The following is a 43,377-nucleotide window of genomic DNA, read 5'->3' on the forward strand; positions in this document are numbered from 1 at the left end:
GGCTTTCGTCGACGTCGACAATCAGGCAGGCGCCGTCGTTCAGGGTGACGGCGAGCGGCTGGGCGCCGCCCATGCCGCCGCAGCCGCCGGTGAGGGTCAGGGTGCCGGCGAGGGTGCCGTCCTCATCGCCGGTGAGTTTGCGGGCGATCGCGGCGAAAGTCTCGAAGGTGCCCTGCAGGATGCCCTGGGTGCCGATGTAGATCCAGGACCCGGCGGTCATCTGGCCGTACATCATCAGGCCCTCGGCCTCGAGCCGGCGGAATTCGGGCCAGTTGGCCCAGTCGCCGACGAGGTTGGAGTTGGCCAGCAGCACCCGCGGCGCCCATTCGTTGGTGCGGAAAACGCCGACGGGCTTGCCGGACTGGACCAGCAGGGTCTCGTCCTTCTCCATGGTTTCCAGCGTGCGGGTGATGGCGTCGAACGCGGCCCACGACCGGACGGCGCGGCCGGTGCCGCCGTAGACCACAAGGTCATCGGGGCGCTCGGCCACCTCGGGGTCCAGGTTGTTCATAAGCATGCGCAGCGGGGCTTCGGTCTGCCAGCTCTTGGCGGTGAGTGTGGTGCCGCGGGCTGCTTTGACCGGGCGGGCACCGGTGGTGAAATCGGCGGGTGCCATGAGGCTCCTTCTCGTCTTTTCTCGGCTGCTTCGGAGGAATGAGGTTCTGTATCAACTAAAGCCTGTCCGCGGCCACGGAGACAGGGCGTCAGAGCGGGTGCTGTCCGGGATTCCAGACGCGCCCCTCCCTCCGTTGCGCTATCACTTTTGGTTGCTAAAACAGGCGAATGGGGGCCGTAAGTGATAGGGCAACTGGTCAGGACGGTTGCGGGCGGCCGTGGATCCGGACCGAGAGCTCGTCGGTGACCTTCTGCACCCGTGCGGCCAGCGCCGGCCACCCTTCCGCGGGCAGTTTCTCCTCAAGGAACGTCACGGCGACGGCGGCCGTCGGCCAGCCCACGTGGTCCGTGACGGCGGCGGCGATCGAGCCGAAGCCGGGCGTCACTTCGCCGTGTTCGGTCGCGTAGCCGCGCTGCCGGACCTGGTCTAGGTGCGAGGACAGGGCAGAGTACTTCATGATGGGCGACTCGGTCTCGTGCCGGGCGCTGAACGCGGCGGCGTTCGGGTACAGCGCCCGGACCTGAGACTTCGGCAGCGCGGCGAGGATGGCCCGGCCGCTCGCGGTGAGGTGGCTCGGCAGCCGGACCCCGACGTCGGTCACGAGGGAGGGCCGGTTCTTGGCCCGCTCCTCCACGATGTAGAGCACATCGCGGCCGTGCAGCACGGCCAGATGGGCGCTTTCGCCGATCACGTCGACGAGCGAGGCGAGCATCGGCCGGCCCAGCCGGGACAGGGGTTCCTGCCGCGAATAGGCGGAACTGAGCTCGAAGGCGCTGATGCCCAGGCCGTAGCGCTGCTCCTCATGCAGGTGCAGCACAAAGCCGTTCGCCTCCATCACCCCGAGCAGGTGGTAAACGCTGGAACGCGGCAGGCCGAGCGCCGTGGCAATGTTCGACGCCGCCATTGGCCCGCGCTTGGAGGCAAGCAGTTTGAGGATGCGGAGGGTGTTCTCTGCCGCCGGCACCTTGGACGACGCCTTCGCGGCGGCGGCCTTGCCTGCCGGCCTGGCGGTGGCGGGCACGCCCGGCGCGGCGGTAGGCGCATCCGGCGCGGGCACGCCCGGCGCGGCGGTGGCGCTCAGGCTGGTGGTGCTCGTTGGCATGGGTCCTCTTCGAAATCGGGGCGTGTCCGGTATCCCGTACTTAAGCATGCGCCCGCCCGGTGCCGAGGGACGGTCCGCCGCGGCACCGCGTGTCTGGAATCCCGGACATTGCGGCGAGGGAGCCAGCCGCGGGCGGGGTACCTCTAGATTTCCGCCGCTGCCCGCGTGTCCCGCCCGGCTGTGCCGTCCGACGTCGGCTAGACATACCCCATGACCCGCTCACCGAACCCCGATCTCGCCGCCGCAATTGAAGAAGGTCACCGGCACCGCGACCGGGAGAACATGCAGCCGACCCTCGAGTATTTCCAGCGTCTCCTCGCGGAATATCCCGGCGATCCCTTTGCGCTCTTCGAGGTGGGCGGATCCTACGACACTGCCGGCGAGGAGGAGCGCGCCCGCGGCTTCTACGAGCAGGCGATGGACGCCGGGCTGGACGGCGACACTCTGCGCCGGTGCTTGTTGCAGTACGGCAGCACCCTGCGGAACCTCGGACTCCACGAGGAATCGCTGGCCGCGTTGCGGCAAGCCCGGGCCCTGTTCCCCGGCTCCGACTCGGTCCGCCTCTTCCTGGCCCTGTCCCTGCATGCCGCCTCCCGCAGCGATGCCGCCGTCGCCGAACTCCTGGAACTGGCCACGGACCGTATCCGCACCGAGGAGGTCATCCGCTATGAGGCCGCGTTGCGCGGCAACGCGGCCTTTCTGGCCGGCCTAGACCGGCAGGCCGTTCCCGGCCGCCCCTGCTAGGGATCCGGCCCCAGGCCCCCAGTGCCCGGGCCGCAGCAGCGAGCCGGGAAGCACGGTCGAGGAATCGCCCCTGGCGGCGTTGAGCTGCAGCTGGGTCAGGAACAGGGTGCCGGACAGATCGGCGCCGGTTAGGTCTGCGTCCCGCAGGTCGGCACCGATAAGGTCCGCGCCGCGCAGGTCCGCACCCCGCAGTTCGGCCGCGATGAGGTAGGCGGCCCGGAGGTTGGAACCCCGCAGGTCCTGCCCGGCCAGCCGGGCCCCGATCAGGTCGGCGCCCGGGCCGATCTTCCTTAAACGTTTCGACGGCGCCGGGGCTGTGGCCCGGACGAGTTCACTCGCACGGGCCAGCAGTGCGTTGACCCCGTCCCGGTGTCCGTTCACGTCGATCGCCAGGATGGCCTCGGGCGGCTGAAGGGTGAGCCGTTCCGTCTCCTCGAAGGCCGCCAGCAGCTCACCGTGGAGCGGCGCTGTCCGGGGCATACCGAGGGCCTCATTGAGATACCAGAGGACCTCGTGCAGCTGCCGGGTGACCGGGAAGACCGCGAACATCAGCCGCCCCGAATCCGGCGCCTCCCGCCAGCCCGTCCCGGAGAACGTCTGCTGGGTGACTTTCTGGCCCGCTCCGAAGCAATCGAAGACGGTGCAGCCCTTGAAGCCGCGTTCCCGCAACTGCGGGTGGATGGCGCAGCGGAAGTCCGCCTCGAGGTTCACGCAGGGATCGCCTGCGGCCTTGTCCACGGCGAAATCCGCAGACCTGGCAAAAGCCAGGGCAACGCAGCAGAGCCCGGCGCAGTTGGCGCAATCAGCCACGAGCCGGCGGTGCCGGCTGCTTTGAAGTGTCAGCGGTACGGACGTCACGGGAGTCCCTTCCTGGTCGACGGCGCTTCCAGTGCGGAAGTCTACGCCGCCTTCGGGCCGAAACGCGCCCCGGGAACGAAGTCCTACCCGGAGCGGATCACCTCGCTTATATGGTGACGACCACCTTGCCGCGGGCCCGGCCTTCGTGCAGGTACCGGATCGCCGCGGGTGCGTCGGCCAGCGGGTAGCTCTTGTCGATGACCGGTGACACCGAGCCGGCGTCGATGAGTTCGGTCAGGAACCGGAGGTCGTCGGCGCGCTCGACCGAGATAAGCCCCTTGAGTTTCTGGCCCACGAAGAGGGACAGGATGGGGGCCCGCAGTGAGCGTTCAAAGCCGCCGGTCCAGCGCCCGCCGCCTTCGCCGCCGACGATCACCAGGGTTCCGTGCGGCTTGAGCGCCCGACGCAGGACCGAGAGGGGGCGGTTGCCGGCGGTGTCGATAATTAGGTCGTATTGCTTCGAGCCGTCGGCGAAGTCGTCGTGCTTGTAGTCAATGACATGATCGGCGCCGATCGAGCGGACCAGATCCGTCTTCGCGGTGCTGCACACCCCGGTGACCTTCGCACCGAACGCTTTGGCGAGCTGCACGGCGTAAGCGCCGACGCCGCCTCCCGCGCCGATGATCAGTACGTCCTGCCCGGGCTGGACCTGCCCGCTGTCGCGGAGGCCCTGGAGCGCCGTGACGGCCGAGATCGGGACGGCGGCGGCCTGCACGAAGCTCAGGCTGGCCGGCTTCAGCGCCAGCTTTCCCTCCTTTGCGCAGACATATTCGGCAAAGGACCCTTCGCAGGTGCCGAAGACTTCATCGCCGGGCCGGAATCCGACGACGTTCCGGCCGGCCGCTTCCACCTCACCGGCGACCTCCCGGCCGCGGATGCCGTTCTTGGGCGCCTTCAGCCCGAAGCCGAAGGCGCGGGTCAGGTACGGCAGCCCGGTCATGAGGTGCCAGACACCCTGGTCGACGCCGGCGGCGCGGACCCTGATGAGCACCTCGTCGTCGGCGGGCACCGGCCTGTCGACATCGCGCAACTCCAGCACATCCGCAGAGCCGTAGACGTCTTGAACGATTGCTTTCATGGTGCTTCTCCTTCAGGATCCGGGTACTGGAACACGTCATCGAGGGGAACCCCGAAGACATGGGCAATCTGGAATGCCAGCTCAAGCGAGGGCGAGTAGCGGCCCTGTTCAATGGCGATGACGGTCTGGCGGGTGACGCCGATCCGCTCGGCCAGCTCCGCCTGGGTGAGTTCGCCGCGCTCAGACCGCAGCCGGCGGATCGAGTTGGTGACCCTTGTCGGTTTCACCACGGCTGGAAGCCCCTGCGGTAGGCCACGATCCTGGCGCCGGAGCCCAGGATTGCCGAGAGGAAGAAGGCCAGGTAAATGGCATTGGCGATCCAGAAGTGCTCCACCTCAGCCATCGCCAGCACCAGGCCCGCCACTCCCCCGACCACGAGGAAGGACTGGCCGACGTACTCGCCGAAGCGGTAGATCTCCCTGTCACGCTGATCCTTCTTCCCGGCCTCCCCGGCGGAGAACGTCCGGATCACGGTGTGCAGCACAATGGATCCCGCGATCGATCCGCCCACAGTCCACAGCAGCGGCGCCACGTAGGGAACGTCCGTCAGCGGCATGGAACCCGACAATCCCAGGACGACGGCGAGGTACACCGCGTACGCCGCGACTGCCAGCACCCCGGTGATCCAGGCGCTCTTTTCTTCGAAGGACATCTCGTCTCCCATGTAAAACAAAGCCGACATCGCTAATGTAAAGAAACTTTTACATTGTGTCAATGGCTTTCTGCGCTGGGCATCGTGACGTTGATTCCCCTGGTCGCGTTCTGCGCCTGAGCTCCAGCCGGCCCAGTAGTCCCTGCAAGTAGTACACAGCTGTGACCCAAGTGGTGCGGGGTGTAACAGGGGTAGGAGTTACGCGTGTGACGAACGGGACAGAAGCCTACAGTGGGTTTCACGGCGGTCCCGGACCAGCCGGGGAATTGGCTGGGGAGCCCCCCGAAGCTGGTCCGGACCGCCGGAAGTTCGTTTGCCGCCGGAGCCTGGCGGCCCGGCTGCAAGACGGCCAGGCCGCCAGGCTTGCCGCACCAACAAGGAGCCGCGTTGCCATGTCAGCCGCCCCGATGTCCACGCAGTACCTGACGATCGCCGAGGTGGCCGCAGCGATGCGGGTGTCGAAAATGACCGTGTACCGGCTGGTCAATTCGCACGCCATCGCAGCCGTGCGCGTCGGCCGCTCATTCCGGGTTCCGGAGGACGCCGTCGCCGATTACATCCGCCGGGCCACCGAGCCGGCAACCCTAGCCCCGAAGCCCAGTGCTCCCGAGCAGGACGCCCAGGATGCTCGGGACTCCCCATGACTGCGTCGAGGGGGGGGGTGGGCCCCCCGGGGCGGCCACGGGGGGGGGGGCCGGAGAACCCCCCCGGGGGGGGGGTTGGGGGGGGGGGGGGGCCCCCCCCCCGCCCCAGGGGTTGGTGCGTTCCCCCCCCCCCCCCCCGGCCCCCGGGGGGGGGGCCGCCCCCCCCCCCCCCCCCCCGGGGCGGTGGTTTGGGCTAGCGGGCGGACCAGCCGCCGTCCATGGTGTAGCTGGCGCCCGTGACCATGCCGGCGTCGTCCGAGGCAAGCCAGGCAACGAGGGAGGCCACTTCTTCCGGCTCGACGAGCCGCTTCACTGCAGCCTCGGTCAGCATGATCTTGGTCAGCACCTCGGACTCCGGGATGCCGTGCACCTTGGCCTGGTCGGCAATCTGCGTCTCGACCAGCGGTGTCCGGACGTACCCCGGGTTGATGCAGTTGGACGTGACGCAGTGCGCGCCGCCTTCCAGTGCGGTCACCTTGCTCAGCCCTTCCAGCCCGTGCTTGGCGGAGACATAGGCGCTCTTGAACGGCGAGGCGCGCAGGCCGTGCACCGACGACAGGTTGATGATCCGGCCGAAGTTGTTGGCATACATGTGCGGCAAGGCGGCCCGAATGAGCAGGAAGGGCGCCTCAAGCATCAGCGTGATAATGCGGCGGAAGTCGGCCGGATCGAAGTCCTCGATGGGGCTGATCCGCTGGATTCCGGCGTTGTTGACGAGGATGTCGCAATCCAAACTGACGGACTGGAGTGCCCCGACGTCGAGCAGGTCCACCGCCCAGGAGGTGCCGCCCACCTCGTCGGCAAGGGCGCCGGCCGCGGCTTCATCCACATCCGCGATCACCACCTTGGCACCGCGCGCGGCCAGGGCCCGGACGCTGGCGGCACCGATCCCGCCGGCCCCGCCGGTCACCAGGGCCTTGCGGCCGTTCAAGCTGCTCTCCATGTCTGCACTCCTCAGGTCGCGGTCCTATCGGCCCAGGCGAGCATGATGCACAGCACTGAGCAGCTTCACAGAGTATTGCCGCACAAACTGGACGTTTCAATGGTCAAACAAGCACCCGGTATGTGCAGAATTGCAGATATGAAAGCAAATCCCGATGACCTGCTGGTACTGCTGGCGGTCTCCCGTTCCGCAAAGTTCACGACGGCGGCCCAGACTTTGGGACTCAACCACACGACGGTTTCCCGGCGGATCGCGGCCCTGGAGAAGGCTCTGGGCGGGCGGGTCCTCTCGCGCGCCTCGGGAGGGTGGGAGCTCACGGACCTTGGCGCGGAAGCGGTCCAGGTGGCCGAACGGGTGGAAGCGGCCATCCGGCCCCTCGAGCAGCCGGGCCGGATCCCGGACCCCATCACCGGCGTCGTCCGGATGACTGCGACGGACGGTTTCAGCGCCTACATCGCAGCCCCCGCCGTGGCCCGCGTGCGCCGCGACCATCCGGGGCTCAGCGTCGAGATCATTACCGTTACGCGCCGCGCGCTCCAGCAGCGCTCGGGACTGGACATCGAGGTGGTGGTCGGCGAGCCGCAGGTGCACCGGGCCGCCGCCGCCCGGCTCGGCGAATACATGCTGGGAATGTACGCCTCACGCGCTTACCTCGACGAGTACGGCACCCCCGGGACCGTGGAAGAGCTGACGGCCCATGCGCTGGTCTACTTTGTGGATTCCATGCTCCAGGTGGATGATCTCGACGCTCCGCGGAGGCTCGTGCCGACCATGCGGGACGGACTGAGCTCCACCAACGTCTTTGTTCACGTGGAGGCCACCCGCGCCGGGGCGGGGATCGGGTTCCTGCCGTGCTTCGCGGCGGACCTGCACCCGGACCTTGTCCGGCTGCTGCCCCACGAGTTCGCCGAGAAATTGCCCTACTGGATGGTGCTGCGGCCCGATTCGATGCGGCGTCCGGCCGTGGCGGCGGTGGTGCAGGCACTGCGCGAACAGACCGCCGCCCGCCGCGAGGCGTTGATGGGCCGGGGCAGATCCTCATCGACTGCTCCGTAGCCGCCGTTTTGAGGCGCCAAAAGGGCAGTTACGGAGCACTCGACGGGATTTGTGGGGTTTGTGTGGTCTGTGGGGTGGGCGGGGCCGGCGGATCGTGGCGGACCGGGGCGCCGGCCGCGAAGGCCCGGACCTTGGCGTCGTTCCAGATGTGGGCGGGCACCGCGCCGCCGAGCAGCCGGCGCGCCAGCTGGGGGTCGTCGTCGAACGGCAAGTCACTTCCGGCCATGACCATGTTGCCGTAGCGCCGGCCCTTGAGCATGGCGGGGTCGGCGATGATCACGGTGTGCTCGAAGGTATCCGCGATGGTGGCCGCGTCCTCGCGGGCGTTCCTGAGGTCCGGGCCGTCGCCGGAATTCACCACGTAGATCCCGCCGGGGGCCAGCACCCGCTTGGCATGCTGGTTGAATTCCCTGGTGGTGAGCGGACGCGGGGTCATGGACCCGGCGAAGACGTCGCGGATGATGAGGTCGCGGGTGTGCGGGGTGAGGTTTTCGGTGACCTCGCGGGCCTCCCCCACCCGCAGTCGCATCAGCGGCGCCTTGGGCAGATCGAACCAGCCGCGGACGTAGCCGGCGAGTTTGCCGTCCAGTTCCACGACCACCTGACGGGCCTCCGGATAGGCGGCATGGAAGTACCGGGCCAATGAGCATGCTCCCCCGCCGAGGTGAAGGGCCCGCAGCCTCGGTCCCGTTTCCCGGGACCAGCGCGATTCCGCCAGCGCGGAGATCCAGCGCATGTACTCGAAGTCGAGGAACAGCGGGTCCGCGAGGTCGATGTGCGAGCTCATCACGCCGTTGATCCGCAGCAGCCAGCCCGTGGAATTGTCCTGGTCCGCGATCAGCTCGCAGTCGCCGGTGTCGATGTAGTAGATGCCCTCCACCGGGCCGTCGGGGCGGGTACCTTTCGGCACCTCCACCACTCCCGGCACCGTTTTTCCGGTGCTCCGGCCGGCCGCCCTGCTCCGCTTAGCCATCAGCCGGCCGCCGTTCTTCTCATCTTTCAACCCTAGTTGACCGGACGCGTCGGCCTGGCCCAGCCGCTGCCGGACGGGGTACTGGACCGGATTGGCCACTGCCGGCCGGGATGCTGGACTCGCCCGGATTTGGCCGCTCCGCGCGCCTTCCATCGCGAGGTGGCGACCCGGTGCCGGTCACCGCCGGTCCGCGTCGGCATCCGCCCGGAAGATGCCGACGCAATCGGTCTGTGAGAAGAAATACACCAAGGGTACTTACCATTTGTTAGTAATCATGCTTACTATTTGTACGCCAGTAGTGCTGGTTTGCGATCAGCATCCGATCTTCTTGGAAAGAGAGCGAAGATGACAGAAAACCAATGGCCCCAGGACGGGACCCTCGGCACCCCGACGGCCGCCCGGCAGTCAGAGCTCCGGAAGGAATCGACCATCCCGCCTTCGGCCCTCACAACGCCGATCTCCAACGGCGGAACCGCCAAGACCGACGCGGCCAAGGAGCAGGCCGGTGAGGTCGCGGCCCAGGCCACCGATTCGGCTCAGAACGTGGCTGAGACGGCCAAGACCGAGGTGGCCAATGTCGCCGCCGAGGTGAAGACCAACGCCCGTGATCTGCTGCAGCAGGCCAAGTCCGATCTCACTGATCAGGCCGGCACGCAGCAGCAGAAGGTCGCCGAGGGGCTGCGCTCCGTTTCGACCGAGCTGCACACCATGGCTGCCGCCCCGGATCAGCCCGGCGTCGCGAGCGACCTGGTGCGCCAGGCCGCCGAGCGGTCCTCCGCCGTGGCATCATGGCTCGACGGCCGGGACCCCGGTTCACTGCTGACCGAAGTCAAGACCTTCGCCCGGCAGCGTCCCGGCACCTTCCTGATGCTGGCCGCCGGAGCAGGCATCCTTGCCGGACGGCTCAGCCGGAGCCTCAGCGCCGGCGCCCCTGATTCGGCCGGTGCCCCGGCGGCCAGCCCCGCCGTAGGCAGCCCGGCCGCACCTGCCGCCCGTGTGCCCGACACCGGCATGGCGGTCCCGCCACCCCCGGTCCAGTTGCCGGCCCCGGAAACGACGACGGCCGGCTTCGCAGACGCATACCCGCCCAACCCGCTCGACGCCGGGACGGCGGGCAGGGTAGCCGGGCAGGATCGCTGGGCCTCGGAGCCCGTGGTCACCGATCCCCTGCAACCCGTCGATCCGCTGCGCGATGACCCCTTTGACGGTGGACGTCGATGAGCAGCGAAATCCCTCACACCGCCGCCCACGCCAAGGCCGAAACCACGTCCCTCGGCGATCTCCTGGGCGACGTCACGCGGGACATGTCCACCCTGATGCGGCAGGAAGTCGAGCTCGCCAAGGTCGAGCTCAAACAGTCCGCCACCCGGGCGGGCAAGGGCAGCGGAATGCTTGCCGGTGCCGGCGTCGCGGGCCACTTTGTGCTCCTTTTCCTGTCCCTGGCGCTGTGGTGGGCACTTGGAACCCTGATGGGGCTGGGCTGGTCCGGCGTCGTCGTGGCCCTTATCTGGGGTATCGCCGCCGCCGTCCTGGCCTCGATCGGCCGCAAGGAACTCAAGTCGATCAAGGGGTTGCCCCAGACCGCCGCGACCCTGCAGGAAATCCCGCCCGCGCTCAAACCCAACTCTTAGATCCAGCGAGGAACCACGATGAGTGAAAACCCGGATGATATCCGTGCAGAAATCGAAGCAACCCGCGCGCGCCTCGGCAGCAACGCCGATGCAGTGGCGGACAAAGTCACCCCGTCCCACATCGTCCAGCGGCAGACTGACAAGGTCAAAGAAACCGTCAAGGACGCGGTCTTCGGGGTGAAGGAGAAAGTTATGGGGGCCGCCGACCACGCTGCGGGCAACGCGCACTCCGCCACGGGCAGCGCCGGCGGGCACCTCAGCGACGCGGGCTCCGCGATCGGGGACGCGCCGACGCAGGTGAAGACGAAGACCCAGGGCAACCCGCTGGCCGCGGGACTGATCGCGTTCGGCGCCGGCCTCTTTGTCTCCTCGCTGATTCCCGCAAGCCAGAAGGAGCGCGAAGCCGCGGATGCCCTCAAGACCGCGGCCGAACCGCTCACTGCGGAGCTGACCGAGGCTGCCAAGAGCGTGGCCGACGGACTCAAGGAACCCGCCCAGGCCGCCATGGAGAACCTCAAGGCCACAGCCGGCGACGCCGCCGAACATGTCAAGGCCGACGGCCAGGGCGCCGTGGCGGACGTCAAGGCCACGGCTGCGGACGCGAAGGATCACGTCCAGCAGGCGTAGCCCGCCAACTGAGACGGCCGGCTTCCCGCGTAGACGCGCCGGGCGGCCGGCCGTTGCGATTAAGCCCACGAAGGAAAATTTCCATGGCAAAGAACCTTGCCAGAGCAGACAATGACACCATGACCAACGCCGAAACGGATGAGAGCAGCACAGCCAAGGCCCGCACAGCTCCCGCCCCGGACGATTCCCGCAAGCCGGACAGCCCCGCAGATGTCTCCAAGCCCTCATGGAAGTACATCGCCAGGAAAACCCTGCGGGAATTCACGAAGGACCAGTGCCCAGATCTGGCCGCGGCCCTGACCTACTACTCGGTCCTCTCCCTCTTCCCCGCCCTGCTGGCACTGGTGTCCCTGCTGGGAGTGTTCGGGCAGGCCGGGCAGACCACCTCGGCGCTCCTGGAGATCGTCCGGGGCTTCGCCCCCGCTGAAACGGTGGAGGCCATCCGAAAGCCGGTGGAAGAGCTGGCGAGTTCCAACGCCGCGGGCTTCACCCTTGTCGCCGGCATCCTCACTGCGCTGTGGTCCGCGTCCGGCTATACGGGGGCATTCGCCAGGGCCATGAACCGGGTCTATGAAATCGACGAAGGCCGGCCCTTCCTCAAGCTCCGGGGCACCATGCTCGCGGTCACCGTACTTAACTTGCTGATCGTCGTCGTGCTGGCAGCCATGCTGGTCCTGACCGGGCCGGTAGCGGAGTCCGTCGGCGGCGCGATCGGCCTCGGCGCAGCGTTCCTGACGGTCTGGAATCTCGCCAAGTGGCCGGCAATGGTGCTGCTGGTCGTGCTGGCGATCGCCATCCTTTACTACGCCACCCCCAATGTGAAGCAGCCAAAGTTCCGCTGGTTGAGCCTGGGCTCTCTCATCGCCCTGCTGATCTTCCTGCTGGCGTCTGTGGCCTTCGCGTTCTACGTAGCCAACTTCAGCAGCTACAACAAGACCTACGGCGCGATCGGCGGCGTCATCGTTTCGTTGCTGTGGCTCTGGATCCTGAACATGTCGCTGCTGTTCGGCGCCGAGTTCGACGCCGAGATGGAGCGCGGCCGCCAGCTTCAGGCCGGCATCGAGGCCGAAGAGTCCATCCAGTTGCCGCCCCGCGACACGAAGCAGAGCGACAAGCTGCAGAAAAAAGAGGAAGAAGACATCCGCCGCGGACGCGAACTGCGCGAGCAGCACCGCGACGCTCAACAGGACTAGCGGGCATTTTCGTTAGTTCGTCGGGGGTCTGGGCGCATTGGCCGGGCTCAGGGACATGCCCCGCGACGGGGGCAGCGGGTGGACATTGTGCCATTGTGCCCAGTCCCGGGTGCGAAGAATGGGCATGTCCCCCGGCGCGAAAAGGTCCAGCCTCCGCCTGACCCCCGACGAATCAGCGAAAATGACCGCTAGCCAGCGGGACCTCCGCCCCTAGCCGGATGGACGGCTTTGCGCTCTACTGGGTGAAGGACGGCCGGAGTAGGTGCCTGCCGCCCCGGGAGGAGTTATTTGGCAGCCACTGAGGGGGCTCACCACCGCCGCTGAAGCGCTCATGTTCAGAACGCACATCCGCGGTGGAGGACCCGGCACCACGATCTCCGCCGGGTTGCACCCGGCGCGCTGCAACGCGTGGATTGCGCGCCGATTTCGACGTATGCGACATCCGTCTCCAGAGGGGAGCTGGCGGTTCAGGAAGAGGAGGGCGCCCCCGTGCGAGCCTGGCGGTTGGGACACCCGGGACCGATCAGCACCGATCCCCTGCTGGCCGTCGAGTGCCCGGATCCCCGGCCCGGGCCCGGAGAGGTGCTCCTGCGGGTCAGTGTGTGCGGGGTCTGCCGGACTGATCTGCACCTGGCCGAGGGTGACCTCCCACCGAAGCACCCCGGCATCATCCCCGGCCATGAAGTGGTAGGCGAAGTGGTCAAATGCGGGGCCCACGCAGCACGGTTCTCCCGCGGGGAGCGGGTGGGCGTCGCCTGGCTGGGGCGTACCTGCGCCTCCTGCCGCTTCTGCCTGCGCGGCGAAGAGAACCTTTGCCTGGCCCCCACGTTTACCGGCTGGGACCGCGACGGCGGCTATGCCGAGCTGATCACCGTGGCGGAAAACTTCGTCTACCGGATTCCCGATCTCTTCTCCGACGAGGAGGCCGCCCCTCTGCTCTGTGCGGGCATCATCGGCTACCGGGCTCTGAGCCGTGCCGAGCTGCCCATCGGCGGCCGGCTGGGGATCTACGGTTTCGGCGGCTCCGCGCATTTGGCAGCCCAGATCGCGCTCTACCGGGGGGCCCAGGTGTACGTGATGACCCGGTCCGTGGCGGCCCGGCGTCTCGCCGTCGAACTGGGCGCCACGTTCGCCGGCGGCGCCAACGACGCACCGCCGGAGCTGCTCGATTCCGCCATCCTGTTCGCTCCGGCGGGCGGCCTGGTGCCCGTGGCGCTGCGGGCTCTGGACCGCGGCGGGACGCTCGCCGTCGCCGGCATCCACCTCAGCGACATCCCGCCGCTGAACTACGCCGACGAGCTCTTCCAGGAACGCCAGGTCCGCAGCGTCACGGCCAACACCCGGGCCGACGGCGAGGAGTTCTTCCGGATTGCCGCGGAGATTCCACTCCGCCCGACGACGGTGCCTTACCCTTTCGAAGCCGCGGACCGGGCGCTGCTGGACCTCGCGGAAGACCGGATCACGGGCGCCGCCGTGCTGCGCGTGGACACGAAGTAGTTAGCATTTGTTGTCCTTTTGCAGCACCAGCCCTCGCTCGCAGTGCCAGTCCTATCGCAGCGCCAGTCCTTCGGGGCACCAGGAACGGCAGCTGCTGCGGGCCAACTGGCCCACCGGAACGTCAGACTGAAAAGCAACCGTGAGCCGTTACCGGAGCAGCGCGTCAAGGGTGGTGAAGCCGTAGCCGGCCTGGCGTACCCTGTTGATGATCTGGAGCAGGGCGTCGGCGTCCAGGGTGGTGCCGTCGCCGGGGTTGGAGCCGATGTGCATCAAGACAATCTCGCCCGGCTGTAGCCGCGCGAGCACGCGGTCCGCCACGATCTGCGCCGTGATCCCTCCGCTGCTGCCCTTCCAGCCCAGGGTGTCCACGGTCCAGCGGACAGGCAGGTAGCCGTAGGCGTTGACCGTGGCGATAGTCCGGGCGTCGCGATCGCCGAGAGGGAAGCGGAAGAGTGGCCGGGGATCCGCGCCGGCGGCCCGGATAGCCTGCTGGGCTCCGGCGAGCTGGTCCCCGATGGTAGCGTCCGAGAGTCCGGTGAACCCCGGATGCGTCATGGAGTGGTTGCCCACCCGGTGGCCGCCGGCCACGATCGCGGCGACCCCCGCCGGGTTGGCGCTGGCCCAGTTGCCCGTTACGAAGAACGTCCCGCGCACCCCGGTGGCCGCCAGCGTCTGCAGGATGCCCGGCAGCCCGGCCGAGTTCGCTCCGGCGTCGAACGTCAGCGAGACCACGGCCCCGGCGCCGGGGATCACTTCAAGGTCGCTGCCGGCGAGCGCGGCGGGGAACGGCGCCGCGGGCGGGGCCGGGGCCGGAGGGGCCGGGGCCGGAGGGGCCGGGGCCGGTGCGGGTGGTGCCGGAGGGGCCGGGGCCGGTGCCGGAGAGGCCGGAGGGGGTGCGGGCGGTGCCGGGGCCGGGACAGGGACCGGCGCAGGGCCAACCGATCCCGGTTCGCTGGCCGAAGGACTGGGCATGTCCGACGGTGTCGCTGCAGGGCTGGCGGAAGCAGGATTGGCGGAAGCAGGGCTGGCGGTTCCGGAAAGCGGTCTGACTGACGCCGTCGCCGTCGGACCGGCCGACGGAGGTCCCGCCGAGAAGACGACCGCCAGCACCACCGCGGCGGCCAGCACCACCACCGCTAGCCACGCTGCCACCAAGCGGCGACGGCGGTCGCCGGCAAAAATCGACCACATGCTTGATTGTGGCACCATCGGCCACTCGAGGCTAGGGTTGAAAGTCCCAAGAATGCCTGCCGGCGCCCGATGTCCGCCCGTAATTTGCCCCGCAACACCGTCCGCGAAGAGGCTGCGCAGTAGGATGCGAGTAGTCCAGGATGCCGAAGCTACGACAGGATTTCCGTGAAAATTGCGTTCCGGTATCCGCTCGTTGCGGGCACGCTTGCCGCCCTGCTGGCGGTGGTTGTTCTGTTGTTGTCCGGACAGCCGCTCACTGCGCAGATCGCGGCCAGCGTCTATGCCCTCGCCGTGGCCGCCTACCTCGCCGTCGGCATGGTCCGCCGGCTGCTGGGCGGCCAATGGGGCATCGACATTCTCGCCGTCACAGCAATCGTCAGCACGGTACTGGTCGGTGAATTCATTGCCTCCATGATCATCGTGCTCATGATGGCCGGGGGCACCGCCCTGGAGGACTATGCTGCCGGACGGGCCAAAAAGGAACTGACGGCCCTGCTGGAACGGGTCCCGCAGACGGCCCGCCGGGAACGCGGCGGCACGCCCGCCGCCGGAACGGACGCAGGCGGAACCGACGCAGGCCGCCTGTACGAGGATGTCGCGGCCGCCGAGGTCCGGGTCGACGACATCCTCCTGGTCAGGCCCGGCGAAGTGGTGCCACTGGACGGCGTTATGCTCTCCGAGTCCGGCAGCTTCGACGAATCCTCGCTCACCGGGGAGAGCCTCCCGGTGGAGCGGGTGGCCGGCGATCCATTGATGAGCGGCTCCCTAAACGGCGAGGCCGCTGCCCGGATGAAGGTCACGGCGCTGATGGAGGATTCGCAGTACAGCCGGATCGTTGCCCTGGTCAGGGAAGCCTCGGAGAGCAAGGCCCCCATGGTGCGGCTCGCGGACCGGTACGCGGTTCCGTTCACCCTGCTCGCCTACGCCCTCGGCGCCGTCGGCTGGATCATCAGCGGAAGCCCGGCACGCTTCGCCGAAGTGCTGGTGGTCGCCACCCCTTGCCCCCTGCTGATTGCCGCACCGGTGGCGTTTCTCGGCGGGATGAGCCGCGCGGCCCGTGCCGGCATCATCGTCAAGTACGCGGGTGTGCTGGAGCAGCTGAGCCGGATCAAGACGGCCGCCTTCGACAAGACCGGCACCCTCACCTACGGACGCCCCGCCCTCATCGGCATCCGGACCGCCGGAGGCCTGGCGGAGGACGAGGTTCTCAGGCTGGCGGCCTCCGCCGAGCAGTATTCCTCGCACGTCCTCGCCGCCTCCGTCATGGAGGCGGCCCGAAACCGCGGGCTGGTCTTCGAAAGCGCCACCGAGGCCACCGAATTCGCCACCCACGGCGTCCGCGCCCGTTTCGACGGCCGCGACGTGGTGGTCGGCAAACCCAGGTTTGTGGCGGAGTCGGCCCCCGGGGTCGAGGAAACGGAGTTGGCCAGCGGCGAGCTCGCGATCTACGTGGGCGTGGGCGGAGATTTCGCCGGTGCCCTCGTGATGAGCGACCCGATCCGCAAGGAAGCCCGCCGCACCCTGGCCGAGCTCAAGGAACTGGGCGTCACCCGGACGGTCATGCTAACCGGCGACGCGCTCGCCACCGCCGAGCACATCGCGGACGAGGCCGGGCTCACCGATGTCCGCGCCGAGTGCCTGCCGCCGGACAAAGTCCAGGCCGTCCGGTCCCTGCCCCTCCGCCCGGTCATGATGGTGGGTGACGGCGTCAACGACGCGCCCGTCCTGGCGTCCGCCGACGTCGGAATTGCTATGGGCGCCCGTGGTTCCACGGCGGCTGGTGAGTCGGCCGACGTCGTGATTATCCTCGATGACCTGTCCAAGGTGGCCTCGGCCGTGCGGATAGGCCAGCGCACAGTTCAGGTGGCGCTGCAGAGCATCTGGATCGGCATCGCTCTCAGCGTGGCGCTGATGGTGGCTGCAGCAGCAGGCTACATCCCGGCCGTCGCTGGCGCCCTCTCCCAGGAGCTCGTGGATCTCGCCACCATCCTCAATGCGCTCCGCGCGCTCAGCCCGGGAAGGAAAGGGGCGGGCGGCAGCGTTACGGCGTCGATGCCGGCTTCTCGGCTTCGGCGATCCGCGGAACGGTTCTGAGGTAGCTGTCCGGGTTCAGCGAGATCGAGTCGATCCCCTCGCTGACCAGGAACGCGGCGAACTCAGGGTGGTTGCTGGGTCCCTGACCGCAGATGCCGATCTTGATCCCGGCGTCGTGGGCCTTGCGGATGGCCTCGCTGATCATCGCCATAACAGCCTCGTCCCGCTCGTCAAAGAGCGAGGCCAGCCGCGCCGAATCCCGGTCCACGCCCAGGACCAGCTGGGTGAGGTCGTTGGAGCCGATGGAGAAGCCGTCGAAGCGGGTGGCGAACTTTTCGGCCAGGACTACGTTGGATGGAATCTCGCACATCATGTAGACCTGCAGACCGTTTTCGCCGCGGACCAGGCCGTTCTCCGCCATCACGGCGAGCACCTTGTCCGCTTCCTGCGGGGTCCGGCAGAACGGGACCATCACGATGATGTTGCCGAACCCGAGCTTTTCCCGGACCCGCTTGAGGGCAGCGCATTCGAGGGCGAATCCCTCGCGGTAGCGCTCGTCGTAGTAGCGCGATGCGCCGCGGAAGCCGAGCATGGGGTTCTCCTCGGCTTCCTCGAAGGCGGAGCCGCCGATCAGGTGCGCGTACTCGTTGGTCTTGAAGTCGCTGAGCCGGACGATTACGGGCCGGGGATGGTAGGGCGCGGCGATCTTGGCGATGCCGAGCGCCAGGGCGTCCACGAAGTACGCCTTCGGGTCCGCATAGACCCGCGTCAGCTCGCGGATCTGCTCGGCTTCCTGTGGGTCGGTGACCCGCTCGGGGTGCACGAGCGCCATCGGGTGGACCCGGATCAGGCTGCTGATGATGAACTCCATTCTGGCGAGCCCGACGCCGTCCGCGGGCAGCCGCCACCACTGGAAGGCGGCCGCGGGGCTGGCGATGTTGACCATGACCAAGGTGTGCGTCTCCGGCAGTTTGCCGAGATCCACGTCTTCGGTCTCGAACGCGAGGCTGCCCTCGTAGACCCGGCCCTCATCGCCTTCGGCGCAGGAAATCGTCACGGCCCGGCCCTCGGCCAGGACGGTCGTGGCGTTTCCGGTCCCGACGACGGCGGGGACCCCGAGTTCGCGGCTCACGATCGCCGCGTGGCTCGTGGGACCACCGTGGTCGGTGACGATCCCGGCCGCCCGCTTCATGATGGGAACCCAGTCCGGGTCGGTCATTTCGGTGACCAGGATGGCGCCGTCGCGGAATTTCTCGATGTCCGAGGCGCTCCGGATCACGCACGCCGTGCCCTGCGCAATCGAATCGCCGATCGCGGACCCGCTCGCCAGCACCGTGCCCGTCTCCAGCAGGTGATGGATGGTGAATTGGGAGCCGGACTTTTGCGACTGGACGGTCTCGGGCCGGGCCTGGACCATAAACAGCTCCCCGGTCACACCGTCCCTGGCCCATTCCATGTCCATCGGGCGTTCGTAGTGGTTCTCGACGCTCACGGCCCAGCGGGCCAACACGAGGATTTCGGCGTCCTCCAGGACGAAGGAGCGCCGTTCCGCCTCCGAAGTGTTGACCATCCGCGTGCGGGCGTTGCCGCCTCGGCTATAGACCATCTTCCGGTCCTTGGAGCCGAGGGTCTTCTCGATGATTGGGGCGAACTTCTGCTCTTCGCCGGGTGCCGCCAGAAGAGGTTTGAACACGAGGTACTTGTCGGGGTTGATGGTGCCCTGGACGACCGTTTCGCCCAAGCCCCAAGCTGCGCTGATCACGGCCACGCGGGGGAAGCCGGAATCGGTGTCAATCGAGAACATCACGCCGGAGGCGCCGACGTCGGACCGCACCATCCGCTGCACCCCGATGGAGAGGGCGACGTCGAGGTGGTCGAATCCCTTGACCTCCCGGTAGCTGATGGCCCGGTCAGTGAAGAGTGAGGCGTAGCAGCGCCGGCAGGCGTCCAGGAGTTCCCGCTCCCCCGCGATGTTCAGGAAGGTCTCCTGCTGGCCGGCGAAGCTTGCGCCCGGCAGGTCCTCGGCCGTCGCGCTGCTCCGGACGGCCACGGACAGTTTCTGCAGGCCAGCGCGCTCCCCCAGTTCCCGGTAATGGGAGCGGATGGATTCAGCGATGTCTTCGGGGAATTCGCTGTCCAGGAACAATTCCCGGATGGCCTCCCCGGTGGCACGCAGCGTGGTCTCGTCCGCGTGGTAGCTTCGGATCCGGGCACGCATGGCAGCCTCGATACCGTTCACCTCAATGAACCTGCGGTAGGCCGCTGCCGTGGTGGCGAATCCGTCAGGGACGCACACCCCCTTGGCCTTGAGCGACCGGACGAGCTCACCGAGCGAGGCATTCTTGCCGCCCACCCGCGGGACGTCGCCCATACCGATCTTTTCAAACCACATCACCGGGGATTCAGCCATGATGTACCTCCTGTGCTCTCAGCGTCTCAATCGGGCGGTTCTCAGTGGGTCGCAGCGGGCCCGTCAGTAGCGGGCTAGGAGTTCGGCGCAGGCCTGCCCGCTGCGGTCCGCAGCCTCGGCGCTGAGCCGGCAGTGCAGGTACTCCACGGAGTGGCGGCCGCACTGCTCGGTGCACAGCGCGGAGGCGGCCCGGCAGGCCTCTAGCAGGGCCCGCCAGCTCGCCCCGGTGGCCGAGCCCAGCCGCGACAGGACCCGGGCCGTTGTCATGCAGACGTCGGCGCAATTCTGCTGGGCACGGATGCAGTCCCGCAAGGTGGCCACTGCCGGTTCCTCGAGGCACGCGTCCGCCCCGGAAGCACAAGCTTGGGCAGCTTCCAGACACGCATCAATGCAGGCACTCTCCAGGAACCGTTCATCCTGCTGGACTTCGGGGGCGGCGGGATGGGCCACAAGCGCTTGGCGGGAAATGGACACTGACTTCTCCTCAGCTGTCTGGCGGTAAGGATTCTGGCGATGAGTCTGACGGTATGGACCCATACTGCGGCGGCACGGTCCGGGTTGTCAGAGTCTTTGGACCTTTTCGGCGGACCCGGAGACTGCCTCCGCCGCCCTGCCGGAATTCCGGTGCCGAATGACCTTGTACAGCCAGTCCGCGAGCAGCACGGCGGGGATCGCGGCCACCGCCACGGCCAGGCCGCCGGGCGACGGCGGCGCGTGGCCGAGCAGCCCTGCCACCGGTCCGACGAACAGGAACACGGCCAGGAGTCCAAGCTCGGCCAGCACGGCCCAGAGCAGCAGTCGGTTGGAGAACCAACCCAGCTTCCACGGCGGAGAGGTGGCACTGCGGCAAGCGAAGGCGTTGGCGAGCTGGGCCAGCACGACCGTGGTGAAGGCCGCCCCCGAGGCCGCCATCAAGACATCCGCAACCGGCAGTTCCGCTCCGGGCGTCCACCCCGCCCCCAGCAGCACGGCCGTGTACGCCGTCATCTCCATCAGGGCTTCCATCGGTCCCAGCAGCCCGAATACCCGGAACATCAGGGCCCGGTCCATCAGGTGCCGACGCTCCGGCGGTCGCTTCAATGCGCCTTTACTCGGCGCCTCGCTGCCCAGGGCCAGCGCCGGCAGCAGATCGGTTCCGATGTCCAGGGCGAGGATCTGGAGCACGCTGAGCGCCAGCGGGAAGCGTCCGCCGGACATGGCCCAGAAGACAAACGGAGTCAGCTCCGCGACGTTGTCCGTCAAGTGGTAGGTAAGGAACCGCCGGATGTTGGCGTAGGTGGCACGGCCCTGCTCCACGGCGGCGATGATGGTGGCGAAGTCGTCATCCAGCAGCACGAGATCCGCCGCTTCCCTGGCCACATCGGTGCCGCTCAACCCCATGGCAACGCCGATATCGGCCTGCTGGAGCGCCGGGCCGTCGTTCACGCCGTCGCCGGTCATGGCCACCACATGACCGCGGCCCTGCAGTAACCGGGCCACCCGCAGCTTTTGCTCCGGCGAGACCCGGCTGACCACGACGCCGTCGCGGTCCAACAGGGCCGCGAGGACGGCGTCGTCCGCCGGCAGCTCATGACCCTGCAGCACCAGCTCCGGGGAGCCGAGCAACCCGGTTTCCCGGGCGATGGCGGCGGCCGTGAAGGCATGGTCGCCGGTGACCATGGCCACCTTGATGCCGGCCCCGCGGGCCGCCTCGAGGGCGAGCCGCACTTCGGCGCGGGGCGGGTCGTGCAGGCCGATCAGCCCCAGCAGCGTTAGCCCGCTCTCGACGTCTTCCAGTTTGAAGGCGGCACCCGGCAGACCGGGCAGGGTCCGCTCGGCTACGGCCAGCACTCGCAGGCCACGGGAGGCCATCTGGTCGACCATCCCACGGGCTCCGTCGTCGCCACCGCCGTTGTCGCCGCAGAGGGGGATGACCGACTCCGGGGCGCCTTTCACGAAGAGCGTGGTTCCGACGATTGCCGATTCCCTCAGTCGTTGCGGATCGAAGGCGTAGCGGTGCGACACCGTAGGCTCCTCCGGGTGCTGCCCCGGACCCGCCAACCGGGCAGCCAGCGCATCAATCGCCGCCTCCATCGGGTCCCCCTCCGCCCTCCACCGGCCCTCGTGCAGCACGGCCCGGCCCACGGAAGCCGCCAGCGCAGCGACGCTCAGATGCTGCGCCCGGCCGGCGCCGTCCCCGGTGATCTCGGCCTCAGGCCCGTAGCCCTCACCGATGATCCTGAGCTGCCCGGATGGGGTCCAGACCTCGACGGCGTTCATCCGGTTCTGGGTCAGGGTGCCGGTCTTGTCCGTGCAGATGAAGGTGGTGGAACCGAGGGTTTCCACGGCCTGCAGGTTGCGCACCAGCGCGTTCCGCTGGGCCATCCGCTGGGCGCCGACGGCCAGCGAGAGCGTGACGGTGGGGAGCAGGCCCTCGGGTACGAGCGCCACGGCGACGCCGATTGCGAACAGGAAGGCATCCCGCCACGAGATGCCGACCAGCAGCGAGAGGACGAAGAACAGGGCGCCGATAACCAGGGCCATTGCGGCGGTGATGCGGACGATTCGTTGCAGTTCCAGGGCCAGCGGGCTGGGTGGCGCCTTGACCTTGCTGGTCAGGGCCGCGATCTCGGCGAGCCGGGTCTTCCCGCCCGTGGTCACGACGATGCCCTCGGCCTGGCCGTTGACGAGGAAGGTACCACCGTAGACGGTGTCGCCCGGGATCTTGGCGAGGGCCTCGCTTTCCCCCGTGAGCATTGACTCGTCCACCGAGCAGCTCGCGGCCAGGACCAGCCGGAGGTCTGCCGGGACGCGGTCGCCAGCCGCCAGTACGACGGCGTCGTCCGGCACCAGCCCGGTGGTGTGGACCTTTATGACGCGGCTGTCCCGGCGGACCGAGACCATCGCGGGGAGAAGTTCGTGGAGCTTGGCCGCGGCATGCTGGGCCCGTTCCTGTTGGACATAGGCGAACACGCCGTTGACCAGGATCACCACGATGATCGCAATCCCGAGTTGTGGCATGCCGGCCACGAACGCCAGCACCGCGGCGCACCACAGAAGGATGGCGAAGAAGTGGGTCAGCTCGGCCAGCAGCTTCCGCCAGCCCGGTACCGTGCCGACCTCGGGCAGCGTGTTCGCGCCGAATTGGGTGAGCCGACGGGCCGCCTCGGCGGAATTCAGGCCGGCAATGCCAGGGGGCACGTCAGCACCGGCCCCTCCAGCCGGAGCCTCCGGAGTCACCATCGCCATCCGCGTCTCACGGGCGGCACGGTATCCCGGCGCGGCTCAGGTAGCTCATGGATCGAGCGTGCTCCCCGGCGGACGCCGCCCGTCAGGGCCAAAGGTCACGGCATGGGGCGAACCCAAGGCGTTATGCCAGTGTGCCGTCGGCCGGCGAACAGTCCGGTCCCGGTCACTCTGCGGCGCCCGGCGTCCGGTGCCGCCCCAATGTCCGGAGGTAGGCGCCAAAGCCGTGCGGGGCGCGGGCCTGCGTCCGGCCAGAGGTCAGCACCCGCATACTGTCCGTGGCCGTCACGGTGAACGCGCGGCTGCGGAGGTTCTGGACGAGCGTCCGGTCCTCGTGCGCGGCGAGCTTCGGGAAGCCTCCCGCGGCGATGTAAGCCGAGGCCCGCACACCGAAGTTGGCGCCGTAGATATGCGGGTGGTCCTCTTCGAAGGGGTGGCGTTCCAGCCAGCGCCGGCGCAACTCCGGGTCCATCCCTTCGGGGTCCGGCTCCACAGAGCCCAGCACGGCGTCTGCCCCGGCTTCGGCGAACTCCAGCTGGCGGACCAGCCAGCTTTCCGGGACCTGCGAGTCGGCATCGGTGTTGGCCAGCCAGGTCCGCCCGGCCCACGGCGGTGGTGTCCACCGTTTGCCGGGCGGCCGGCGTCGGGGTACTCCGATACCGGCAGCCCGGATACCTGCCTCCCGGCTGGCGCCGGCGCTGCGGAAGCGGACTTCGACGACTCCGAAGCGCGGGTCCGCGGCGACGTAGCGGGCCGTGATTCCGGCGGAGTCGTCCGTGCAGCTGTCCAGCACAACAGTCACGCCCACCTCCACCTCGGGCCGGAGCCGGTTCAGGGCATCAGCGGCCCGCTGCACGGCACGGAGGGCACGGCCGAGGTGCCGGTCCTCGTTGTGGGCCGGAATCACGACGGCGACGCGGTCGATATTGTGCCCGCGGGGCTGTGGAAGGGCATAGGCCGCCATCCGGTTACCGGTCCCGTTCCCGTTCCGGTTCCGGGGCTCCGGCCGCCGCAGCTCCGGACGCCGGGGCTCCGGACACTAGGGCAGCGGACGCCGCAGCAGCCGAATCGGCGGCGGTCTCCGGCGCGATGAGTATCTCGAGGACGAAGTCGCGTTCCCGGTAGAGCCCGGCGTCGGCCCAGCCGAGTTGCCGGCGCGCGGCCGCGTGGACGGAATCGCCGTCGAGCTCCCAGCCGGCTATGGGGTGCCGCCAGTGGCAGAGGGCCAGGGTCCCGCCCGGCAACAGCGAGGCCTCGACACGGGCGAACAGCTCGGCCAGCTCGCCCCGCGCCAAGTAGTAGCCAACCTCGGAGACCACAATGAGATCAAACCGCCCCTCCGGCCAGTCCTGCGGGACCGTGAGGTGGCTGGTCCGGGCCGTGGGGAGGTGCGCGAGCCGTTTGGCGGCGTGGGCCAGGGCGGCGCTGCTGGCGTCGACGGCGAGGAAGCTTCTGCACCGCCGGCCGAGTTCCGCGCTCAGGGTGCCGATCGAGCAGCCGATTTCGAGTCCGGCGGCGTACTCCGGCCCGGGCAGGGCCGCGAGGGTCAGCGAGCGCTTTCGCTGTTCGTACCAGCTGCTCGTGTACTGCCAGGGGTCGTCGGTGCCGGTGTGCACGGCGTCGAAGACGCCTTCCGCATCGCCCGCGGCATAGGAGCCTCCGGCGGACCCCCCGGCGGAACCGGACGGACTGGCGGCCGGGCGCTGCCAGGCAAAGGTCTCCCACGGCCGTTCGAAGTGCTGCAGGAATGCCGGCGACAGCAGCACCTCATCGCCCGGCTGCCCGGACAACGCTTGGACCTGCGACAAGTGGGCGGCCATGGCGGCGGCCTTGGCCTGCTGCTCCGCGGGGCTCAGCGGCAGCCGCAGCCATGACTGCCAGGCCGGGTCATTGGGGCTGGCCCGGAGCCAGTACCAGATGGGGAACTCCAGCAGCCCGTGGCCGCCGGCGGCGGCGAACTCGGCGGCGACGGAACCGAGCGTGTCGTGGTCGGTGTGGCCGTCATGCCGGTAGGGGGCCACAAGAATAACGTGGTCCGGCCGCACACCTTTTTCGGCAAGCGCGGCGACGGTGTCCCGCAGCGCGGTGTGGATCGCGGCCCGTTGTCCGGAGAGCAGGCCGTCCGGCAACGCAAGGAACTGCCAGGCATGGTCCGGCAGCAGCTGCCCCAGCGCGGCGTCGAATTCCCGCAGCCGGACGGCAGCGAGCCCTTCCGGCGTCGTGCTCGGCGATCCGAGGTGCGAGGCCTCCCCCGCCGTGCACAGCAGGACCGTGACGTCTGCACCCACGGACCGCAGCCGGGCCATCAGCCCGCCGGCGCCGAGGGATTCGTCGTCCGGATGGGCGGCCAGCACCACGAACACACGTTCCGCGAGTTCCGCGGCGTCTAGCGGCAGCTCCGGAAGCGCGGGCAGACCGCTGGCGGCCCAGGTGTCCTCGCCGGTGCCTGCGTCGTGGTGGGTGAAGCTCACCATGGGTGGTCCCCCTTCAATGCCAGGGCGCCCAGCTGGGCGTCGTCACGCATGGCATGGTGCTGGCGGATGTAGAGCGAGAGGTCCGCCATGCGTTTGCCGTAGCCCTCGTCGAAGGCAAGCGGACCGGGCCCGAGGTTCTGGCTCACCAGCGTCTGGATGCGTTCGACGGCGGCGGCGACCTGCCCCCGGACGCGCAACGCCTCACTCCACGCGCCGCTGCCCGAGAGCTCCCCGGCGTCGATCCGGGCTGCGGTCCGCGCGAGGTACCCGGTCAGGGCGGCAAGGGTGCGGTCGATCTCGCCGAGGTGGGCCAGCGCGATCTGGTCCGGCTCCCGCCCGCCGTCGGCCGCCGCCGCCAGGGAGTCCTTGTACCCGCGGGCCACCGCGACGGCGCCGCCGAGCCAGCAGGCCGCCACACCCATGCCGCCCCAGGCGAAGCCGGGACGCTGGTAGTACCAGCCGGGCCCTCCCAGCGGCACGGCCGGAACGGAGTCGAAGTGCACGGTGCCGCTGGGGATTTCCCGCAGGCCGCGGCTGGTCCATTCCGGATCGGCAAAGCTCACGCCATGAACGTGGAGGTCGACGGCGAACGCGGCACGGCCGCTGCCCTCGATGTGCGCGGTCAGCACGGCGTGGTCTAGTTGCGCGGCCAGCGAGCACCAGGGCTTGGAGCCGTGGAGCAGGAATCCGCCCCCGGCCTGTTTCGCCTCCAGCCGCAGACCGGCGGCCTCAGCCGCGAACACACCCCAGGCGCCCTCGAAGTGGATCCCTTCGATGTCCGGGCGGTCCAGGCCCTCCAGCGCGGCGTGCGCGGCAGGGTAGGAGGGATAGACAGGGTGGGCGGGATAGGCAGGGTGGGCGGCGGGGGCGGGCGCGGCCTGGGCGGCTGCCTGTGCCAGGATCGCAGACGCATCCAAATGCGGTTCCAGGGTTCTGCCTGCCGCGACATCAACGGCGGTGATGGAAGCCAGGAGCTCCCAGAGGAACGCCGTCCGGCCGGTGCCGGGCTTCGGGGCGGCTTCCTCCGCAGCTTTGGCTAGTTCCAGCAGCGCCGGAACGTCCCCCACGGCCGGCTGAGCGGCGTCCAGCAAGGGCCGGAGCGCGGCCAGTTCCTCCGGTGCGGAACTGATCCGCACCGGCCGGGGCGGGTGGACGTCTGGGGTCCCGTTCATGTCCGTGGCCTGCATTCCTTCGAGGAGTATCGCTGGTGCCGTTCGCTCCCGCTGCCGTCGGCCAGGGGCTGCCGCTCAGTAAATCTAAGCACACTTAGCACTTGGAGGTGCAGCCCGCATACGCCCGGGTCCGTCCTGCCGCTCACGGCCTGCCGGGCCCGCCCTACCGCACGAGCGCAAGGGCAAAACCGTCCCAGCCTTTGGAGCCCACGGTCTGGATCGCCGTCCCGTCCAGCCGCGGGTCCTCCCCCAGCATCTGCAGCGCGGTGATGATGCCGGGGGCGTTCACCGGATCGAGCGAGGGATCCAGCACAGCCCCTTCCCACACCATGTTGTCCATCACGACGACGGTGCCGGGCCGGCCCAGCCGGATGGCCCAGTCGAGGTAGTGCGGGTTGTTTTCCTTGTCCGCGTCGATGAAAACAAAGTCGAAGGGCGCGGCGTCTTCGGCCTCAAGGGCGCGGAGGGTGTCCAGCGCGGCTCCGACGCGGATCTCCACCAGATGGCCCAGGCCGGCGTCGTCGACGTTGCGGCGTGCCACGTCTGCGTGTTTGGGGAGGTATTCGCAGCTGACCAGACGGCCGCCGTCGGGCAGCCCCTGGGCCATCCAGATGGTGCTGAAGCCGGCCAGCGTCCCAATCTCCAGCACGCGGCGGGCGCCGGAGAGCCGGACCAGCAGCTTCAGCAGCTTGCCCGCGTTGGGCGCCACTTCGATGGACGGCATACCGGCCGCGAGGGCGGCGGTCACGGCGCGCTTCAGGGAACTGTCCGGCCGGACAACGACGTCGGACAGGAACTCCTCGACGGCGGTCCAGCGGGTCGTGGGTTGATGCTCGATCATGCCCTCAGTCTCCCAGTTGCCCGGGCCCGGCGGTAGCGTCCGGGCCCGGGAATCCTAGTCCCGGGCCGGAGTCCGGTGGCCGCCGATTGCCTGTTCCAGCCGCTCCAGCTTGCCGGTGAGTTCTCCCGAGTACCCCGGGCGGATGTCCGCCTTGATGACCAGCGACACCCGGCTGCCGTAGCGCCCCACGGCCTCGGTAGCCTGCTTTACCACCGCGAAGACCTCATCCCATTCGCCCTCGATGGTGGTGAACATCGAATCGGTGTGGTTCGGCAGACCGGACTCGCGGACGATCCGGACCGCCTCGGCGACGGCATCGTGAACTGACGCCTCATCCGCCGGGACGGCACCGGAGACGGCGCCGGAAGCTTCGGCCGTGCGTGCGGGCCGGCCTGAGGGTGCGACAGAAAATGCGAGCAACATGGCACCAGTCTGTCACGGGACACCGCGGCGGAATGGCCCTCATCCGGTCCCGATCGGATCCGGAGGCCGTCACATTGAGCCTTACCGCCGACTATCAGCTTTGCCCAAGGTCTGCGTTGCTACCCTAGGCAAATGAACCGGGTAGTAGAGGGCAGGCCGCTCCGCGCCGACGCCGCGCGGAATGTGGACAAGATTATCACCGCGGCCCGTCATTGCTTCCGCGAGCGCGGCCCGGATGTCCCGCTGCAGACCATCGCCGTCACTGCCGGGGTGGGCCCGGCCACGCTGTTCCGGAACTTCGCGGACAAGGAAGAGCTCGTCCTCGCCGCCCTGCACCGGCAGCTCGGGCTGCTGGTTGATCCGGCCATCGAGGAGGCACTCGCCAACCCGGACGCCGCCGACGGGCTCTTCAACGTGATCGAAGCGCTGATGGGCGTCGCCAGCGAGGAGGCCAACCTGCTCGGCGCCGTCGCCGGCCGGCGCGGACTGCTCACCGGCATCACCGGTGACCTGATCGAATCCGTGGCCGTGCTGCTGGGCCGCGGACAAGGCCAGGGAACCCTGCGCAGCGATATTTCCATGACGGACCTGATCCGGCTTCTGGCCATGCTGATCGGCGTCGTGGACACGATGGAGGCCGGCTCGGACGCGTGGCGCCGTCCGGTTGCGCTGGTGGAGGATGCCATCCGCACGGAACGGCCGCACCGGCCTCTGCCGCCGCAGGCTCCGTTGCCGGGTACCGCGTTCGACGCCGTGCTCGGCTGAGGCTCGATCCTCACGATCCGGGGCACCAGGCACACCGGACGCCGGGCATCAGTCCTGCGCGGGGACGGGGGACATGCCCATTCTTCGCACCCGGGACCGGGCACAATGACACTATGTCCACGCGCTGGCCCCGGCGCGGGGCATGTCCCTGAGCCCCGCCCCCGCACCATGGCTCCGGACGAACTAGCGAAATGCGACCTGACCCTGGCCCTAGCCCCAGCCCAGCAGCCGCAGGCCGGCGGCCGCAGCGGCTCCGGCAAGGACCACTACCAGAAAGGGTGCCCGGAGCAGGAGGGCAATGCCGGCCGCGGCCAGCGCGCCCAGCCGGGCGTCGAGCGCCAGCGTCTGGCCCGAGGCCACCGTGTTGACGATTGCCAGGGAGGCCAGCAGCCCGATGGTCATGGTGCCCGCGATCCTCGACATCCGGGGATCGCGGAGCACACCGGCCGGGACCAGATAGCCCAGCAGCTTCCAGGCGTAGGCCAGCAGGCAGGACAGCAGCAGCCACATCCAAAGACTCATGGGGTGTCTCCGGCGGGGCGGGAGGCGGTGCGGGCGGGGTGTTGCTCGGCGTAGGGATCCACGTCCGGTTCCAGTCCTTCGTCGCTGCGGCCATGGCTGAACCAGCCGATTCCTGCGGCGACGGCGGCGGCCGCCAGGATCGGCACCCCGGCGGGCACGAACGGCACCGCCAGTACCGTGGCCAGGGCGCAGACGACGGCGATCGCCACGGGTTCGCGGCCCTTGAGCCTGGGCCAGAGCAGACCCAGAAACGCGGCCACCGCGGCGCCGTCGAGCCCCCACTGCCGGGGGTCCCCCAGGGCGCCTCCGGCCAGCGCGCCGACGGCGGTGAACAGGTTCCAGAGGATAAAGATGCCGATTCCTGCCGTCCAGAAACCGCGCTTCTGCTCCAGCGGATCCGTCTGCCCTGTGCTCGTCGCGGTGGATTCGTCGATCGTCACGTGGGCGGCGGCGAACCGGAGCCAGCCGCGCGGCCGCAACAGGGCGTTGATCTGCATCCCGTAAATTCCGTTGCGCATGCCCAGCAGGGTGGCCGCTCCCATCGCGGCGACGCCGGACCCTCCTCCGGCCACGACCCCGATGAACGCGAACTGCGATCCGCCGCTGAACAGCAGCAGGCTCAGGGCCATGGTCTGCCAGAAGTCGAGTCCGGAGGTGACGGACAAGGCGCCGAAGGACACTCCGTAGAGTCCGGTGGCGATGCTGATGGACAGCCCCACCCGCACCGCCGGGGACTGCAGGAGTTTCACGGCCGCGGCGCCGCGGATAAGTTCCCCGCGGCTGGATTCCCCGCGCCTGTTTCCGGCAGCACCGCGCTTAGGGCTGGCGCGCTCGTTGTGTGGGCGGTCCTGGCGGACCAGCGGAATGGCATGAAGCTACTCAATCACAGCCGCGGAGCCCCCGCGGCCCCCGGCCGGATCGGCCAGGGACACAGCCGGGACGGTTCTTTCGCCGCGGCTGGTGGTGGGCGGAGTATCCGAGCACTGTTCGCCGATGCCAAGCAGGTAGGAGCTTTTCTGGCACTTCGCTGGCGCAGGCACAGTTATAGAACTACCGCCGGCCCCTTCCGAAGTACCGCCTATCGCGTACAATTGTGAGCGATCAGGAGGTTAGGCATGCAGTTGCAAAACCCATTGCGGGCAATCTGCCCAGCACTCGAGGCCGATGTCCTCATGGCGCTGGCCTCCGGGGCGCCCAGTACCCCGGGCGCTCTCGTGCGCGAACGCGGTGTACAGGCTTCGATCTCCGGCGTGCGCCGCTGCCTGGAAAGGCTGGAGGGGAACGGCGTTGTCGACGCCGGCCATCTCGGCAACCGAGTCGAGTACTCGCTGAACGCCCAGCATATGCTTGCCGGTCTGGTTGTCGAGGCGTCGAAGGCGATGGAAAGTTTCACCCGGTTCCTGACCGACGCAATCTCCCGTTGGGAAGAGCAGCCATTGCAGGTGACATTGTTCGGTTCCGCGGCCCGCCGCGAGATGCGCAACGATTCGGACATCGACCTGCTGTTCGTCGTCCCGGATGGAGCCAGCGACCAGCTGTACGAAGCGATCAGCGACCTGGCCGTCGATGCCTACCGCCTTACAGGCAACGACGTCCGTCCGATGGTCTACGAGGTATCCGAAGTCCGCCGCGCACCGGTCTTCGACTCGATTAACCGCGATGGCCTTCACCTCTTTGGGGACAGCCATTGGCTCTCACGCCAGCTGCACATATTAATGTTTGCCAGATGACAGCCCGCACCGACGCTACCGCGCGCCTCGAGGACGCCCGCGCGTTCGTGGAAGCAGCGGAGACCATCGACACGCTGAACGATGCCGAGTCCTACGCGGACGTGATCGCGACGCTCGCGATCCATGCGGGGATCGCCGCCTCGGACGTTTTCTGTCTGCTGACGCGCGGTCAGCACTCCAAGTCGGAAAACCACGCCGATGCTGTCAACTTGCTGAAGACTGCTGGAGGGGACAGCGCTGCTTTGAGCCGCTTGCTGGGTGAAAAGACAAAGGCCGGATACAACGTCAAGAGCCTGACCCGAGCCAAGGCCACAAAGTGCCTTCAGTGGGCCGGTAAGCTGTTGTCCGCGGCCGAGGAGAAGTACGGTCAGCCGTGAGCGGTAGCAGGGGTACCCGTCCACTGTTTTCAAGAACCAAGCCCCCAAGTTGGGAGGCACACTCAACCACTCACCCGGACATCCCGAATCCGCGGCCGAGCCAGGCGAAGGGCCAGAAGCCTAGCGTGCCGGCCGGGATTCCGCCGAGAGCTGGGCCAGGACGCGGGCCGGCCGGTTGGTGGTGATCTCGTGGATGCCGAGCTCCCGGCACAGCGCGACGTCGTCCTCAGAGTCAACCGTCCACACCCGGAACCGGCGGCCGGAGTCGAGCCAGCGCTGGATGGTCCGGGCATGCTCGCGGACGTAGCTGATGCCGGGCCCGGCCAGGCCCGCCTCGCAGTCGTCCAGGATCCGCTCACCTTCGGTCTGCGCGGCCTTCATAACATTCGCCAGCGCCCCGCCGGTGAGCGCGCCAAGGCCGAGTTCCCCGCGGATCTCCGCCACGTTCACGTCGTCCACGAGCTGGCAGACGGCCGACGCCGGGACGGCCTTGAGCAGGTGCCTCACCGAGTCCGGGCTGAAGCTCATGAACGAAATATTGACGTTGTCCAGCCTGGACGTTGTCGCGTCCCAGCCCTCGGCCCTGAGGATGTCCAGGACCCGGTCTTCGAGCCTGAGTTGGTAAGGGCTGGGGTGTTTGAGCTCGATAGCGAGACCGATTTCGCGCCCGGCGCCGCGCAGGATGTCCAACAGCTCGGGAAGGCTCAGGAACTGCGCAGACCGGCCGCCGTAGTCGTCCGGAATCCTCGCCCCCTTCCAGGAGGAGAAGTCCAGCAGCCGCAGTTCCTGCAGGGTCCGGTCCGCCACGGGTCCGGTGCCGTCCGAGGTCCGGTCCAGGTTGGCGTCGTGCAGCAGCACCGCGTGCTGGTCCCGGGTGAGGTGGATATCGCACTCCACGCCGTCGGCGCCGTCGGCGATTGCCTGCAGGTACGCGGCGCGGGTGTGCTCGGCGAAGGCGGCGCTGGATCCCCGGTGGGCGTACACCAGCGGGCGGGCGGCGGAGGACTCGTCAGTCGTCATGCTGACACGTTAGCGGACGGCGCCCGCCGGGGCGGGCACTAGGCTGGGCACATGCAGGTGAACACTGAGCCAAGAACCCGGCCCGCGGCCACGTCCGATGCAGAGAAGGCCGCCGCGCTTCGCAAAATGAAGCTGCTGGCCGTGTCGCTGCTGATCGTGATGGCGGTCATATTTGTGGTCGCCTTCGCGCTGCAGAAGCAGTACCCCTGGCTTGAATACGTCCGGGCCGCGGCTGAGGGTGGCATGGTGGGCGCCCTCGCCGACTGGTTCGCCGTGACGGCCCTGTTCAAGTATCCGATGGGCCTCAAAATCCCGCATACCGCCATCATCCCGCAGCGCAAGGACCAGATCGGCGCCTCGCTGGGCGAATTCGTGGAGACCAACTTCCTCTCCGAGCAGGTGGTTCAGGAGAAGCTGGCCTCCGTGGACCTCGCCCGCAAGGCCGGCGCCTGGCTGTCCGGTCCCGGCGGCGCCGAGCGCGTGGCCAAGGAAGGTGCCGCGGTCCTCCGCGGCGTGTTCACCGTCCTGAACGACGACGACGTCCAGGCTGTGATCGAGGGGATGGTCCGCCGGCACATTGTCGCTCCGCCGTGGGGGCCGCCGGTGGGCCGGATCGCGCAGAAGATCTTCGACGACGGACACCACCACGCGTTCGTGGACGTCCTGGTTGACCGCACGGTGGACTGGGTGCGGGACAACCAGGAGACCGTCAACAGGCTGGTCACGGACCGCTCGCCGACGTGGGTGCCGTCGTTCGTCGACGGGCTCGTGGGCGACAAGGTCTACATTGAGGTCCTGAAGTTCACCCGGGCGGTGCAGGCCGATCCGCAGCACCAGGTGCGCCTGTCCATCGACAAGTACCTCAAGGACCTCGCGCAGGACCTGCAGCACGATCCGGTCATGATCGCCCGCGCCGAAGGCATCAAGGCCCAGGTCCTGGGCGACCCGGAGATCCGGGAGCTCGCCTCCCGCACCTGGGGCACAATCAAGGCGGCCCTGCTCTCCGCCGTCGACGATCCGCACAGCGAACTGACCGTGAGGTTCAAGGCCGCCGTCCACGACTTCGGCACCCGGCTGGTGGTCGATCCCGAGCTGGCCGGCAAGGTCAACAAGTGGATCGGCGACGCCGCCGGCTACCTCGTGAAGACCTACCGTTCGGACATTGCCGGCGTAATTTCGGACACAGTGGCCCGCTGGGACGCCGAGGAAACCTCGCAGAAGATCGAACTGCAGATCGGCAGGGACCTGCAGTTCATCCGGATCAACGGCACCGTGGTGGGCGCCCTCGCCGGACTGGCCATCTTCACCGTGGCGCACCTGGTGTTCGGCTGACGCTGCGTTCGACTGACGCTGCGTTCGGCTAACGCTGCGTTCGGCTACGCAGCAGCGACCTTCGCCTTGGTCCGGCCAGGCACGGCGAAAATCGTGAACGCGAGTGCCGCGAGTGCCGTGACTACGAGCAGCAGCAGCCCGATCGAATAGCTGCGAGTCGCGGCGTCGTACGTGGCTCCCATGACCAGCGGCGGGAAGTACCCGCCCAGTCCGCCGGCCGCGCTGACCACGCCGCTGATGCTGCCCACCTTCCCTGCCGGGGCGAGCACACCCACCCAGGCGAATACCCCGCCCGTCCCGAGGCCCAGCGCCGCGGCCATGGCGACGAACGTCAGGCCGGCGGGGACATCGCCGTCGGGCTGCAGGTTCACCACCCAGGCGAGCACGGCGACGCCGGCGAGCGACACGATCACCACGGGTTTGGGGCCGAACTTGTCGGCGAGGACGCCGCCCACCGGCCGGGCCAGCACGGCGGCAAGCGCGAACCCTGCGGTGCGGGCACCGGCCGCGCTGGGATCGAAGCTGTAGATATCGCGGAGATAGGTGGGCAGGTACGTGGCGAAGGAGACGAAGCCGCCGAAGACGACGGCGTAGAGGAAGCACATCTTCCAGGTGACCGGGGTGCGCACGGCGTCGGCGAGCTTGGGCAGCACGGGGGTGGTGCTGCGGGTCCAGCCCGGGGCTTCCTTCATCAGGAACCAGACGAGCGCCGCCATCACGGCCAGGATCGCGGCGATCAGCAGGTGGGTGGGGAAATAACCGATTCCGGCCACCAGCCGCGGGTTAAGGAAGGCGGCCAGCGCCGTGCCGCCCATGCCGGCGCCGAAGACACCGGTGGCGAAGCCGCGCCGGGACGGTTCGTACCAGCCGCTGACAAAGGGGATCCCGACGGCGAAGACCGTCCCGGCCACGCCCAGCAGCAGCCCGGCACCGAGGACCAGGGCGAAGGAGTTGAGGAGGCCGCCGACTGCCACGAGCAGGATCGGCAGTATGGAGGCCAGCAGGACGAACGTGAACATGGCGCGGCCGCCGTACTTGTCCGTCAGCGTGCCGACGACGATCCGGCCCAGCGAGCCCACGAACACCGGCATGGCAACGAGCACGCCGGTGGTGGCCGGGTTCAGCTGGAGGTTCTGCGTGTAGAAGGCGCCGAGGGTGGCCACCGAGTTCCAGGCCCAGAAACCCGCCACCGAGGCCGAAGTGGCGAGCACAAGGTTGAGTGTCCGCCCCGCGGGGGCGGTCCGGGGAAGCGGTGCGGATCCTGCCACGTGTTGCCCTCCAGCTTCAGTTCAGCTCAGCGGTTCCGGGTGTCCCGGTCGCGGGTTCCGACGGCGGACCAGCCGCGGCGGGCGGCGCCGGTGGAACGTCGCCCGCCGACGGCACCGTCTGTTGATTTACCTGCGCCCCGGCCTCTTGACCTGTCTGTGGCCCGGCCTGTGGCTGCGCCCCCGTCCCGGGAGCGGTAGACGATGTACGGGCGGAAGAGGTAGTGGAACGGTGCCGTGAAGGCGTGGACCAGCCGGGTGAACGGCCAGATCACGAAGAGCGCCATGCCCACCAGGGTGTGCAGGTGGAAGGAGAACGGCGCCCCGGCCATGGCGGCGATGTCCGGCTGGACGATGAACAGGGACCGGAACCACGGGGCCACGGTCTCGCGGTAGTTGTGGCCGTGTTCGCCCTCGAACACACTCGCAAGGGTGGTCCACAAGCCGAACACGATCGCTGCGGTGAGCACCACGTACATGGTCTTGTCGTTCCCGGTGGTGGCCATAAACACCGGGCCCGTGGTGCGGCGGCGGTAGATCAGCAGGATGATCCCGCCCAGGGTCCCGACGCCGGCGATCCCGCCGACCAACAGGGCGTTGAAGTGGTAGAACGCCTGGCTCATCCCCACGGCCTGGGTCCATGCCATCGGGATGACCAGGCCGAAGAAGTGGCCGGCGATCACGGCGAGCAGGCCGAAGTGGAACAGCGGCGAGGCGATCCGCAGCAGCCTGGACTCGTAGAGCTGGGAGGACCGCGTGGTCCAGCCGAACTGGTCGTATTTGTAGCGCCAGACGAGCCCGCCGACGAGGACCACCACCATGACGTACGGCAGCACGCCCCACAGCACGATGTCCAGCGCGGTGATTTCGACGGCGGATCCGGGCTCGGTTTCGGCTGCCAGCATGGTCAGGCCCCCTTTACAGGCAGCAGGCGCGGGTCGTACGGGTCCAGCCCCACAGCTTCGGTGGGCGGCCCGTACCCGGCCATCCGCATCACGGCTTGTTCGTCCGCGGGCGATTTCCCGGGCAGCGTGGCGCAGACGGCCTGCAGGATCCGCGCGTGCGGGAGGTCGTCCCGGAGCAGTCCGAAGCGCAGCATCTCCAGGCTGGCCCGGAACCGGGTCAGCAGATCGCGGCCGGCCGCGAGGTCCACCACGGCTGCATATTCCAGCACCATCGGCAAGTAGTCGGGCAGTTCCCCGTGGGTGTCCACCAGGATGTCGCTTTGCCGGTAGGTCTTCTTGAAGTTCCCCAGCACCTCGCCGCGGCGCCGGGTGTCCCCGTCCGTCCAATAGGACAGGTGCAGGGCGTGCCGCTTGCCGAGGTCGAACTCGCGGACGTAGTGCGCCTGGATTTCCATCGGCGGCGTGGATTCCAGCCGGTCCAGGACCTCCTGGAAGTCCGCGACGGCGCCGGGGAACTCGGCCAGCGCGGCGCGCATCAGCGGCACCCGGCCGATCAGTTCCTCATCCGGATAGGACAGGCACCAGGCCGCAGCGAGGTAGAGGACCTGCTGGCGCCGGCTCACAGCTGCTCCCCGGCCGGCGGGGTGCCGGGACCGTGGCCGCCGGGGGTCACGGGTAACGGTCTTTCCGGGAACAGCCCGGACGGGGTCCCTGTGCCGTCCCAGTTCAGCAGGTTCACCCTGCCCCGCAGGGTCGCTTCGCCCGGGGCGGAATCGGAGGTCTGCCGGTCCCGGAGGGCCTTGAACGTTTCCACCGCCACCGGGACGGGCCTGCCGCTGGCCTCGCCAAACGGGGCGGAGTCCTGCATGCCCGGGCCGCCGTCGAAGTCCAGCGAACAGCCCATCTCCTCGAGGTCGTGGGCTTGTTCCACCTGCGCCTTGGGGATGACGTAGCGTTCCTCGTACTTCGCGATTGCCATCAACCGGTACATTTCGTACATGGTCTGCCCGTCCATGCCCACGGCTTCGGGGATGGAGTCGTCCGGGTCGTTGCCCATGCTGATGCCGCGCATGTAGGAGCGCATGGCCGCGAGTTTCTTCAGGACCGCGGTGACCCGGTCCGTGTCGCCGGCGGTGAAGAGCTCCGCGAGGTATTCCACCGGGATGCGCAGCGCGTCGATGGCGCCGAAGAGGTTGCCGGAGTCCTCACCGTCGTGGCCCTGGTCCCGCAGCAGGTCAACCACCGGGGACAGCGGCGGCACGTACCAGACCATCGGCATGGTCCGGTATTCGGGGTGCAGCGGCAGAGCCACCTTGTAGACCTTGGCCAGGGCGTAGACCGGCGAGCGCCGGGCGGCGTCGATCCAGTCCTCCGGGATGCCCTGGGCCCGGGCCTCGGCCTGGACGGCGGGGTCGGCCGGGTCCAGCAGCACGTCCATCTGGGCGTCGTAGAGTTCCTGCGGGTCCGTGACGGACGCCGCCGCGGTGACGGCGTCGGCGTCGTACAGGAACAACCCCAGATACCGCAGCCGCCCCACACAGGTCTCGGAGCAGACCGTCGGCAGCCCCACCTCCACCCGCGGGTAGCAGAAGGTGCACTTCTCGGCCTTGCCGGTCTTGTGGTTGAAGTAGATTTTCTTGTACGGGCAGCCGGTGACGCACTGCCGCCAGCCGCGGCATTTGTCCTGGTCAACAAGGACGATTCCGTCCTCCACCCGCTTGTAGATGGCCCCGGACGGGCAGGAGGCCATACAGGACGGGTTCAGGCAGTGCTCGCAGATCCGCGGCAGGTAGAACATAAAAGTCTGCTCGTAGGCGAACTTAATCTTGTCCTCGGACTCCCGGCGGACCTTCTCCACGATCGGGTCCAGGTGGCCATATTCGGTGGAGCCGCCCAGGTCATCGTCCCAGTTCGCGGACCAGGTGATCTTGGTGTCCTCGCCGGTGATCAGGGACTTGGGCCGGGCCACCGGGAAATCGTCGCCCAACGGGGCGTCCACGAGGGTTTTGTAGTCGTAGGTCCACGGCTCGTAGTAGTCCTTGAGTTCCGGCTGGACCGGGCTGGCGAAAATCCCGAAGAGCTTCTTCACCCGGCCGCCGGCCTTGAGCACCAGTTTGCCGCGCTTGTTCAGTTCCCAGCCGCCCTGCCACTTCTCCTGGTCCTCGTAGCGGCGCGGATACCCCTGGCCGGGACGGGTTTCGACGTTGTTGAACCAGACGTACTCGGTGCCCGCCCGGTTGGTCCAGGCCTGCTTGCAGGTCACGGAACACGTGTGGCAGCCGATGCATTTGTCCAGATTCATGACCATGCCCATTTGAGCCATAACACGCATCAGTACTGCACCTCCTGGGAACGACGGCGGACGGTGGCAACCATGTCGCGCTGGTTTCCGGTGGGGCCAAGGTAGTTGAACGCGTAGGCCAGCTGGGCGTAGCCGCCGATCAGGTGCGAGGGTTTGACCAGCAGCCGGGTCACGGAATTGTGGATGCCGCCGCGCCGTCCGGTGGCCTCGGACTTGGGCACGTCGATGGTGCGTTCCTGCGCGTGGTGGACGTAGACCACACCCGCCGGCATCCGGTGGCTGACGATCGCCCGGGCCACCAGGACGCCGTTGATGTTCAGACACTCCACCCAGTCGTTGTCCTTGACCTCGATGGCGGCCGCGTCGGCGGGGCTCATCCAGACCGTGGGGCCGCCGCGGGAGAGCGAGAGCATCAGCAGATTGTCCTGGTATTCGGAGTGGATGGACCATTTGGAGTGCGGGGTCAGGTACCGGACCACCACCTCCATGGCCCCGTCCTGGCCGAGTTTGGGTTCGCCGAAGAGCCGGTGCATGTCCAGCGGCGGCCGGTAGATGGGCAGGGCCTCGCCGATGTCGATCATCCAGTCGTGATCGAGGAAGAAATGCATCCGCCCGGTCAGCGTGTGCCAGGGCTTGAGCCGTTCGACGTTGATGGTGAACGGGGCGTAGCGCCGTCCGCCGGTCTCGGAACCGGACCACTCCGGCGAGGTGATCACGGGCACCGGGCCGGCCTGGGTCTGGGCGAAGGTGATGAACTTTTCCTCGGAGCCCTCGGAGAGGTCCGCGAGTTTCCGGCCGGTGCGGATTTCCAGGTCCTTGAAGCCCTGCACGGACAGGGCGCCGTTGGTGGTGCCGGAGAAGGCCAGGATGGCTTCGGCCATCTTCGCGTCGGTGTCGATCGCGGGGCGGCCGTCCGCGGCGCCGCCGAGCATCACGCCGTTGGCGTGGCTGAGCCGCTCCAGCGGGCCGGCGAGTTTGTAGGTGACGTTTTTGACCGTGAAGCCCAGTTTGTCGGCGAGGGGCCCGACGGCGGCGAGCTTGTCCGCGATGGCGGTGTAGTCCCGCTCCACGACCGAAAAGGTGGGCATGTTCTGTCCCGGCACCGCGGGGATGGAGGTGTCCCGCCAGTCCCGCACGATTCCGCCGGGCTGTGCGAGCTGGCCGGGGGTGTCATGCTGCAGCGGCACGCTGACCAGGTCCCGGCGGACGCCCAGGTGGGTTCTCGCCTGCCGGGAGAACTCCTGGGCGATCAGGTGGAACATGTCGAAATCCGTTTTGGTCTCCCACGGCGGGTCGATCGCCGGGGTGAAGGCATGCACAAACGGATGCATGTCGGTGGAGGAAAGATCGTGCTTTTCGTACCAGGTGGCGGCCGGGAACACGACGTCGGACAGCAGCGTGGTGGACGTCATCCGGAAGTCCGCGGAAACCAGAAGATCCAGTTTTCCCTCCGGCGCCTGATCGTGCCATTTCACGTGTTTTGGCTTGAGCCCCTCGGCGTGGTCCTTGCCCAGGACGTTGTTGTGGGTGCCCAGCAGGTTCCGGAGGAAGTACTCGTTGCCCTTGGCGGAGGAGCCGAACAGGTTGGAGCGCCACAGCACGAGGGTCCGCGGCCAGTTCTCCGGGGCGTCCACGTCCTCGATCGCCGGGTTCAGGGTGCGGTTCTTGAGCGCGTCCGCAATGTAGCTGGGCGTGTCCTTCGCGGTGCCGGCGGCGACGGCGGCTTCCGCCTCGTCCGCGAGGTCCAGCGGGTTGCGGTCGAACTGCGGGTAGAACGGCATCCAGCCGAGCCGGGCGGACTGGGCCAGCGCGTCCGCGGTGTGCATCCCGTCCAGGGCCCCGGTGGAGAGCGGGGATTTTAGCGCGTCCGCGGAGTAGCCGTCCTGCCGCCACTGGTCCGTGTGCATGTACCAGTAGCCGGTGCCGATCATGGTCCGCGGCGGGCGGGACCAGTCCAGCGCGTTGGCCAGGGACACCCAGCCGGTGGCGGGGCGGGTCTTTTCCTGGCCCACGTAGTGCGCCCAGCCGCCGCCGTTGCGGCCCATGCAGCCGGTCAGCATCACCAGGGCCAGCACCGCCCGGTAGGTGGTATCGCCGTGGAACCACTGGCAGATTCCGGCGCCCATGATGATCATCGAACGGCCCTTGGATTCCTCGGCGTTGCGGGCAAACTCGCGGGCCACCCGGATGCAGGCCTGCGCCGGGACGGAGGTGATTTCTGCCTGCCAGGCCGGGGTGTAGGGCGTGGCGGCGTCGTCGTAGCCGGCGGCCCAGTCCCCCGGGAGCCCGTCGCGGCCCACACCGTACTGGGCCAGCATGAGGTCGAACACGGTGGTGACCAGCTGGCCCTCCACCTCAACGACGGGCACGCCGCGGCGGAGCACGCTCCCGGCCCCGCCGGCGTCCTCGAAGCACGGCAGCAGAATCTCGGCGCTTTCCGCGGAGACCTCTCGCAGCGACAGCGCGGGTTCGATCCCCTCAAGGTCCAGGTTCCATTTGCCCTCGCCGCTGCCGGAGTAGCGGAACCCCATGGAGCCGTTGGGGACCGCGGGCAGGCCGGTTTTCTTGTCGAACATCACGGTGCGGAATGCCGCGTCCTCGGCCCCGGACTCGGCCGTGAGGTCCTTGGCGGTGAGGAACTTGGACGGCGTGAGCGTGCCGTCACCGCGCCGTTCCAGCCGGACCAGGAACGGCAGGTCCGTGTATTGCCGGACGTAGTCGGAGAAGAACGGCACCTCACGGTCGACGAAGAATTCCTTGAGCATGACGTGCCCCATGGCCATCGCCAGCGCCGCGTCCGTTCCGGCCTGGGCCGGGAGCCACTCGTCCGCGAACTTGGTGTTGTCCGCGTAGTCCGGGCTGACTGTGACCACCTTGGTGCCGCGGTAGCGCACCTCGGCCATCCAGTGCGCGTCCGGGGTCCGGGTGACGGGTACGTTTGAGCCCCACATCATGAGGTAGCCCGCGTCCCACCAGTCCCCGGATTCCGGTACGTCGGTCTGGTCGCCGAAGACCTGCGGGCTGGCCACGGGCAGGTCGGCGTACCAGTCGTAGAAGGATGTCATCACCCCGCCGATCAGCTGGATGAAGCGGGTCCCGACCGCGTGCGAAACCATGGACATCGCGGGGATCGGCGAGAAGCCGGCGCAGCGGTCCGGCCCGTAGTTCTTGATCGTGTTGACGTGCGCGGCGGCGGCGATTTCGATCGCTTCCTGCCAGGACACCCGCACCAGGCCGCCCTTGCCGCGGGCCAGCTGGTAGCGGCGGCGCCGTTCCGGGTCGCCCACGACGTCGGCGAAGGCCAGCACCGGGTCGCCCAGCCGGGCCCTGGCCTCGCGGTACATCTCCACGAGGACGCCCCGGGCGTAGGGAAAGCGGACGCGGGTGGGCGAGTAGGTGTACCAGGAGAAGGCTGCACCGCGCGGACAGCCCCGCGGCTCGTATTCGGGGCTGTCCGGGCCCACGGAGGGGTAGTCGGTCTGCTGGGATTCCCAGGTGATGATGCCGTCCTTGACGTACACCTTCCAGGAGCAGGAGCCGGTGCAGTTCACCCCGTGCGTGGAGCGGACCACCTTGTCGTGGCTCCACCGGTCGCGGTAGAAAATGTCGCCTTTCCGGCCGCCTTCCCGGAACACCGCCCTGCCGTCATCGGTCTGGTCCCATTTCGTGAAAAATCGGCCCAGCTTCAGCATTGCGTCCGAGGCGGGTCCGTCAAACCCCGCAGAGCCTCCGGCAGTCATGCCTCCAAGCTAGATTGCGCCTTCCGGACCGGCTAGGGCCTTACGGCACTGGGCGGGGGCGGCAATGGTGCCCGTCAGCAGCGGCTCAGGCGAAACTCTCGAGCTCCACGCCGGCGCATTCCAGGGCGGCGCGGACCGCTGCCGCCACGGCGACAGAGCCGGGGGTGTCGCCGTCGAGGCACAGCGACAGCGGTTCCATTCGGAGCACCGTGCCGTCAATCGCCTCGACTTCGCCCTTCGTGGCGAGGCGCACGGCCCTCTCCGCGATCCGGCCGGCGTCGTGCAGCAGGGCACCGTCCTGCTGGCGCGGCACGAGCATGCCGTCGGGCAGGTAGGCGCGGTCGGCGAAAGCTTCGGCGAACACCGGGTGGCCTGCTTCCCCGGCGAGACCGAGCAGCGCCGAGCCGGGGAAGCCCAGGACGGGCAGTCCCGGATCGTAGGCCTGGATGGCGGCGATCACGGCGGAGGCCTGCTCGGCGTCGTGCACCGTCCGGTCGTAGAGCGCCCCGTGCACCTTGACGTAGTCCACCGAGGCGCCGACGGCGTGGGCCACCCCGTCCAGTGCGCCGAGCTGGTACAGCACGGCACCGAAGAGATCGTCGAAGGACATGTCCAGTGCGCGGAGGCCGAATCCGAACAGGTCCGGGTAGCCGAGATGGGCGCCCACCCGGACGTCGAGTTCGTACGCGGCCCGGCAGGTGTCCAGCATGGTCACGGGGTCCCCGGCGTGCAGCCCGCAGGCCACGCTGGCGCTCGTGAGCAGCGGAAACATCGCGGCGTCCTCGCCCATGGTCCAGGTCCCGAAGGACTCCCCCAGGGCTGCGTTCAGATCCAAAAGGTGCCGCCGTCCTTCGCGGAGTCTTTCCGGGTGCCGTCGCCGGAGGGGGCGTCCTGGCCGACGCCGGGTGCGCCGCCGTCGTAAGCGCCCGGTGCGCCGCCGTCGTTAGCGCCCTGGCCGGCGCTCCGGAGCGCTTCCGGGCCGGGGGCCCTGGCGACGGACAGCAGTTCGCCGGGGATCGTGTCCGGCATCGGTCCGAACGCTTCTTTGGCGTTGGCGACGACGGCGCGGCCCATCATCCGGTTGCCGACGCCGCCGACGACGGCTCCGATGCCGAACGGCAGCGCCCGGCCCAGGAGTGCCGTGCCCTGCTTTTTCAGCAGGCTCTTCAGGAACATCGTCTGTAGCCGTTCGCGTACCGAGCCGAAGCCGGCCAGCGGGACGCGGCGTGCGAAGAGGGAGCCCCAGGCCTGGGTGGGCCCCTTGCCCTGCCCGGCGGCCTGGCCGCTCAGGGAGCTCAGCAGGGCGGTGCCCTCCTCGCCGAGCATGATGGCCATGACCAGGGTGCTGGCCCGGTCCGGGTCCACCATCCGCACGCCGTGCAGCTCGGCGAGGGAGGTGGAGAAGAGAGCGGTGGCTTCCAGGAATCCCACGGTGGCGGCCGCTGAAAGGCCCAGGGCAGCCACGGTTCCGATGCCGGGGACGACGGCGGATCCGCCGACGAGCGCGCCGCCACCGGTCACGGCGATGAGGTAGTCCCGTTCCAGCTTCGCGGCGAGCTGGGCCGCCGTGGCGTTCGGATGCTTCTTCTGCAGGCGCCGGAGGTTCGCGAGGATCAACGGCCGCTGGATTTCAACGGCCCGCAGGAGCACGTTGTGGACGCCCTGTTTGGGCAGGCCCTGTGCATCAAACATCGCATTGTGGGCGGTCTGCTGGGCAATCTTCATTGCCGGGTTGCTGCGCTTGGCCATCGTCGCCTCTCGTCGGAACCGGAACTGCTAATAGAGCCTTAACTCTAATATGGACTGCTGTTTGTCAACGGCTCGTGGCGAAGCGGGCCCGGCGCAGCGGCTGCCCCGGCGGGTGCGGGCAGCTGGGTGCGGGCAGCTGGGTACGGATCGGCGCCGCCCAACTGCCCGCGGGATCCTGCCGGGGTTAGCGCCAATGCCGTTCGGTTAAGGGCTGGGGGCGGGTGTCAAGATCCTCGTGCTGAGTGTCGCCGGGTACGTGCGGCGGTCGATATCGCGTTCCTTGGCC

Annotated in this window: 40 protein-coding genes (1 of these 40 running past the window's edge); 13 read left to right on the forward strand and 27 right to left on the reverse strand. The window is 68.6% G+C overall.

Features of this window, described 5'->3' with window-relative positions; genetic code table 11:
* Both RCH07_RS02565 and RCH07_RS02570 read right to left on the reverse strand, forming a co-directional pair.
* Positions 1–616, reverse strand: the 5' end (the start) of a protein-coding gene (locus RCH07_RS02565) for a urocanate hydratase (RefSeq protein WP_326965894.1). It extends 1,085 nt beyond the left edge of the window; only the first 616 of its 1,701 coding nucleotides appear in the window; it begins with the start codon at positions 614–616; the stop codon falls past the left edge of the window.
* A 196-nt stretch (positions 617–812) separates the two neighbouring features.
* Positions 813–1,718: an IclR family transcriptional regulator gene (locus RCH07_RS02570; protein ID WP_326965895.1), complete on the reverse strand. Its 906-nt coding sequence runs from the start codon at positions 1,716–1,718 to the stop codon at positions 813–815.
* A 210-nt stretch (positions 1,719–1,928) separates the two neighbouring features.
* Between RCH07_RS02570 and RCH07_RS02575 the strand changes: the two genes are divergently transcribed.
* Entirely contained in the window at positions 1,929–2,462 is a 534-nt protein-coding gene (locus tag RCH07_RS02575; RefSeq protein WP_326965896.1) for a tetratricopeptide repeat protein, read from the forward strand.
* Here RCH07_RS02575 and RCH07_RS02580 read toward each other — a convergent pair.
* The 4 genes from RCH07_RS02580 to RCH07_RS02595 form a co-directional block, all read right to left on the reverse strand.
* Positions 2,427–3,320, reverse strand: coding sequence for a pentapeptide repeat-containing protein (locus RCH07_RS02580; RefSeq protein WP_326965897.1), 894 nt, complete (start codon positions 3,318–3,320; stop codon positions 2,427–2,429). The genes RCH07_RS02575 and RCH07_RS02580 overlap by 36 nt on opposite strands.
* A gap of 106 nt (positions 3,321–3,426) precedes the next feature.
* Entirely contained in the window at positions 3,427–4,398 is a 972-nt protein-coding gene (locus RCH07_RS02585) for an NAD(P)-dependent alcohol dehydrogenase (RefSeq protein WP_326965898.1), read from the reverse strand.
* Positions 4,395–4,628: a helix-turn-helix transcriptional regulator gene (locus tag RCH07_RS02590; protein ID WP_326965899.1), complete on the reverse strand. Its 234-nt coding sequence runs from the start codon at positions 4,626–4,628 to the stop codon at positions 4,395–4,397. Before RCH07_RS02590 ends, RCH07_RS02585 begins: the two co-directional genes overlap by 4 nt.
* Positions 4,622–5,050: a hypothetical protein gene (locus RCH07_RS02595; protein ID WP_326965900.1), complete on the reverse strand. Its 429-nt coding sequence runs from the start codon at positions 5,048–5,050 to the stop codon at positions 4,622–4,624. Before RCH07_RS02595 ends, RCH07_RS02590 begins: the two co-directional genes overlap by 7 nt.
* A 392-nt stretch (positions 5,051–5,442) precedes the next feature.
* Between RCH07_RS02595 and RCH07_RS02600 the strand changes: the two genes are divergently transcribed.
* Positions 5,443–5,694 (forward strand): helix-turn-helix domain-containing protein, encoded by a 252-nt coding sequence (locus tag RCH07_RS02600; RefSeq protein WP_326965901.1) that lies wholly within the window; start codon positions 5,443–5,445, stop codon positions 5,692–5,694.
* Positions 5,695–5,887: 193 nt separating this feature from the next.
* On the opposite strand, the gene RCH07_RS02605 is transcribed toward RCH07_RS02600, so the two are convergent.
* Positions 5,888–6,637: a 3-hydroxybutyrate dehydrogenase gene (locus RCH07_RS02605; protein WP_326965902.1), complete on the reverse strand. Its 750-nt coding sequence runs from the start codon at positions 6,635–6,637 to the stop codon at positions 5,888–5,890.
* A 138-nt stretch (positions 6,638–6,775) separates the two neighbouring features.
* Between RCH07_RS02605 and RCH07_RS02610 the strand changes: the two genes are divergently transcribed.
* On the forward strand, positions 6,776–7,693 hold the full coding sequence (locus RCH07_RS02610; protein WP_326965903.1) for a LysR family transcriptional regulator: 918 nt from the start codon (positions 6,776–6,778) through the stop codon (positions 7,691–7,693).
* 28 nt (positions 7,694–7,721) lie between these two features.
* Here the strand turns inward: RCH07_RS02610 and RCH07_RS02615 are convergent, their stop codons facing one another.
* Entirely contained in the window at positions 7,722–8,666 is a 945-nt protein-coding gene (locus tag RCH07_RS02615; protein WP_326965938.1) for a spermidine synthase, read from the reverse strand.
* A 345-nt stretch (positions 8,667–9,011) separates the two neighbouring features.
* Between RCH07_RS02615 and RCH07_RS02620 the strand changes: the two genes are divergently transcribed.
* The 5 genes from RCH07_RS02620 (at position 9,012) to RCH07_RS02640 (ending at position 13,614) form a co-directional block, all read left to right on the forward strand.
* Positions 9,012–9,887, forward strand: coding sequence for a hypothetical protein (locus RCH07_RS02620; protein ID WP_326965904.1), 876 nt, complete (start codon positions 9,012–9,014; stop codon positions 9,885–9,887).
* The gene (locus tag RCH07_RS02625; RefSeq protein WP_326965905.1) at positions 9,884–10,297 is read left to right on the forward strand and encodes a phage holin family protein; all 414 of its coding nucleotides are present in this window, start codon (positions 9,884–9,886) and stop codon (positions 10,295–10,297) included. Before RCH07_RS02620 ends, RCH07_RS02625 begins: the two co-directional genes overlap by 4 nt.
* 18 nt (positions 10,298–10,315) lie before the next feature.
* A complete protein-coding gene (locus RCH07_RS02630) occupies positions 10,316–10,924 on the forward strand; it encodes a DUF3618 domain-containing protein (protein ID WP_326965906.1) in 609 nt (202 codons plus the stop codon).
* Between the two features lie 83 nt (positions 10,925–11,007).
* A complete protein-coding gene (locus RCH07_RS02635) occupies positions 11,008–12,117 on the forward strand; it encodes a YihY/virulence factor BrkB family protein (RefSeq protein WP_326965907.1) in 1,110 nt (369 codons plus the stop codon).
* 489 nt (positions 12,118–12,606) lie between these two features.
* Positions 12,607–13,614 (forward strand): zinc-dependent alcohol dehydrogenase family protein, encoded by a 1,008-nt coding sequence (locus RCH07_RS02640; RefSeq protein ID WP_326965908.1) that lies wholly within the window; start codon positions 12,607–12,609, stop codon positions 13,612–13,614.
* Positions 13,615–13,761: 147 nt separating this feature from the next.
* Here the strand turns inward: RCH07_RS02640 and RCH07_RS02645 are convergent, their stop codons facing one another.
* On the reverse strand, positions 13,762–14,823 hold the full coding sequence (locus RCH07_RS02645) for a polysaccharide deacetylase family protein (protein ID WP_326965909.1): 1,062 nt from the start codon (positions 14,821–14,823) through the stop codon (positions 13,762–13,764).
* A 147-nt stretch (positions 14,824–14,970) separates the two neighbouring features.
* On the opposite strand from RCH07_RS02645, the gene RCH07_RS02650 reads away from it, so the two are divergent.
* Entirely contained in the window at positions 14,971–16,899 is a 1,929-nt protein-coding gene (locus RCH07_RS02650) for a heavy metal translocating P-type ATPase (RefSeq protein ID WP_326965910.1), read from the forward strand.
* On the opposite strand, the gene ppsA is transcribed toward RCH07_RS02650, so the two are convergent.
* From ppsA to RCH07_RS02690, 8 genes are all read right to left on the reverse strand, one after another.
* Positions 16,847–19,249: a phosphoenolpyruvate synthase gene (gene ppsA, locus RCH07_RS02655; RefSeq protein ID WP_326965911.1), complete on the reverse strand. Its 2,403-nt coding sequence runs from the start codon at positions 19,247–19,249 to the stop codon at positions 16,847–16,849. The two genes, RCH07_RS02650 and ppsA, sit on opposite strands and share 53 nt — an antisense overlap.
* Positions 19,250–19,312: 63 nt before the next feature.
* Positions 19,313–19,723, reverse strand: coding sequence for a four-helix bundle copper-binding protein (locus RCH07_RS02660; protein WP_326965912.1), 411 nt, complete (start codon positions 19,721–19,723; stop codon positions 19,313–19,315).
* Between the two features lie 87 nt (positions 19,724–19,810).
* Positions 19,811–22,471, reverse strand: a complete 2,661-nt coding sequence (locus RCH07_RS02665; RefSeq protein WP_326965939.1) for a cation-translocating P-type ATPase — start codon at positions 22,469–22,471, stop codon at positions 19,811–19,813.
* Between the two features lie 169 nt (positions 22,472–22,640).
* Positions 22,641–23,438, reverse strand: a complete 798-nt coding sequence (locus RCH07_RS02670) for a glycosyltransferase (RefSeq protein ID WP_326965913.1) — start codon at positions 23,436–23,438, stop codon at positions 22,641–22,643.
* A gap of 4 nt (positions 23,439–23,442) precedes the next feature.
* Entirely contained in the window at positions 23,443–24,948 is a 1,506-nt protein-coding gene (locus RCH07_RS02675) for a bifunctional PIG-L family deacetylase/class I SAM-dependent methyltransferase (protein WP_326965914.1), read from the reverse strand.
* Positions 24,942–26,120 carry an acyl-CoA dehydrogenase family protein gene (locus RCH07_RS02680; RefSeq protein ID WP_326965915.1) on the reverse strand — a complete coding sequence of 393 codons (1,179 nt, stop codon included), beginning with the start codon at positions 26,118–26,120 and terminating at the stop codon, positions 24,942–24,944. Before RCH07_RS02680 ends, RCH07_RS02675 begins: the two co-directional genes overlap by 7 nt.
* A 163-nt stretch (positions 26,121–26,283) precedes the next feature.
* Positions 26,284–26,961, reverse strand: coding sequence for an O-methyltransferase (locus RCH07_RS02685; RefSeq protein ID WP_326965916.1), 678 nt, complete (start codon positions 26,959–26,961; stop codon positions 26,284–26,286).
* Positions 26,962–27,015: 54 nt separating this feature from the next.
* Positions 27,016–27,384, reverse strand: coding sequence for a thiamine-binding protein (locus RCH07_RS02690; protein WP_326965917.1), 369 nt, complete (start codon positions 27,382–27,384; stop codon positions 27,016–27,018).
* A 132-nt stretch (positions 27,385–27,516) separates the two neighbouring features.
* On the opposite strand from RCH07_RS02690, the gene RCH07_RS02695 reads away from it, so the two are divergent.
* A complete protein-coding gene (locus RCH07_RS02695) occupies positions 27,517–28,149 on the forward strand; it encodes a TetR/AcrR family transcriptional regulator (RefSeq protein WP_326965918.1) in 633 nt (210 codons plus the stop codon).
* A gap of 210 nt (positions 28,150–28,359) precedes the next feature.
* Here the strand turns inward: RCH07_RS02695 and RCH07_RS02700 are convergent, their stop codons facing one another.
* On the reverse strand, positions 28,360–28,671 hold the full coding sequence (locus RCH07_RS02700; protein WP_326965919.1) for an AzlD domain-containing protein: 312 nt from the start codon (positions 28,669–28,671) through the stop codon (positions 28,360–28,362).
* Positions 28,668–29,420, reverse strand: a complete 753-nt coding sequence (locus tag RCH07_RS02705; RefSeq protein ID WP_326965920.1) for an AzlC family ABC transporter permease — start codon at positions 29,418–29,420, stop codon at positions 28,668–28,670. Before RCH07_RS02705 ends, RCH07_RS02700 begins: the two co-directional genes overlap by 4 nt.
* Positions 29,421–29,786: 366 nt before the next feature.
* On the opposite strand from RCH07_RS02705, the gene RCH07_RS02710 reads away from it, so the two are divergent.
* Both RCH07_RS02710 and RCH07_RS02715 read left to right on the forward strand, forming a co-directional pair.
* Positions 29,787–30,401, forward strand: a complete 615-nt coding sequence (locus tag RCH07_RS02710; protein ID WP_326965921.1) for a nucleotidyltransferase domain-containing protein — start codon at positions 29,787–29,789, stop codon at positions 30,399–30,401.
* The gene (locus tag RCH07_RS02715) at positions 30,398–30,778 is read left to right on the forward strand and encodes a hypothetical protein (protein WP_326965922.1); all 381 of its coding nucleotides are present in this window, start codon (positions 30,398–30,400) and stop codon (positions 30,776–30,778) included. The genes RCH07_RS02710 and RCH07_RS02715 overlap by 4 nt, the downstream gene beginning before the upstream one ends.
* Before the next feature lie 120 nt (positions 30,779–30,898).
* Here RCH07_RS02715 and RCH07_RS02720 read toward each other — a convergent pair whose 3' ends face one another.
* Positions 30,899–31,798 (reverse strand): glycerophosphodiester phosphodiesterase family protein, encoded by a 900-nt coding sequence (locus RCH07_RS02720; RefSeq protein ID WP_326965923.1) that lies wholly within the window; start codon positions 31,796–31,798, stop codon positions 30,899–30,901.
* Positions 31,799–31,849: 51 nt separating this feature from the next.
* Between RCH07_RS02720 and RCH07_RS02725 the strand changes: the two genes are divergently transcribed.
* Positions 31,850–33,130, forward strand: a complete 1,281-nt coding sequence (locus RCH07_RS02725) for a DUF445 domain-containing protein (protein WP_326965924.1) — start codon at positions 31,850–31,852, stop codon at positions 33,128–33,130.
* A gap of 44 nt (positions 33,131–33,174) precedes the next feature.
* Here the strand turns inward: RCH07_RS02725 and RCH07_RS02730 are convergent, their stop codons facing one another.
* The 7 genes from RCH07_RS02730 to RCH07_RS02760 form a co-directional block, all read right to left on the reverse strand.
* The gene (locus tag RCH07_RS02730) at positions 33,175–34,398 is read right to left on the reverse strand and encodes an MFS transporter (RefSeq protein ID WP_326965925.1); all 1,224 of its coding nucleotides are present in this window, start codon (positions 34,396–34,398) and stop codon (positions 33,175–33,177) included.
* 26 nt (positions 34,399–34,424) lie between these two features.
* Positions 34,425–35,300: a respiratory nitrate reductase subunit gamma gene (narI, locus tag RCH07_RS02735; protein WP_326965926.1), complete on the reverse strand. Its 876-nt coding sequence runs from the start codon at positions 35,298–35,300 to the stop codon at positions 34,425–34,427.
* A gap of 2 nt (positions 35,301–35,302) precedes the next feature.
* On the reverse strand, positions 35,303–35,923 hold the full coding sequence (gene narJ / locus RCH07_RS02740; RefSeq protein WP_326965927.1) for a nitrate reductase molybdenum cofactor assembly chaperone: 621 nt from the start codon (positions 35,921–35,923) through the stop codon (positions 35,303–35,305).
* On the reverse strand, positions 35,920–37,632 hold the full coding sequence (narH, locus tag RCH07_RS02745; protein WP_326965928.1) for a nitrate reductase subunit beta: 1,713 nt from the start codon (positions 37,630–37,632) through the stop codon (positions 35,920–35,922). Before narH ends, narJ begins: the two co-directional genes overlap by 4 nt.
* Positions 37,632–41,342, reverse strand: coding sequence for a nitrate reductase subunit alpha (locus RCH07_RS02750; RefSeq protein WP_326965929.1), 3,711 nt, complete (start codon positions 41,340–41,342; stop codon positions 37,632–37,634). The genes narH and RCH07_RS02750 overlap by 1 nt, the downstream gene beginning before the upstream one ends.
* A gap of 85 nt (positions 41,343–41,427) precedes the next feature.
* Complete coding sequence (locus RCH07_RS02755) at positions 41,428–42,177, reverse strand: LamB/YcsF family protein (protein WP_326965930.1); 750 nt, start codon at positions 42,175–42,177, stop codon at positions 41,428–41,430.
* Positions 42,168–43,091: a hypothetical protein gene (locus RCH07_RS02760; RefSeq protein ID WP_326965931.1), complete on the reverse strand. Its 924-nt coding sequence runs from the start codon at positions 43,089–43,091 to the stop codon at positions 42,168–42,170. The genes RCH07_RS02755 and RCH07_RS02760 overlap by 10 nt, the downstream gene beginning before the upstream one ends.
* Between the last annotated feature and the right edge of the window lie 286 nt (positions 43,092–43,377).

The sequence above is a fragment of the Arthrobacter sp. CG_A4 genome, assembly GCF_035985125.1.
GTDB lineage: Bacteria > Actinomycetota > Actinomycetes > Actinomycetales > Micrococcaceae > Arthrobacter.

Coding starts and splice junctions, on each gene's coding strand:
- RCH07_RS02720 (WP_326965923.1), bottom strand. CDS start 31,798: ATGACGACTGACGAGTCCTCCGCCGCCCGCCCGCTGGTGTACGCCCAC.
- RCH07_RS02685 (WP_326965916.1), bottom strand. CDS start 26,961: ATGATCGAGCATCAACCCACGACCCGCTGGACCGCCGTCGAGGAGTTC.
- RCH07_RS02675 (WP_326965914.1), bottom strand. CDS start 24,948: ATGGTGAGCTTCACCCACCACGACGCAGGCACCGGCGAGGACACCTGG.
- RCH07_RS02610 (WP_326965903.1), top strand. CDS start 6,776: ATGAAAGCAAATCCCGATGACCTGCTGGTACTGCTGGCGGTCTCCCGT.
- RCH07_RS02710 (WP_326965921.1), top strand. CDS start 29,787: ATGCAGTTGCAAAACCCATTGCGGGCAATCTGCCCAGCACTCGAGGCC.
- RCH07_RS02635 (WP_326965907.1), top strand. CDS start 11,008: ATGGCAAAGAACCTTGCCAGAGCAGACAATGACACCATGACCAACGCC.
- RCH07_RS02760 (WP_326965931.1), bottom strand. CDS start 43,091: ATGGCCAAGCGCAGCAACCCGGCAATGAAGATTGCCCAGCAGACCGCC.
- narI (WP_326965926.1), bottom strand. CDS start 35,300: ATGCTGGCAGCCGAAACCGAGCCCGGATCCGCCGTCGAAATCACCGCG.
- RCH07_RS02575 (WP_326965896.1), top strand. CDS start 1,929: ATGACCCGCTCACCGAACCCCGATCTCGCCGCCGCAATTGAAGAAGGT.
- RCH07_RS02680 (WP_326965915.1), bottom strand. CDS start 26,120: ATGAACGGGACCCCAGACGTCCACCCGCCCCGGCCGGTGCGGATCAGT.
- RCH07_RS02690 (WP_326965917.1), bottom strand. CDS start 27,384: ATGTTGCTCGCATTTTCTGTCGCACCCTCAGGCCGGCCCGCACGCACG.
- RCH07_RS02665 (WP_326965939.1), bottom strand. CDS start 22,471: ATGGTGACTCCGGAGGCTCCGGCTGGAGGGGCCGGTGCTGACGTGCCC.
- RCH07_RS02600 (WP_326965901.1), top strand. CDS start 5,443: ATGTCAGCCGCCCCGATGTCCACGCAGTACCTGACGATCGCCGAGGTG.
- RCH07_RS02670 (WP_326965913.1), bottom strand. CDS start 23,438: ATGGCGGCCTATGCCCTTCCACAGCCCCGCGGGCACAATATCGACCGC.
- RCH07_RS02725 (WP_326965924.1), top strand. CDS start 31,850: ATGCAGGTGAACACTGAGCCAAGAACCCGGCCCGCGGCCACGTCCGAT.
- RCH07_RS02585 (WP_326965898.1), bottom strand. CDS start 4,398: ATGAAAGCAATCGTTCAAGACGTCTACGGCTCTGCGGATGTGCTGGAG.
- RCH07_RS02625 (WP_326965905.1), top strand. CDS start 9,884: ATGAGCAGCGAAATCCCTCACACCGCCGCCCACGCCAAGGCCGAAACC.
- RCH07_RS02620 (WP_326965904.1), top strand. CDS start 9,012: ATGACAGAAAACCAATGGCCCCAGGACGGGACCCTCGGCACCCCGACG.
- RCH07_RS02645 (WP_326965909.1), bottom strand. CDS start 14,823: ATGGTGCCACAATCAAGCATGTGGTCGATTTTTGCCGGCGACCGCCGT.
- RCH07_RS02605 (WP_326965902.1), bottom strand. CDS start 6,637: ATGGAGAGCAGCTTGAACGGCCGCAAGGCCCTGGTGACCGGCGGGGCC.
- RCH07_RS02715 (WP_326965922.1), top strand. CDS start 30,398: ATGACAGCCCGCACCGACGCTACCGCGCGCCTCGAGGACGCCCGCGCG.
- RCH07_RS02595 (WP_326965900.1), bottom strand. CDS start 5,050: ATGTCCTTCGAAGAAAAGAGCGCCTGGATCACCGGGGTGCTGGCAGTC.
- RCH07_RS02570 (WP_326965895.1), bottom strand. CDS start 1,718: ATGCCAACGAGCACCACCAGCCTGAGCGCCACCGCCGCGCCGGGCGTG.
- RCH07_RS02700 (WP_326965919.1), bottom strand. CDS start 28,671: ATGAGTCTTTGGATGTGGCTGCTGCTGTCCTGCCTGCTGGCCTACGCC.
- RCH07_RS02695 (WP_326965918.1), top strand. CDS start 27,517: ATGAACCGGGTAGTAGAGGGCAGGCCGCTCCGCGCCGACGCCGCGCGG.
- narH (WP_326965928.1), bottom strand. CDS start 37,632: ATGCGTGTTATGGCTCAAATGGGCATGGTCATGAATCTGGACAAATGC.
- RCH07_RS02630 (WP_326965906.1), top strand. CDS start 10,316: ATGAGTGAAAACCCGGATGATATCCGTGCAGAAATCGAAGCAACCCGC.
- RCH07_RS02615 (WP_326965938.1), bottom strand. CDS start 8,666: ATGGCTAAGCGGAGCAGGGCGGCCGGCCGGAGCACCGGAAAAACGGTG.
- RCH07_RS02750 (WP_326965929.1), bottom strand. CDS start 41,342: ATGACTGCCGGAGGCTCTGCGGGGTTTGACGGACCCGCCTCGGACGCA.
- ppsA (WP_326965911.1), bottom strand. CDS start 19,249: ATGGCTGAATCCCCGGTGATGTGGTTTGAAAAGATCGGTATGGGCGAC.